This is a genomic window from Spongiactinospora rosea (assembly GCF_003315795.1).
In the GTDB taxonomy this organism is placed as follows: Bacteria; Actinomycetota; Actinomycetes; order Streptosporangiales; family Streptosporangiaceae; genus Spongiactinospora; species Spongiactinospora rosea.
The window spans coordinates 395,999-453,669 of sequence record NZ_QMEY01000002.1 but is presented as its reverse complement, the minus strand read 5'-3'; the positions used below and the strand labels follow the sequence as shown (position 1 = coordinate 453,669).

The 57,671-nt window shown below is 71.5% G+C and carries 40 protein-coding genes and 1 pseudogene (2 of these 41 running past the window's edge); 27 read left to right on the top strand and 14 right to left on the bottom strand.

What is annotated here, in order from left to right; translation table 11 throughout:
* A protein-coding gene (locus tag DP939_RS07340; RefSeq protein WP_113979830.1) for a S1 family peptidase crosses the window boundary here: on the top strand, window positions 1-1,061 show its 3' portion. 64 nt of this gene lie to the left of the window's left edge; the window shows 1,061 of its 1,125 coding nt (coding positions 65-1,125); the start codon falls outside the window, past its left edge; the stop codon is at window positions 1,059-1,061.
* Here DP939_RS07340 and DP939_RS07335 read toward each other — a convergent pair.
* The gene (locus DP939_RS07335; RefSeq protein ID WP_113979829.1) at window positions 1,045-1,875 is read right to left on the bottom strand and encodes a helix-turn-helix domain-containing protein; all 831 of its coding nucleotides are present in this window, start codon (window positions 1,873-1,875) and stop codon (window positions 1,045-1,047) included. The genes DP939_RS07340 and DP939_RS07335 overlap by 17 nt on opposite strands.
* 556 nt (window positions 1,876-2,431) lie before the next feature.
* Between DP939_RS07335 and DP939_RS07325 the strand changes: the two genes are divergently transcribed.
* Window positions 2,432-2,671: a hypothetical protein gene (locus DP939_RS07325; protein WP_113979827.1), complete on the top strand. Its 240-nt coding sequence runs from the start codon at window positions 2,432-2,434 to the stop codon at window positions 2,669-2,671.
* A 5-nt stretch (window positions 2,672-2,676) separates the two neighbouring features.
* Here DP939_RS07325 and DP939_RS07320 read toward each other — a convergent pair whose 3' ends face one another.
* Window positions 2,677-3,624 (bottom strand): helix-turn-helix domain-containing protein, encoded by a 948-nt coding sequence (locus DP939_RS07320; protein ID WP_113979826.1) that lies wholly within the window; start codon window positions 3,622-3,624, stop codon window positions 2,677-2,679.
* A gap of 70 nt (window positions 3,625-3,694) precedes the next feature.
* On the opposite strand from DP939_RS07320, the gene DP939_RS07315 reads away from it, so the two are divergent.
* The 5 genes from DP939_RS07315 to DP939_RS07295 all read left to right on the top strand — a co-directional run bounded on the left by DP939_RS07315 (window position 3,695) and on the right by DP939_RS07295 (window position 8,554).
* Window positions 3,695-4,024, top strand: a complete 330-nt coding sequence (locus tag DP939_RS07315) for a cupin domain-containing protein (RefSeq protein WP_113979825.1) — start codon at window positions 3,695-3,697, stop codon at window positions 4,022-4,024.
* 104 nt (window positions 4,025-4,128) lie between these two features.
* Complete coding sequence (locus tag DP939_RS07310; protein WP_113979824.1) at window positions 4,129-6,444, top strand: ATP-binding protein; 2,316 nt, start codon at window positions 4,129-4,131, stop codon at window positions 6,442-6,444.
* Between the two features lie 51 nt (window positions 6,445-6,495).
* Complete coding sequence (locus tag DP939_RS07305; RefSeq protein ID WP_225878090.1) at window positions 6,496-6,960, top strand: DUF6789 family protein; 465 nt, start codon at window positions 6,496-6,498, stop codon at window positions 6,958-6,960.
* Window positions 6,961-6,972: 12 nt separating this feature from the next.
* Window positions 6,973-7,818, top strand: coding sequence for a hypothetical protein (locus tag DP939_RS47650; RefSeq protein ID WP_225878089.1), 846 nt, complete (start codon window positions 6,973-6,975; stop codon window positions 7,816-7,818).
* A 52-nt stretch (window positions 7,819-7,870) separates the two neighbouring features.
* A complete protein-coding gene (locus DP939_RS07295) occupies window positions 7,871-8,554 on the top strand; it encodes a pentapeptide repeat-containing protein (protein ID WP_113979822.1) in 684 nt (227 codons plus the stop codon).
* A 6-nt stretch (window positions 8,555-8,560) separates the two neighbouring features.
* On the opposite strand, the gene DP939_RS07290 is transcribed toward DP939_RS07295, so the two are convergent.
* Window positions 8,561-9,442, bottom strand: coding sequence for an ETEC_3214 domain-containing protein (locus DP939_RS07290; protein WP_147267910.1), 882 nt, complete (start codon window positions 9,440-9,442; stop codon window positions 8,561-8,563).
* A 502-nt stretch (window positions 9,443-9,944) separates the two neighbouring features.
* Here DP939_RS07290 and DP939_RS07285 point away from each other — a divergent pair.
* The 3 genes from DP939_RS07285 to DP939_RS07275 are packed head-to-tail and all read left to right on the top strand — an operon-like array spanning window position 9,945 to window position 11,255.
* Window positions 9,945-10,292 (top strand): hypothetical protein, encoded by a 348-nt coding sequence (locus tag DP939_RS07285; protein ID WP_113979820.1) that lies wholly within the window; start codon window positions 9,945-9,947, stop codon window positions 10,290-10,292.
* Between the two features lie 35 nt (window positions 10,293-10,327).
* Entirely contained in the window at window positions 10,328-11,017 is a 690-nt protein-coding gene (locus DP939_RS07280; RefSeq protein WP_113979819.1) for an SRPBCC family protein, read from the top strand.
* A 16-nt stretch (window positions 11,018-11,033) separates the two neighbouring features.
* Window positions 11,034-11,255, top strand: coding sequence for a hypothetical protein (locus DP939_RS07275; RefSeq protein ID WP_113979818.1), 222 nt, complete (start codon window positions 11,034-11,036; stop codon window positions 11,253-11,255).
* Between the two features lie 92 nt (window positions 11,256-11,347).
* Here the strand turns inward: DP939_RS07275 and DP939_RS07270 are convergent, their stop codons facing one another.
* Window positions 11,348-11,806, bottom strand: a complete 459-nt coding sequence (locus tag DP939_RS07270) for a lamin tail domain-containing protein (protein WP_113979817.1) — start codon at window positions 11,804-11,806, stop codon at window positions 11,348-11,350.
* A 271-nt stretch (window positions 11,807-12,077) separates the two neighbouring features.
* Window positions 12,078-12,944 (bottom strand): lamin tail domain-containing protein, encoded by an 867-nt coding sequence (locus tag DP939_RS07265; RefSeq protein ID WP_113979816.1) that lies wholly within the window; start codon window positions 12,942-12,944, stop codon window positions 12,078-12,080.
* A 360-nt stretch (window positions 12,945-13,304) separates the two neighbouring features.
* Here DP939_RS07265 and DP939_RS07260 point away from each other — a divergent pair, with 360 nt between their 5' ends.
* Window positions 13,305-13,814, top strand: a complete 510-nt coding sequence (locus DP939_RS07260; RefSeq protein WP_113979815.1) for a pyridoxamine 5'-phosphate oxidase family protein — start codon at window positions 13,305-13,307, stop codon at window positions 13,812-13,814.
* A 31-nt stretch (window positions 13,815-13,845) separates the two neighbouring features.
* Here DP939_RS07260 and DP939_RS07255 read toward each other — a convergent pair whose 3' ends face one another.
* Window positions 13,846-14,637, bottom strand: coding sequence for an SAM-dependent methyltransferase (locus DP939_RS07255; RefSeq protein WP_113979814.1), 792 nt, complete (start codon window positions 14,635-14,637; stop codon window positions 13,846-13,848).
* A 93-nt stretch (window positions 14,638-14,730) separates the two neighbouring features.
* Window positions 14,731-15,639, bottom strand: a complete 909-nt coding sequence (locus DP939_RS07250) for an NADP-dependent oxidoreductase (RefSeq protein WP_113979813.1) — start codon at window positions 15,637-15,639, stop codon at window positions 14,731-14,733.
* 116 nt (window positions 15,640-15,755) lie between these two features.
* Between DP939_RS07250 and DP939_RS07245 the strand changes: the two genes are divergently transcribed.
* Together DP939_RS07245 and rox are read left to right on the top strand one after the other, a co-directional pair.
* A complete protein-coding gene (locus DP939_RS07245; protein WP_113979812.1) occupies window positions 15,756-16,196 on the top strand; it encodes a winged helix-turn-helix transcriptional regulator in 441 nt (146 codons plus the stop codon).
* A 286-nt stretch (window positions 16,197-16,482) separates the two neighbouring features.
* On the top strand, window positions 16,483-17,916 hold the full coding sequence (gene rox / locus DP939_RS07240) for a rifampin monooxygenase (RefSeq protein ID WP_113979811.1): 1,434 nt from the start codon (window positions 16,483-16,485) through the stop codon (window positions 17,914-17,916).
* Here rox and DP939_RS07235 read toward each other — a convergent pair.
* Window positions 17,907-18,509 carry a TetR/AcrR family transcriptional regulator gene (locus DP939_RS07235; RefSeq protein WP_113979810.1) on the bottom strand — a complete coding sequence of 201 codons (603 nt, stop codon included), beginning with the start codon at window positions 18,507-18,509 and terminating at the stop codon, window positions 17,907-17,909. The two genes, rox and DP939_RS07235, sit on opposite strands and share 10 nt — an antisense overlap.
* A 103-nt stretch (window positions 18,510-18,612) precedes the next feature.
* On the opposite strand from DP939_RS07235, the gene DP939_RS07230 reads away from it, so the two are divergent.
* The gene (locus DP939_RS07230; RefSeq protein WP_113979809.1) at window positions 18,613-18,996 is read left to right on the top strand and encodes a hypothetical protein; all 384 of its coding nucleotides are present in this window, start codon (window positions 18,613-18,615) and stop codon (window positions 18,994-18,996) included.
* Here DP939_RS07230 and DP939_RS07225 read toward each other — a convergent pair.
* Window positions 18,972-20,168: an oxygenase MpaB family protein gene (locus DP939_RS07225; protein WP_158578494.1), complete on the bottom strand. Its 1,197-nt coding sequence runs from the start codon at window positions 20,166-20,168 to the stop codon at window positions 18,972-18,974. The two genes, DP939_RS07230 and DP939_RS07225, sit on opposite strands and share 25 nt — an antisense overlap.
* 136 nt (window positions 20,169-20,304) lie before the next feature.
* On the opposite strand from DP939_RS07225, the gene DP939_RS45365 reads away from it, so the two are divergent.
* From DP939_RS45365 to DP939_RS07195, 5 genes are all read left to right on the top strand, one after another.
* Window positions 20,305-20,976 carry a TetR family transcriptional regulator gene (locus DP939_RS45365; RefSeq protein WP_147267909.1) on the top strand — a complete coding sequence of 224 codons (672 nt, stop codon included), beginning with the start codon at window positions 20,305-20,307 and terminating at the stop codon, window positions 20,974-20,976.
* Between the two features lie 182 nt (window positions 20,977-21,158).
* Window positions 21,159-22,034: a glucose-1-phosphate thymidylyltransferase RfbA gene (gene rfbA, locus DP939_RS07210; protein WP_113980097.1), complete on the top strand. Its 876-nt coding sequence runs from the start codon at window positions 21,159-21,161 to the stop codon at window positions 22,032-22,034.
* Window positions 22,031-23,017: a dTDP-glucose 4,6-dehydratase gene (gene rfbB, locus DP939_RS07205; RefSeq protein WP_113979805.1), complete on the top strand. Its 987-nt coding sequence runs from the start codon at window positions 22,031-22,033 to the stop codon at window positions 23,015-23,017. Before rfbA ends, rfbB begins: the two co-directional genes overlap by 4 nt.
* A 56-nt stretch (window positions 23,018-23,073) precedes the next feature.
* Entirely contained in the window at window positions 23,074-23,682 is a 609-nt protein-coding gene (gene rfbC / locus DP939_RS07200) for a dTDP-4-dehydrorhamnose 3,5-epimerase (RefSeq protein WP_225878088.1), read from the top strand.
* Complete coding sequence (locus tag DP939_RS07195; protein WP_113979804.1) at window positions 23,679-24,794, top strand: DegT/DnrJ/EryC1/StrS family aminotransferase; 1,116 nt, start codon at window positions 23,679-23,681, stop codon at window positions 24,792-24,794. The genes rfbC and DP939_RS07195 overlap by 4 nt, the downstream gene beginning before the upstream one ends.
* Before the next feature lie 24 nt (window positions 24,795-24,818).
* Here the strand turns inward: DP939_RS07195 and DP939_RS07190 are convergent, their stop codons facing one another.
* Window positions 24,819-26,066 carry an erythromycin esterase family protein gene (locus DP939_RS07190; protein ID WP_158578493.1) on the bottom strand — a complete coding sequence of 416 codons (1,248 nt, stop codon included), beginning with the start codon at window positions 26,064-26,066 and terminating at the stop codon, window positions 24,819-24,821.
* 232 nt (window positions 26,067-26,298) lie between these two features.
* On the opposite strand from DP939_RS07190, the gene DP939_RS07185 reads away from it, so the two are divergent.
* Genes DP939_RS07185 through DP939_RS07165 form a run of 5 tightly spaced genes read left to right on the top strand, consistent with a single transcriptional unit; the run spans window position 26,299 to window position 33,243 of the window.
* On the top strand, window positions 26,299-27,504 hold the full coding sequence (locus tag DP939_RS07185) for a cytochrome P450 family protein (protein WP_113979802.1): 1,206 nt from the start codon (window positions 26,299-26,301) through the stop codon (window positions 27,502-27,504).
* A gap of 15 nt (window positions 27,505-27,519) precedes the next feature.
* Window positions 27,520-28,773: an activator-dependent family glycosyltransferase gene (locus tag DP939_RS07180; RefSeq protein WP_113979801.1), complete on the top strand. Its 1,254-nt coding sequence runs from the start codon at window positions 27,520-27,522 to the stop codon at window positions 28,771-28,773.
* Window positions 28,774-28,788: 15 nt separating this feature from the next.
* On the top strand, window positions 28,789-29,682 hold the full coding sequence (locus tag DP939_RS07175; protein ID WP_113979800.1) for a proline iminopeptidase-family hydrolase: 894 nt from the start codon (window positions 28,789-28,791) through the stop codon (window positions 29,680-29,682).
* Window positions 29,679-31,016: a methylaspartate mutase gene (locus DP939_RS07170; RefSeq protein ID WP_113979799.1), complete on the top strand. Its 1,338-nt coding sequence runs from the start codon at window positions 29,679-29,681 to the stop codon at window positions 31,014-31,016. Before DP939_RS07175 ends, DP939_RS07170 begins: the two co-directional genes overlap by 4 nt.
* A complete protein-coding gene (locus tag DP939_RS07165) occupies window positions 30,922-33,243 on the top strand; it encodes a penicillin acylase family protein (RefSeq protein WP_113979798.1) in 2,322 nt (773 codons plus the stop codon). Before DP939_RS07170 ends, DP939_RS07165 begins: the two co-directional genes overlap by 95 nt.
* Here DP939_RS07165 and DP939_RS07160 read toward each other — a convergent pair.
* The 3 genes from DP939_RS07160 to DP939_RS07150 are packed head-to-tail and all read right to left on the bottom strand — an operon-like array spanning window position 33,224 to window position 37,198.
* A complete protein-coding gene (locus DP939_RS07160) occupies window positions 33,224-34,666 on the bottom strand; it encodes an AMP-binding protein (RefSeq protein WP_113979797.1) in 1,443 nt (480 codons plus the stop codon). The genes DP939_RS07165 and DP939_RS07160 overlap by 20 nt on opposite strands.
* Window positions 34,667-34,676: 10 nt before the next feature.
* Entirely contained in the window at window positions 34,677-35,600 is a 924-nt protein-coding gene (locus tag DP939_RS07155) for an ACP S-malonyltransferase (protein WP_113979796.1), read from the bottom strand.
* A gap of 53 nt (window positions 35,601-35,653) precedes the next feature.
* Window positions 35,654-37,198 carry an MFS transporter gene (locus tag DP939_RS07150; RefSeq protein WP_404828580.1) on the bottom strand — a complete coding sequence of 515 codons (1,545 nt, stop codon included), beginning with the start codon at window positions 37,196-37,198 and terminating at the stop codon, window positions 35,654-35,656.
* Window positions 37,199-37,264: 66 nt separating this feature from the next.
* On the opposite strand from DP939_RS07150, the gene DP939_RS07145 reads away from it, so the two are divergent.
* Window positions 37,265-37,858 (top strand): TetR/AcrR family transcriptional regulator, encoded by a 594-nt coding sequence (locus tag DP939_RS07145; RefSeq protein WP_113980095.1) that lies wholly within the window; start codon window positions 37,265-37,267, stop codon window positions 37,856-37,858.
* A 119-nt stretch (window positions 37,859-37,977) separates the two neighbouring features.
* Here DP939_RS07145 and DP939_RS07140 read toward each other — a convergent pair whose 3' ends face one another.
* A complete protein-coding gene (locus DP939_RS07140; RefSeq protein WP_113979794.1) occupies window positions 37,978-38,724 on the bottom strand; it encodes a thioesterase II family protein in 747 nt (248 codons plus the stop codon).
* 4 nt (window positions 38,725-38,728) lie between these two features.
* Here DP939_RS07140 and DP939_RS49255 point away from each other — a divergent pair.
* Window positions 38,729-38,968 (top strand): annotated as a pseudogene (locus tag DP939_RS49255) (polyketide synthase docking domain-containing protein); the annotation flags it as partial.
* A 12-nt stretch (window positions 38,969-38,980) separates the two neighbouring features.
* Window positions 38,981-57,671, top strand: partial view of an SDR family NAD(P)-dependent oxidoreductase gene (locus DP939_RS47645; protein ID WP_404828579.1) — the 5' portion only. 1,379 nt of this gene lie beyond the right edge of the window; the window shows 18,691 of its 20,070 coding nt (coding positions 1-18,691); the start codon lies at window positions 38,981-38,983; its stop codon lies beyond the right edge, outside the window.

Here is a 57,671-nt window from a genome sequence, read left to right as displayed (position 1 = left end):
CCGCCCCGGCCCCCGCCACGGCGCAGCCCGCGCCCGGTCTGATCGACGCACTGCGGCGGGACCTCGGCCTGAGCGCGGCGGAGGCGTCCGCCCGGGTGGTCAACGAGCAGCGGGCGAGGGAGATCGAGCCCGTGTTGCGCAGCGGCCTCGGGGACCGGTTCGGCGGCTCGTGGCTGAGCCCCGCCGGGACGCTGACAGTGGCCACGACCCACGCCACCGACGTACCCGCCATCACATCGCGCGGCGCGCAGGCCAAGGTGGTGGCCCGCCCGCTGGCCCGGCTCGACGCGATCAAGGCCGCGCTCGACGCCGCCGACGGCCGGGAGAAGGTCGCGGCCTGGTACGTGGACGTGGTGACCAACAGCGTCGTCGTACTCGCCGCCGACCCCGCCGCGGGCGAGGCGTTCGTAGGCGGCAGCGGCGTGGACGCCTCCGCCGTCCGCGTGGAGCGCAGCGCCGAGCGGCCCGCCCCGTACGCCGACATCCGCGGCGGCGACGAGATCTTCGTGGACGGCAAGGGCCGCTGCCTGGTCGGCTTCTCCGTACGCCAAGGCGCCAAGCAGGGCTTCGTCACCGCGGGCCACTGCGGCTCACCCGGCGCCCTGGTCCGTACCCGCCCGGGCGGCCCCGCGATCGGCAAGTTCGAGTCGGCGTCCTTCCCCCGCAACGACTACGCCTGGGCGTCCCTCTACCCCGGCTGGAACGCGATCGGCTACATCAAGGGCGGCCCCAACGGGCAGTCCCCCATCCGGGGCGCCACCCAGTCCTCCACCGGCGCGTCGGTGTGCAGCTACAGCCCGGTCAGCGGCTGGCGCTGCGGCGTGATCCAGCAGCTCAACACCAGCGTCACCTACCCCGAGGGCACCGTCACCGGCCTCACCCGCACCTCCGTGTGCAGCGAGCCCGGCTCATCCGGCGCCCCCTTCGTCTCCGGCGACCAGGCCCAGGGCGTGCTCTCCGGCGGCTCCGGCAACTGCTCCACCGGCGGCACCACCTACTTCCAGCCCATCAGGAGCGCCCTGGCCGCTTACCAGCTCACCCTGGTCACCGCCCCTCGCTGACCCAGGCGAGGTCGTCCACGGCGAGCCAGGTGTCCTCGGGCATGGTGGCCGGGGTCGTACCGGCGAAGGCGCGGACCTCGCGGTGGAGGTGGGACTGGTCGACGTACCCAGCGTCGGCCGCGACGTGCGCCGGGCGTTCGCCCGCGGCGAGCCGGTGGGCGGCGTGGTCGAAGCGGACCAGCTTGGCGGCGCGCTTGGGCGGCAGCCCGATCTGCGCGCGGAACCGGGACCACAGCCGCTTACGGCTCCAGCCCAGCTCGGCCGCCAGGTCCTCGATCCTGACCCAGCCGCGGCTGCCGACCGTGCGGTCCCAGGCCCAGGCGACCTCCGGGTCCACCCTGCGCCCTGCCTCGCACCGGCGAACGAGCACCGCCTCCAGCAGCGCGAACCGCTCCTCCCACGACCGGGCCTCGCCCAGCCGTTCCCGAAGCCGCGCCGCGTCCCGCCCCCACAGGTCCGCGAGTGGCACCATGTCATGCTCCAGATCGCCCAGCACGGCGTGCGCGACCAGCGGGGACAGGCGTACCTGCACGCACGCGGTGTTCTCCCCGCTCACCCGGACCGCGCCGGGCGCGAGCCCGACGGCGAGGGTCCCGCGGTGCCGCCGCCCGGCGGCGTCGTCCACGACGAGCGGCCCGTCACCGAACTCCACGGCCAGCGTGACCGCCGGATGCGGTACCACCCGCACCTCGAACGGCCCCGGCCCCCGATCGCGGAACCCGGCCATGACGACACCCGGCACCCGGCTGGGCCGGACCGGCCGCGCCACGTCCCACCCGGCCGCGGCGCCGCGTTCGCGCACGTTGGAGGGCATGCCCCCATGCTAGGAGCCGTTCACCGCGACGCGCACCGCATGAGTCCACGGGCGAACCGCTCCGGCTGCTCGTACATCGAGCGGTGCCCCGCCCCCGGGAGAATCGTGTGCTCCTTTCCCGGGACCGCGAGTTTCGCATACCAATCCGCCATCACCCGGATGCGCGCCGGTACATCCGCCGCCTTCGCCGGCTTCCTCGAAAACCGCGTTTCCTGACCGCCCCGGGCTGTCCGGAGGCCCGCGCGCATTCGCGCGCGGGCCTTGGAACTGCCATCAAACAGTGAACATCCAGTGGTGGAGCAGTACCGGCTTCGCCGTCTCGATCTCCTTCGCGTAGGCGTCGATTTTCCGACGGTTGCCGCCGGGCCACGACCTGGGGATCGCCGTGCCCCGTACCCGTCGTTGCCCGAAGCTGCCATGAGCCGGAGGGCAAAGCAATGTCACCGGTCCCGGATATCATCGAACGCGCTGGCCAAGGGCCTTTGCCGCACTTTCCGAACCGGATCCGGAACGGTTTCCCGCGAGCATCTGGGAGCCCACTCCGGTCTGCTAGGCCATGGCGGACAACCCCAAGAGCGGCGATCAGGGCACGGTGGCCCGCGACGGCGTCGTCGTGGACTCCGACACGCTTCCCGGCGGCGGCGACGCCGGGGGGCACCTGACGGCCGATCGGATCCTCGCGGAGTTCCTGTACCAGGGCGAGGCCCTGGCGTACTGCTGTGCCGCGGCGGGCCTGCGCCCGGCCGACGCGCGTGCCGTGTCCGGTCCGCCCGACCAGTGGCTGCGGCTACCGTAGCCCGATCACTCCCTGGCCCGGAACGCGCGCCGGTAGGCGCCGGGGGTCGTGCCCAGCGCGGTGTGGAAGCGTCTGCGCAGGTTGGTGGCCGAGGAGAGGCCGACGCGGCGGGCGATGGCGTCCAGCGGCAGGTCGGTGGACTCCAGCAGGTCCTGCGCGGTGGCGATCCGCTGGGCGAGCAGCCACTGCCCGGGGCTGGTGCCGAGCTGTTCGGCGAAGCGCCGGGCGAGCGTGCGCGCCGAAAGCCCCACGTACGCGGCCATGGCCTCGACGCTCACCTGCTCGCCCAGCCGCCCGGTGATCCACTCCAGCAGCGGCGCGAGCGTGCCGTCGATCTGCCCGGGGTGCGGCGGCGGCACGTACTGCGACTGTCCGCCCTCGCGGTGCGGCGGCATGACCATGGTCCGCGCGATGTGCGCCGCGTACCGCGCCCCCTGGTCCCTGCGCACCAGATGGATGCACAGGTCGATGCCCGCCCCGGCCCCGGCGCTGGTGGCGAGGTCGCCGTGGTCCACGTACAGCACGTCGGGGTCCACCTGGACGTACGGGAAACGCGCGGCCAGCTCGTCCGTCAGCGCCCAGTGCGTGGTCGCCCGCCGCCCGTCCAGCAGCCCGGCGTACGCCAGCGCGAACGCCCCGGAACAGATGCTCACCACCCGCGCCCCGCGCGCATGCGCACGGCGCAACGCCCCGGCCACCGCAGGGGAGGGCGCCTCGTCCGTGGGCAGCCAGCCCGGAACGATCACGGTGTCGGCCCGGTCGAGTGCGTCCAGCCCGTCCGTCACCAGCATGTCGTACCCGGCTCGCGTCGAGACCGCCCCGGGCCGCTCGGCGCACACCCCGAAGGCGTACCGCGTCACCAGCCCCGGCCGCTCGACCCCGAACACCTGCGCCGCGAACGCGAGCTCGAACGTCGACTGCGCCGGGCGCACGAGCGCGGTCACACGATGCATGGCAGGAAAGTACCGCACGACGTCATTCCAGACACTCGGCCCGCCCGCCCCGGCCCGCCACGCTGGTCCCATGACGACACCCGACTTCCCCGGCTACGCCTGGTCCACCGCCTCCGACGCCCCCGCCCGCGAACTCTTCCCGGGCATCCGCGTCCACACCCTGTGGAAAGGCGACAACGGCGCCCACGCCCACATCCTGCAAATGGACCCGAACACCCACTGGCAGGGAGCCGACGTCCACGAGCCGGGCCCCGAGGAGGTCTTCGTCCTCTCCGGCACCTTCAACGACGGCACCCGCGACTACCCCGCCGGCACCTTCATCCACGCCCCGGCCGGCTCCTCCCACATCCCCCAGACCACCACCGGCTGCACCCTCTTCCTCTTCTACCCCGAAGGCTGACCCCTGACGGTATGACCGCATACCGTATCGAGTCATATTCATGCCGTGACGGCTTCGGGTGTTTAGAGTGAGCCTTCTCCAGGCCGTGATGGAGGGGTGCTCGGATGGACCCGATGATCGTGGCGGTCGCGACGGCGCTGGTCGGCGCGATGGCCGGCGATGCCTGGACACAGGTGCGCGCGGCGATGGTCGCCTGGGTCCGCGACCGCCGTCCCGACCGGGCCGAAGCCGTGGCGAGTGACCTGGACGCCACCAGAGACCGGCTCAGCCGCCACCACGACACCCATCACGAGCGGGAACTCGAAGAATTGTGGCGGGCCAGGCTGGGACACCTGCTCGACGCCGACCCGGGCCTCGCCCCCGCACTCCACCGCCTCCTGCCCGCCATACTCGCCGGTACGCCCGCGCCGCCGCCCCCGCACCCCGCCCTGCGCACACTGCCGCGTGACGTGGCCGCCTTCACCGGCCGCGCCGCCGAACAGCGCCGCCTGCTCGAAGCGGTGCCGGTGTCGCGGCGCACCGGCGGCGTGGCCGTCCACACGATCGACGGCATGCCCGGCGTGGGCAAGACCGCCCTGGCCGTCCGGGTGGCGCACCTGCTCGCCGGCGCCCATCCCGACGGGCAGGTGTTCGTCGAGCTGCACGCGCACACCCCTGGCATGCGCCCGGCCGACCCGGGCGAGGTGCTGGGCAGGCTGCTGGCCTCCACCGGCATGGTCGCCTCCGAGATCCCCGACGCCCCGGAGGAGCGGGCCGCGCGGTGGCGTTCCTGGCTGGCCGGCCGGAAGGTGCTGCTGGTACTGGACGACGCGGCCGACTCCGCCCAGGTCGAGCCGTTGCTGCCCGGTACGGCGGGCTGCACGGTACTGATCACCAGCCGCCCCCGCCTGGTCGCCCTGGACGGCACCGACTCCCTGAGCCTGGACACCCTGCCACCCGACCAGGCCGCCGAGCTGTTCACCCGGCTGGCCCGCCGTGGCACCCCCACCGGCACCGGCGCACAGGCCGTCGCCCGGCTCGTGGCCCTGTGCGGGCATCTGCCGCTGGCCATCGCCCTGCTGGCCGGTCGCCTCGCGCACCACCCGGCCCGGCCGCTGCCCATGTTCGCCGCCGCTCTGGCCGCCGCGAAGGACCGGCTGGGCGAACTGGCCGCGGGCGAGCGCGCGGTACGCGCGGCGTTCGACATGTCCTACCGGCACCTGCCACCGTCCCGGCGGCGCCTGTTCCGCTGTCTGGGCACGCACCTGGGCGGCGACATCGACGCGTGCGCCGCCGCCGCACTGGCCGGGATCCCGGTGGCCGAGGCCCGCGCCGGACTGGACGCGCTCTACCTCGCCCACCTCGTCGACGAGCCCGCCCCCGGCCGCTACCGCCCGCACGACCTGTTACGCGCCTACGCCCAGAGCCTGGCCGACGCGGACGACTCCCTCGACCCGCCCGCCGCCCTGGACCGGCTGCTGGACTACTACCTGTACGCCGCCCGCGTCGCCGACCGGCGGCTCAGCCTGGGGCGCTCGGTGGGCGTGCCCGAGGTGGTCCGTGTCGTACCGCGGTCGGTGCCGGACATGTCCACCTGGGGGAAGGCCGTCCTGTGGATGGAGGCCGAACGCGCCAACCTGCACGCGGCGGTCGTCCACGCCGCCCGCCACGACAGGCCCGGACACGCCGTGGCGATCCCTCCGGCGATGCTGGGATTCCTGCGGGTGCGCGGTCACTGGCACGAAGCCCTCGAACTCCACGAGATCGCGTTACGTTCGGCGCACCGGGCGGGTGGCCCGCTCGCGGAGGCGGGCGTGCGCAACTGCCTCGGCATATTACGCAACTGGATGGACGATCCCACGGCGGCCATCGCCCATCTGGATCGGGCGCTCGCGCTGTACCGCGCGCACGGCGAGCCCAGCGGCGAGGCGAACGCGCTCAGAAATTTGGGGGCCGGCAGGCTCAAGGCCGGCGCGTACGCGGCGGCCATCGACGTACTGACCAGGGCGCTGCACCTGTACCGGAGCCTGGGCGACCGCTTCGGCGAGGCCGACGCCCTCATGATCCTTGGCATGGCCCGGCATTACGCCGGGGAGCACCGCACGGCCACGGATCACCTGACCCGGTCCATGGACCTGCACGGCGCGCTCGGCAACCGCCTCCGCGAGGCCAGCGCCCTGCACAACCTCGGCTTCGTCCAACGGACGACCGGGGACCACCGCGCCGCGATGGCGAGCCTGGTCCGGGCGGTGACCGTGTACCGCGCTCTCGGCGATCCGCTCGGCGAGGCCAACGCCATGGAGGAGATCGCCATCCTGCAACGGGAGGCCGGCCGTGACGCCACGGCCACCGACAGCCTGCTGCGCGCCCTCGCGCTCTACCAGGAGATCGGCCATCCGAGCGCCCGGCGTATCGAACAACTGCTCGCGGCGCGGCGCTGAGCGGGGCGTGTCCGGGATTGGTACGGCGGTCTGGGGGTACTCCGCGCGAACATGAGGCAGCTCGTGGGGATGGCGGCGAAAGGGGCGCTGGGCGGGCTGCTCGCTACGGGGGCGATGAGCGTCCTGATGCTGGCGGGCAGCCGGGCCGGGCTGATGGAGGACCAGCCGCCCAAGCGGATAGCGCGCGCCGCGATGGCGGGCGACCGGCATTCCCCCAAGCGGGGGGAGCGGGTCGTCGGCATGTTCGCGCACGCCGGCTTCGGCGCGGCCTCCGGCGCGGTGTACGCGGTCTGCTGCCGTGGACGCCCCACCCCGGCCCTGCCCGCCCTCGCGTACGCCCTCGGCATCTGGTTCGTCAGCTACGAGGGCTGGGTACCGAAACTCGGCATCCTCCCCCCGATCTCCGGCGACCGCCCGGGCCGCCCGGCGGTGATGGCGGTCGGCCACATCGTCTACGGCCTGGTGCTGGCCCGCTTCCTGAACCGCCTCAACCGCGCACAGGGCGGTAGCGGCTGACAGAGTGGCCGGGTGGAGATCTTCCGTGACTTCGTGTGGCGGTACGCCGCCGGGAGGTCGTTTCCCGAAGAGGTGCCCGCCGTCGCGGCCGAGGCATTGGCCCGGGGCGTCGATTCGCCGTCGTTGCGGGAACTGGCCGGGCTGAACCGGCGCTCGGATTCGGCGGAGATAGGTGAGCTGTACCGGGCCTCGCTCGCGGAATTGGGCATCGAGGCGCCCGGCGAGCGGGAAGCGGTCCGGTGGCTGCTGCGTGGGCTGGCGGAAGGGCTGGCCGACGGCGGAACGGCAATTGCCGAGGTCGGGCGCGAAGTGCCGCCGGGGGAGGTCTGGATGACGCGGCGAGAGTACGAATTCGCTGCTCTGGCCTATTACCGCGAGGAATTGGACGATGGTCCGCGGTATGAGCGCGACCTTCACGACGCGGCTCGGGCACTACTCGACGAGACCGGGTTTGGGCAACATTTGCCGCCGGGCGGAGGTGGGGGGCGGGGGAAACACGGTAGGGAATGGGGGAGGGGAAGGGAGTTCGTGATGGCCCAGCGACATGAGATCAGGTCGACCGAGGAGCACGAGAATCATCCGGGGGAGACCCTTGTCACCACCGACCATGACGTGATCGGCAACTGGGCGAGGGAACGCGGCGCGGAGCCTGCGACGGTGCCCGGGACCGAGCATGACGGGCGGCCGGGTGTGCTGCGGCTGGACTTTCCCGGGTACGGCGGGCAGCGGCTCAAGCACCTGGACTGGGACGAGTGGTTCCGGACCTTCGACGAGCGCGGCCTGCGCTTCATCTACCAGGAGCATCTCAAGGACGGCAAGCCCAGCAACTTCTTCCGGCTGGAGAACCCCCACGAATAGGCATCCGCGCATCGCGGTCGGCGGACGGCGGAGCGGTCGTAGGGTTACCGCTATGCCCGAACGCACTCAGCGCACCGCGTCCCAGCGGGTGCGGGAACCGGCCGCTCCGCGGCTCGCCGACCCGCTCACCGCCGCCCGGCTGCCCGAACACGATCTGGAGGACGACGGCGGCTACCGGTCGCTGGAGTTCCGGAATCTGGACCTGTCGGCCCGGCGGGTGGAGGGGGCCGACTTCGAGGGGTGCAGGTTCGTCGGCGCGAAGCTGGCGGGGGTGCGGATGCGGCAGGGCGGGTTCAGTGATGTGGAACTGCTCCAGTGCGACGTCTCGAACCTGAAGGCCGGTGTGTCCGGCATGCACCGGACCCTCGTGCGGGGCAGCCGCCTGACCGGTACGGCCTGGACCGAGAGCACGTTTCGCGACGTGGTGTTCGACACCTGCCGGGCGGAGCTGGCCGGGTTCAGGTTCTCGACCTTCAAGAACGTCGTATTCCGTGACTGCACGCTGACCGAGGCCGATTTCCAGAACGCCGAGCTGGCCCACGTACGTTTCGAGGGGTGCGATCTGAGCGGGGCGGAGTTCTCCAACGCGCGGATGAACCAGACGCGGTTCAGCGACTGCGTCCTGCTCGGGATCCGGGGCGTGAGCAGCTTCAGGGGCGCGACCATCGGCGGCCGGGACGCCCAGGGCCTCGTGTACGCCCTGGCGGGTGCGATGGGGATCACCATCGAGGACTGACCTGGTTCAGTCGTTCGTGTCCGCCAGGGGGTAGGTGCGCACGGTCACCCGGTCCACGCCGAGCTGTGCCGGGTACAGTTCTTTGATCTGCTGCTCGCTCATCGCGGCGAACTGCGCCGTTTCCATATAGGTGTTGACGGTGGAAACGGCCAGCAGCTCCCGCATCTTGGGGCCGGGTTCCTTCTTCTGCTGGAATTCGACGCCTTCCGAGCCGAGGAACCAGCCGGCCCAGCTGTCCGGCAGATCGCGCTTGCCGTCGGCCGGGTACCACGGGCACGCGTCGTTCAGCCCCCATCCGTAGGTTTTGTAGCCGGACGGGTTGCCCTGATAGAGGAACTGATACACGTAGCTGTTGGACGTCGCGCCGGAGATGAAAATCTCCGTTCGCGCGTTGTCGCCGAGCCCGACGCCCGGGAACGGGGTCTTGTTCAGTGTTATCGTGCTCGGCGGCGAGGTCCTTGTCGTGAAGGTGGGCTGGAAGTCCTGGTCGCAGGAGGTCACGGAGTAGGCGAGCACCACGTCCAGCTCATCGGAGATGATGTGCGCCCAGTAGCCCCGTCCGGCGAAAGTGCTCTGGGTGAGCTTGCGCTTCGACTCCGGGACGGTGTTCCGGAACACCGGGTCGCCGAGCCGCTTCTTGAACATCTCCATGCTGAAGCCCGCCTGTAGCCCGGTGAGCTTGGCGTACTCGCTCTCCCGCCAGTTGAAGGTCTCCGTGTACCACTCGCGGATGCCGGCGACCGATGAGCCGATCGTGATCACCGATGACAGGAGGAGGGCGGCGAAGACCAGGACGACGACGAGAAGATTGCGTTTTGTCCAGGATTCGAATCGGCTGCCGATGGACGGTGGCTCTTCTGGCTCTGATGTCCCGGACAATGGCGGCATGGAGGTCCTTCGTGCGGCGCGTTATCGAGATACGTCACCCGGTATCGTGCCGCGCGCGGTGAGCGGGCGCAGCGTAATGCCAAAAGCGATGTCATGTGCGGCGGCCTGGGCGGGTATGCGGATATTCGGCGACCCTGACGACCCTATCGAAGGGACCTGTCGCGGGCGATCGATAGGTGCATTCTGCTCACGCCCTATGGGATGCGGATTTATCCGGCGGAATTGCCTTGGGTGAACCACTGAGGAGCGCCATGAGGCACCGTCAGGTCGTCCTTCTGTTGCTCGACCTCGCCCTGATCGTCGTCGTGGGCCGCGCACGCCGGGCGGTGTCGGCATGGCGATGGGTGCGGCCCGGGTCGCCGCTACGGCTTGAAGGGATAGTTAGAGGGTGTAGCGAACCCTATTGACTCCCCCTAGCAGGTTCCGTTATAACTTCTAACGAACGCATGAGCCTCTAGGGCATGCGCTCAGGCATCCGGAAGGGCCTGCCGAAGGGGACGCCATGACCGTCACGACCACACCTCTCACCCCCGTGAGCCGGGGCACTCCGCGCGCGGTGACGATCGCCTCCTGGGCGGTCCCCGTGATGATCGTCGGGCAGTTCGCGATGCTGGCGAGCATCCCGGTCGCGATCACACTGGTCGGCGCGCTCGCCTATGTCCGCGACCGGGCGGTCCGGCCGGCGGCCGTGCTGCTCGCCGCGACGTACGCGATCCCGCTCACCATCTGGCTGACCCGGCCCGACGGTGCGCCCAGCCTGTCCAAGGACATGCACCCCGGCTTCGCGGCCCTGATCGTCGCCGCGTCCGCCGCCCTCATCGTCACCGTTCACCACTCCGGCCGCCGCTGACTCCGGCGCCGGCCCGTACCAGGAAGGAAACCCTCATGTTCAGCGCTGCCCGATCGACCTCCTCCGCCCGGCGGCCCCGGACCGCCGCGGCCCTCACGATCTCCCTCGCCACCGTCGCGGGCCTGCTCGCGACCGGCGTCCCGGCCGCCCAGGCCGCCCAGGTCGCTCAGGCCGCTCAGGCCGATGGCCATGGCCTCCGGTGCCGCGGGGAGGGCGTCGATCCCGCCGCCCGCATCCGGTACCGCGCCGACATCGTGATCAAGGCGCCCCTGAGCACGGTCTTCGACCTGCAGACCGACGTGGAACGCTGGCCCGTCTGGCAGCCCCCCGTGCTCAGCGCGAAACGCCTGGACCCGGGCCCGCTGCGGGCGGGTTCGCGGTTCCGCTGGACCACCCCGGCCCCGGCCACCGCCACCACCCCCGCCACCACGCTGCACATCACCTCCACCGTGCGGCGGCTCAAGCGCGACGCCTGCATCCTGTGGAGCGGCCCGGCGGTCGGCGAGGGTGTGCGCATCGACCAGGGCGTCCACGTGTGGACGTTCACCCAGGTCAAGGGGGGTGTGCGGGTGCGTACCGAGGAGACCTGGACCGGCGGCCAGGTCGAGGCGGATGTACCCACCGCCACCAAGATCCTCGGCATGGGCCTCGAAGCCTGGCTGCACGACCTGAAGACCACCGCCGAAGCCCACACCGCCGCCCCTCACGCCCAACCCGCCACCTGACCGCCATCATTGCTCCATGAGCTACGACCTCGCCGTACTCGCCATGGGCGGCACCGCCGATGCCGAGGCGGCTCGTCAGATGTTCGCTCGCTGTGGGCCGGCCCACCATGTGGAAGGCGAACCGGACGAGCGGATCGTCGCTTTCTATGCGGAGTTGCGGTCGTACTTCCCCGACTACCCGCCCGATGACCTGGACGGCCCGCGCGTGCTGGACATCGTGCTGGTGCCGGATGGGTGACCGCCCCCGCGCCGGCCGTTCGGGCGGCGCGGGGTGGTGGGGCGGGGAAGCCGAGTGGGGCGAGCCTAGCCGGTGGGGCCGACAGAATTCGCTCAGCAGATGACGTAGTCCCGGCGGGTGCTGTCGTAGCTGCAGGAGTCGAGCCGTCTGCCGGTGTTGTTGCGCAGGGTCGCGGTGTCGGCGTCGTTGTTCCACACGTACTGCTTGCGGCCCCAGTAGTGGGTGGACGTGCCGCTCCGGCCGCTTCCGGTGCGGAGGGTGATCGTCTTTCCGGGCTTGATCACCGTGCCCGCCGGGAACCGGTACTTGTAGCCGGTCTCGTCGTGGACGATCCAGCCGCCGATCCGCTGCGTGCTCCGGGTCACGTTCTTGATGACCACGTACTCGCCGTTCAGGCTGCTGTTGGAACGGCGGTCCACCCCCGGCGAGTCGTAGTACACCTTCACGACCTGGACCGCGGAGACGTCGGCGGCCTGCGCGGGGAGCGCGATCAGGGGGAGTGCGACGGCGGCGGTGCCTAACACGCCGGCCGCGGCGCGGGAGAGACGCATCTGGATCTCCTGTGCATACAGGGGCTATGACGGAGAGAAGACGCGGCATCCCGACATGTCGTTTACGGGGGGAACGACCTGATCGGCGGCCCGGTGAACCTTTCACCGGGCCGCCGCGGGAGGTCTCCGGCGTCGCCGTCACGCAAGCCAAGAACGATTACCCATGAGGTCGGCAATCGGGAAATCGAATTGTCAAGCGATTCGGCGACCTGACCGGCGGGCTGACCCACCTATGAAGAACAAGGCGGCTTCCCGAAAGCCGCCTTGACCGTCAGGGCTTGGGGGCGGGCGCGTTGCTGCCGTAGCCGTATTCGGAGACGACGTTCTTGCCGGTGTCCTTCAGCCGGGCGGTGTCGCCCTTGTCATTCCAGATGGGACGCTTGCTGCCGTAGACGAAGCCGCCCCATTCGGGATGGACCTCGTTGGTGTAGATACGGATGCGCTGCCCCGGCTGCAGCACGGTGCCGGGCGGGAAGACGAAGTCCTGGCCGGCGTCGTCGGCGCCGAGCGTCCAGCCGGAGATGTTGGCGGCCACGGTGCCCCGGTTGACGATCTCGACGTACTCGTCCGCCTGGGTGTACTTCACCTCGCCCTTGTTGCGGACCGTCGTGATGTGCACGTCGGGCCGCCCGGCGCGGGCGAAGATGGCCACCACGTCGGCGCTGTTGGCGCCGTTCTCCTGGCTGATGAACTGCCGGACCACCTGCCCGCCCTGCTTGAATCCGCTGATCACCACGCCGTACTGCTCACCGTCGATGGTCACCGTCTGCGGGGAGACGAACGTCGGCAGGTCCACGATGTCGTCGGGGGCCGGGCCGGTGTTCGGCGTCTCGTTGTGGTGGAAACGGAAGGTGAAGTCGGCTTCGGTGCCGTCCTCGAAGGCCACCCGCACCGCCAGGTCAACGTCGAACTGCGGCTGTGGCATCGCCTGGATCGGGAAGTTCTCGTGGGTGAAGGTGCCCAGCGTGAATTCGGTGCCGTCGGTGCGCACCTGGACGCCGCCGCCCTGGAAGACGTAGCCGCTCTTGCCGCCGCCCGCCGGAATGCCCCAGGTGACGTGCGCGGTGCCCAATCCGTCGAGGTTGGGCGGGGTGGTGCTGATGGACGGCCAAGAACCAGAAGTGGTCGCGGTGCTCATCGTACCTCCTGCGTCAGTGATGAGTGCATCAGAAAAGAATGGAGGTGCTTGTCTTGATATTGGTTACACGATGATCAGGGTGGCCTGTCAAGTGGATGTCCGCGGCTTGACAAATACGGCCGGAAATTGTCTGGGCGACGTCTCCGCATCGGGGAAATCCCTTGATCAGGTGAGATCCGGCAAGTTCTGAAACTTATTCACATGCCGCTCTTCTGCGGGGTGATAAATCGGATCTATTGCACATATTGGACTGTCACTTCTGCGCCACATCGGCCGCTCCCTTCGGGGAAGGCGAAACTGTCGGTGCCGTGTGGCACGGTGGACCGGTCGTCGTCCACGAGCACGCAAAGGAGGGGCCGCATGGCCGGCTGGGGTGAGTTCGCCGAATCGGCGCCGGAGTTCGCCGCCCGGGTCCGGGAGTCGTTCGAGTCGCACAAGCACAAGACCATCGCGACGCTGCGGAAGGACGGCTCGCCGCGGATCAGCGGCATCGAGGCCGACATCACCGGCGCAGACCTGTGGTTCGGGTCGATGCCCGGCGCGCTGAAGGCCCGTGACCTGCTACGCGACCCGCGCTTCGCGCTGCATGGCCCGCCGGTCCTGGTCGACGCCGAAGAGGCCGAAGGCACCGAAGCCCCGGCTCCTGCGGTGGGCGACGTGAAGCTGTCCGGGCGCGCGGTCGAGATCACCGACCCGGCGCGGATCGCGTCGCTGCTGGCCGCCCGCGGCTTCGATCCCGACGCCTTCGACGGGTCGCATTTCTTCACGGCCGACATTCACGAGGTGGTCGCCATCCGGATCGAGGGGGATGCCATGGTGATCGAGCTCTGGCGGCCCGGCCACGCGGTGCGCCGCCTGCAGCGCACGTAGGCGCGCCCGCCCGCGCCTCAGGCGTGTGGATTCACGGCTTGCGCCCGATGCCGCCCAGCAGCGGTATCGGCGCGAGCGGGTCGTCGTCGTGGTGGGGGAAGGGGCCGGGGCCACCCGGGGCGTCCGGGAGGATCTGGTTGATCGACCGCACTTTCTCCACCACGGTCGTGCCCGCCAGGAACGCGGTGAGCTGTTCGCCGTCCCGGAAGACCGGCCGGGTGCCGGGCACGGCGTAGTCCCGCCTGACGATGTTCTCCAGCCGCGGCTGGTGCTCCACATGTGAGATCACCAAGTACGACCCGGAGGGCAGGGCGTCCACCAGCCGCCGCACGATGGCGTGGACGCCCGTGTCGTCCGGGAAGAAGTGCAGGATCGCGATCATCATCAGCGCGATCGGCCGGTCGAAGTCCAGGGTCTCGGCCGCGCGCCGCAGGATCAGCTCCGGGTCGCCCAGGTCGGCCCGCACCATGGCGGTCCCGGGGTCGGTGCTCAGCAGGGCCCGCCCGTGGGCGATCACCACCGGGTCGTTGTCCACGTAGACGACCTTGGCCTGCGGGGCGAGCGCCTGCGCCACCTCGTGCACGTTCTCCTGGGTCGGCAGGCCGCAGCCGATGTCGAGGAACTGGTGGACCCGGCGACGGCCCACCAGATGCCGCACCGACCGGATCAGGAAGCGCCGGTTCTCCCACGCCAGCATCCGGACATGGGGGGCCTTGGCCATGATCGCGTCGCCCACAGCCCGGTCCGCGGCGAGATTGTCCTTGCCGCCCAGAACGTAGTCGTAGACACGCGCGATGTTCGCCTCGTTCGTGCCGATCGTCATAAAACGTGCTCCGTCCAGGGGGGTCGGGAACGCGGGCCGCCATGTGTCTCTAGTCTGGCGCGGCGCGTCCCCTGGCGCTGGAGGAGCCACGCGCTATGGCTGGAGCACGTACTTCCCGCGTACGCCGCCCTTGGCGGCCGCTCGGTGGACGACGGCGGCCTTGTCGAGTGGTACGACGGCGTGCACCCGCGCCGGGAGACGGCCCTCCGCGGCGGCGGCGAGCAGTCCGGCGAGGCGTGCGCCGTCCGGGCGTACCGACACCACGCGGACGGTGATGCCGCGCTGTTCCGCCGGAGCCGTGTGCGGTTTCACGCCGATGAACAGGCCGCCGTCGCGGACCAGCGGGATGCCCTCGTCCTGGAGCGCGGCGGCGTCGGCCACCGCGTCCCATCCGGGGATCGCCCGCGCGGTGAAGTCTGCGCCGAGGCCGCGTACGAACTCCTCGTCCTGGGCCCTGGCCAGCCCGGTGACCCGCCAGCCGCGGTCTTGGGCGAGCGGGACGACGTAGCCCCCGACCGCGCCCGCCGCGCCGGTCACCAGCAGGCCGCGGCCCTCGCCCGCGCCAAGGAGATCGACGAGCTGGGCCGCGGTCAGCGAGTTGAGCGGGACGGTGGCCGCCGTGGTCAGTTCCATGCCGTCGGGCACGGGCGCGATGTCGTCCGCGGGGACGATCACCTGCTCGGCGTAGGCGCCGAAGTCGCGATCGACGCCGCCGATCAGCCCCGCCACCCGGCTGCCGACCGGGAGATCGACGCCGGGGCCGGTCGCGGTCACGGTACCGGCGAAGTCCCAGCCCAGGCCGGTGTACCGGGGCTGGTTGATCGCCCCGAGCCCGTGGAACGCCCCGGCGGCGACAGCCAGATCGACCGGATTGACCGCGGCCCCGGCGATCTGGACGCGTACCTGCCCCGGCCCCGGTTCGGCGACAGGCACGTCGATGATCTCGATGGAGTCGGGACCGGCAGGGGTCCGGACGACCGCGGTACGGAAAGTGGTGGACATGTCGCCTCCAAAGCAGAGAACCGAAGCTGTCGCACCACCATGGATCGGGTTACTCTCTAACGTGAAGTAGGCACCTGGAAGTGCGTAGGGTACTGGGAAGTAAGGAGGGGCCGGCGATGCCGACCATGACGGCGGCCCAGCAGCGGGCGCAGGCCAAGCGGGAGTACGACGCGTTCATGGCGAACTGCCCCAGCCGCAGGCTCCTGGACCGGCTCTCCGACAAGTGGGTGTCGCTGGTGCTGGCCGCGCTCGGCGGCAGCGACTGCCCATACATCGGCGACGGCCACGACGGGGGGCGGCCGATGCGCTACTCCGAGCTGTCCCGCAAACTGGTCGGCGTCAGCCAGAAGATGCTCACCCAGACCCTCCGCGCCCTCGAACGCGACGGCCTCCTCACCCGCACGGTCACCCCGACCGTGCCGGTCACGGTCACGTACGAACTGACCGACCTCGGGCGTTCCCTGTACGAGGTGATGCGCGCGATCAAGCTATGGGCGGAGACGCACATGGAGGAAGTCCTCGCCAACCGAGAGGAGTACGACACCCGCACCACCTAGCCCCCTCCGGTGGATGCTGCCGGGGTGCCGGGGTTCACGGGTGTGTGGTGCCCAGGCAGTGCGCCGCTTTTGCTGACGATGTGCGTGGGCGCAGGGTATCGAGAGGGTGGCCCGTAGGGCTGCGGCGAGTGCGGCGGAGGTTCCGCAGGGTGGGCGGTGGATGGTTCGGCGCCGGAACTACCCTGCCACTTTCAACCTATAGCGCAGTGGGGGGCTTGCGGCAAGACCCCGGTCGTGCCGCAGAATCGTCCGCCGGAAGGCGACGACCTCAGGAAACGGGCGGTTCATGTTCGATGTGATCATTGCCGGTGGCGGGCCGACCGGCCTGATGCTGGCCGCCGAGCTGCGCCTGCACGGCGTGCGCGTGGTGGTACTGGAGAAGGACGCCGAGCCCGCCCCGTACGTGCGTTCGCTCGGCCTGCACGTACGCAGCCTTGAGGTGATGGACCAGCGCGGGATCCTGGACCGGTTCCTCGCGCACGGCACCCGGTACCCGCTCAGGGGCGCCTTCGGCGGCATCACCAAGCCCGCGCCCGGCGGGCTGGACACCGCGCACGCCTACCTCCTCGGCATCCCGCAGACCATCACCGACCGCCTGCTGGGCGAGCGGGCCGCCGAGTTGGGGGCCGAGATCCGGCGCGGCCACGAGCTGACCGGGCTGAGCCAGGACGACGACGGGGTGACCGCCGAGATCGCCGACGGGACGCGGTTGCGCTGCCGCTACCTGGTCGGCTGCGACGGCGGCCGGAGTACGGTGCGCAAGCTGCTCGGCATCGGTTTCCCCGGCGAGCCGGCCAAGGTCGAGACGCTGCTCGGCGAGATGGAGCTGACCGAGGCCTCGGACGAGATCGCCGCCGTCGTCGAGCGGGTCCGCGCCACCCAGCTGAGGTTCGGGGCCATGCCGCTCGGCGACGGCGTGTACCGGGTCGGCGTGCCCGCCGCAGGCGTGGCCGAGGACCGTACGGTCGCGCCGACCATCGAGGAGTTCCGGCGGCAACTGCGGGCGACCGCAGGCACCGACTTCGGCGCGCGTTCGCCGCGCTGGCTGTCCCGGTTCGGCGACGCGACCCGGCTGGCCGAGCGGTACCGTTCCGGGCGGGTGCTGCTGGCCGGGGACGCGGCGCACGTCCACCCGCCGACCGGCGGGCAGGGGCTCAACCTCGGCGTCCAGGACGCCTTCAACCTGGGCTGGAAGCTCGCCGCCGAGATCGCCGGGTGGGCCCCCGCCGACCTGCTGGACAGCTACGCCACCGAACGCCGCCCGGTGGCCGCCGCCGTCCTGGACAACACCCGCGCCCAGATGGAACTACTGTCCACCGAGCCGGGGCCGCGGGCGGTGCGCGGGCTGCTGTCCGAACTGATGGACTTCGAGGCGGTCAACCGGTACCTGATCGAGAAGATCACCGCGATCGGCGTCCGCTACGACTTCGGGGGCGACCACGACCTGCTCGGGCGGCGGCTGAGGGACGTGACCCTGAAGCGGGGCCGCCTGTACGAGCTGACGCGCACCGGCCGCGGACTGCTGCTCGACCAGACCGGCCGGCTCTCGGTCACGGGCTGGGCGGATCGGGTCGATCACGTCGTCGACGTCAGCGAAGAACTCGACGCGCCCGCCGTACTGCTCCGCCCGGACGGCCACATCGCCTGGGCGGGCGACGCCCAGCGGGATTTGGCCGCGCACCTGCCCCGCTGGTTCGGCCTCGCCACGGTTCAGGGGTAGATGTCCGCGATGGCGGCCAGTACGCGTTCGTGGGCGGTGGTGGGTGGGGTGACGCCGGTGAGGACGTACGCGGCCAGGCCCTCTGCCAGTGCCACCAGGGTCAGTGCCGTCTCGTGGGGATCGAGGTGGGCGGGGACGCGTCCGGCCCGTTGGTCCTCGCTGATGAGGGCGGCCATCTGGCGGTGGAAGGCGGTGTAGAGGGTGCGCAGGCGGGTGGCGATGGCCGGGTCGGCGAGGGCGTACGCCTGGAAGGACTGGCGGACCCGCAGGTGCGCCTCGGTGGTGGCGTCGCGGGGGATGAGTTCGGTGAGCACGCTGGTCAGGACCAGGCGCGGCTCGGCGGCGTCCAGGTCGGAGCCGACCTGCTCGCGGATGCGGACGCTGGACAGGTGGTTGCCGCGCTCGAAGGCGGCCTCGATGAGCTGCCGTTTGGCCGGGAAGTAGTGCTGGACGCGGCCGGGTGAGACGCCCGCCTCGGCGGCCACCTCGGTCAGTGACACCGCCGCCAGGCCGCGGTCGGCGACGATGGCCAGCACGGCGTCGGCGATCTCCTCGCGGCGCTCCTCGTGGTGCACGCCCGGTCCCCGGCCCATCACCCTCCTTTTTCGATGTCCTCACATCGGATTATAGGCTGAGCCGCTAATCCGATGTGGGTACACCGTTCTGCGTCGCCCGCCGGGACGCAGGATGGCCGGTATGAGTGGCTACCTACCGGGCTGGGAGCAGGTGGAGATGAGCCTCCCCATCGCCTGGGAGCGGAGGTTCAGGCCCTGGAAGTACAGCGTGAGCCATTCGCGCCTGGAACTGCGGGGCTTTCCCGCGGCGGTGGGGGAGCGGGCCATCGCCCTGGCCTTTCATGGGGTGCTCGCGGTACGGCTTCGGTCCGTGTACATGGGCCTTTCGCTGGCGGAGGCGAATGCGGGCGCGCGGCGGGAGATGCTGTCCTTTGCCGGGGTTCCGCCGGACGCCGACCGTGTTCGCTGCATCGTCATCGGGCCGGACGGGCGGGACGGCTTTGTGGTGTGCGGGACGTTCTCCGCGTGGACGGCCCCTGGTCAGTCGTCGGGGAGGCCGGTGTGAGCGTGCTGCTGGTAGGTCGGGGCGGGGGATGCCGCCTTGAGGATGGCCTCGCGGATGGCGACGTTCTGGGCGAGGGCGTTGGCGGCGACCGTGGGGTCGGCGGTCTGGAGGCGCCGGGCGTCCCGGTTGGCCTGGCGGGTGAGTGCCAGGAACGGCATCGCCGTCGATTCCGGGATGCCGAGCTGTTCGGACAGCTCGTCGCCGTAGGCGCTGCGGAGGATGGCGTGGACGAGGTGGGTGAGGTCGGCGGGTGACATCAGGGGCTGCGGGTGGGCGGCCAGGCTCCCCACCTGGGCCTTGATCATGGCGGTGGTCAGGGCGCGGGAGTTCTCGTCCGGCGCGTGCTTGGTCAGGTCGAACAGCCCCATCAGCTCCGCGGCGGCCTGGTGGCCGGTGATGTCGCGGTAGAAGCTCTCGTCGTCCAGCCCGAGCAGGTACCCGATGTAGTGCCAGTACCGGTACATGTCGTGCTGCTCGGCCTCGGTCAGCTCGAAGCCCAGCGCGGCGATGGCCTGGTAGCTGATCAGGGCGAAGTCCAGCCAGGTGCGGGCCACGTCCACCTGGTTGATCGGGACGCCCCATTCGGCGGTGTCCCACCCGCGCTTGAGCGCGCTGTGCCGCATCCGCGCGTGCAGCAGCCGGACCTGGGCGGTGGCCTGGTACCCGGGGGCTCCGCGCAGCAGCCCGCCGGGCATGGTGGCCTGCGCCGTCCACATGCCGGTCTCGGCCAGCCGCCGGGGGGCCATCGTCGTCAGCCTGCCCGTCTGGACCAGCAGCCTGGCGATGGCGGGCGAGGAGTAGGTGTGCACCAGGGCCGTGGCCATGGCCGACAGCTCGAACCACAGCAGCGGAACCGACAGCGCCGCGGTCTCGCCGCGCCGGATCATCTCGGGGTCCACCCACGCGGGCACGGTCTCCATCTGCCGCAGGAACGCGGCGATCGCCGGCGGCGGGCCGGTCAGGCTCGCCAGGCCGTCGGCGAGGCCCGCGTTGAGCGCGCGGCGGCTCTCCTTGCCGAGCGCGTCGATCTCCAGGATGACGGCGTCGGCGAGCGGGTCGCCCACCCCGAGCAGTCGCACCATGCGGTCGGCCTGCTCGCCGTGCCGCTCGCGTGCGCGGTCCAGGTCGATCACCCGGCCGGGAACCCGCACGCTCTGGTCGGTGTGCGTCATGAGTCCGCTCCGTTCGTGCTCTTCAGGATGGCTACTTTTCTGATCTTGCTGTCGAAATGAGAGTACTGTCAATATGACATGGGTCGCACTGGACGGGACGCTACGATGACGCCTGAGCCACCTGGAAAGGAACCGCATGGCCGCGGAGCACGCACAGGAGTCGACGCCCGCGCAGCGGCGCAGGGACCGGCAGCGCCGGCTGATCATCCGTGAGGCGGCGCTGCTGTTCGAGGAGAACGGCGGCGAGGAGGGCGGCGGCTTCGAGAAGACCACCGCCGAGGCCATCGCCGAGCGCTCGGACATCTCGGTGAGCACCTTCTTCCGGTACTTCAAGACCAAGGCCGACGTCATCTACCTGGACCTCGGCAACGCCATCCCCGACCACCTGGACCGGGTCGCCGCCAAGCTGGTGGAAGGGCGGGGCCTGGCCGAGGCGTGGGTGGAGGGCACCTTCGAGGCCCTCGACCGGTTCGCCGCCGACGAGTACAACCGGGCGCGCATCCTGCGCGCGGTCCGGTCACCGAACTTCCACACCACCCGGGCCGTGTGGACGATCCGCTGGAACGACCAGCTCACCGAACTGCTGCGCGACCACCTGCCGGAGAGCGAGGACCGCGAGTTCCGCGCGCGGGCCACGGCGGCGGTGTGGCTGAGCACCATGTGGGTGGCCGTCGAGCAGTGGGCGTCCGTGGGCCTGGACCGGCCCCTCGCGCCCATCCTCCGCAACGCCCTCGGCCTGGCCGTCACCGCCGCCGACCAGGCCCGCGACGCCGTGCCCCCCGAGCACGGGACGCGCGGCGGCGGCTGACGTCATTCCGGCCTCACTACGGCCTCACTCCGGCCTCACTCCGGCCTCATCACGGCGCGGTCCCTCATGCCGGTAGGGGTCGGACCCCTAATGCGCCCCCTCTCCGCCGCCACCGACCTTGCCGGTCACCGGCGGGGCTGCTTAGCGTGAGGTGCTTTCACGCAGGAGAGGGGTAATTGGCCGTGAAAGGAATCGTCCTCGCCGGAGGCCGGGGAACGCGGCTGCATCCCATCACCGTCGCGGTTTCCAAACAACTGCTCCCGGTGAGCGACAAGCCGATGATTTATTACCCGCTATCGGTGCTCATGCTGGCCGGTATTCGGGACATCCTCCTTATTTCCTCGCCCGACCAGGTGCCGAATTTCGTCCGGCTGCTCGGCGACGGCACGCAGTACGGCCTGAACATCTCCTACGCCGCCCAGGAGTCGCCCGAGGGCATCGCGCAGGCGTTCCTGCTCGGCGCCGACCACATCGGCTCCGGGCCCGCCGCGCTCATCCTCGGCGACAACATCTTCCACGGGCCCTCGTTCTCCGACGTGCTGGAGGACAACGTCCGCGACGTTTCCGGCTGCGTGCTGTTCGGCTATCCGGTCGGCGACCCACACCGGTACGGCGTCGGCGAGACCGACGAGTCCGGCCGCCTGGTCTCCATCGAGGAGAAACCGGAAAAGCCACGCTCCAACCGGGCCATCACCGGCCTGTACTTCTACGACAACGACGTCATCGACATCGCCAAGAACCTCCGGCCGTCCGCCCGGGGCGAGCTGGAGATCACCGACGTGAACCTCGCCTACCTGCGCCAGGGCCGGGCCCGGCTGGTCGATCTGGGCCGCGGTTTCGCCTGGCTGGACACCGGCACCCCCGAGACGCTGCTCCAGGCCGGTCAGTACGTGCAGACCCTCGAACTCCGCCAGGGCGTGCGCATCGCCTGCCTGGAGGAGGTCGCGCTGCGGATGGGCTTCATCGACGCCGAGCAGTGCCACCGGCTCGGCGCCGCACAGTCCCAGTCCGGATACGGTCAATACGTGATGAGCATCGCGGACGGTTTCCGCGGATGAAGATCCTGGTCACCGGTGGGGCCGGGTTCATCGGCTCGCACTACGTACGCACCCTGGCCGAGCGGGACGACTGCACGCTGACCGTCCTGGACAAGCTCACCTATGCCGGAAACCCGGCCAACCTGGACCCGGTGCGCGGCCGGATCACGTTCGTCCGCGGCGACATCTGCGACGCCGCGCTCGTCGGCGACCTGATGGCCGATCACGACCAGGTGGTCCACTTCGCCGCCGAGTCCCACGTCGATCGGTCGATCACCGGCGCGGACGACTTCCTGCGCACCAACGTGACCGGCACCCACACGCTGCTCGCCGCCGCCGTCCGGCACGGGCTGGGCACGTTCGTGCACATCTCGACCGACGAGGTGTACGGGTCGATCGCCGAGGGCTCCTGGCGGGAGGACCGGCCGCTGTCGCCGAACTCGCCGTACTCGGCCTCCAAGGCGTCCTCCGACCTGGTGGCGCTGGCCTACCACCGCACGTACGGGCTGGACGTGCGGGTGACCCGCTGCTCCAACAACTACGGGCCCTGCCAGTTCCCGGAGAAGGTCATCCCGCTGTTCGTGACCAACCTGCTCGACGGCGGCACGGTGCCGCTGTACGGCGACGGCCTCAACGTGCGCGACTGGCTGCACGTCGCCGACCATGTGGCGGGCATCGAGCTGGTACGCCGGGCGGGCCGGCCCGGCGAGGTCTACAACATCGGCGGCGGCACCGAGCTGACCAACCGCGAGCTGACCGGCCTGCTGCTGGCCGCCTGCGACGCCGGGTGGGACCGCGTGGAGTACGTCGAGGACCGCAAGGGCCACGACCGCCGCTACTCCGTTGACCACACCAAGATCCGCACCGAGCTGGGCTACCACCCAGCGGTGGACTTCGAGAAGGGCCTGGCCGAGACGGTCGAGTGGTACCGGACCAATCGCCCCTGGTGGGAACCGCTCAAAAGCCGCTCAAAAGCCGCTCAAAGCCGCTTAAGGGTGCCCTAGGGGTTGCCGCCGACGATCCGAGCGACCCACCATAACGCCGCAAAGGAGGGGATCACATGCGGATTCGCGAACTCGGCATCGGTGGGGCGTACCTCATCGAGCCCAAGGTCTTTCCCGACTCCAGAGGGCTGTTCCTGGAAGTCTTCAGCCAGCCCGCCTTCACCGAGGCCGTCGGCCACCCGATGAACGTCGCCCAGGTCAACTGCTCGGTCTCGACGCGCGGCACGATCCGCGGCCTGCACGCGATCCACCTGCCCGGCCAGGCCCGGTACGTGAGCTGCCCGGCCGGTGCCATCCGCGACATCGTCGTGGACATCAGGGAGGGCTCGCCCACCTACGGCGAGCACGTCGCGGTCGAGCTGGGCGAGGACGACCGGCACGCGCTGTACCTGGCCGAAGGGCTCGCGCACGGCTTCGCGCCGCTGACCGAGCGGGCCACCGTCGTCTACCTGTGCTCAAGCACCTGGTCGCCGCAGTCGTCGTTCGAGGTGAACCCGCTCGATCCGGACCTCGACCTGCCCTGGCCGCGCGACCACGAGCCCGTGCTGTCCGGCAAGGACCGCGCCGCGCCGTCCCTGAAGGAGGCCGCACGGCTCGGCATCCTGCCCTCCTACGCCGACTGCCAGGCCCGATACGCCGAACTCGCCGGAGGAGCACCGCGATGATCCCGCTTTTCAAGGTCGCCATGTCGGAGTCCGCGCCGGGCGCGGTCGCCGAGGTCGTCGGCAGCGGCCAGATCGGCCAGGGCGCCAAGGTCGCCGCGTTCGAGCAGGCGCTGGGCGACCGGATCGGCAACCCGCGCGTCGCCACCGTCAACAGCGCCACCTCGGGGCTGCACCTCGCGCTGCACATGGCCGCGACCGGCCATGACGACGACGAGGGCGAAGTGCTCTCCACGCCGCTGACCATGGAGGCCACCAACTGGGCCATCCTGGCCAACCGGCTGCACATCAGGTGGGTGGACATCGATCCCGCCACCCTCAACGTCGATCTCGACGACCTGGCCCGCAAGATCTCCCCGCGCACCCGCGCGATCATCGTCGTCCACTTCGCCGGCTACCCGGTCGATCTCCAGCGCCTCTCGGCGATCCTCGACGACGCCGAGGCGGCCTTCGGCTTCCGCCCGATGGTGATCGAGGACTGCGCGCACGCCTGGGGGGCCACCTACCAGGGCCGCCGCCTCGGCACGCACGGCAACACCGCCGTGTTCAGCTTTCAGGCGATCAAGCATCTGACCTGCGGCGACGGCGGGGCGCTCGTCCTGCCCGACGACGCGGCGCACGAGCGGGCCACGCTGCTGCGCTGGTTCGGCATCAGCCGCTCCGCCGACCGGCTGCGCAACCCGCCGGACGTCGCCGAGTGGGGCTACAAGTTCCACATGACCGACATCAACGCCGCCATGGGGCTGGCGAACATGGCGTGGGCCGAGGAGGTCGTGGCCCGCCACCAGGCCAACGCCGCCTACTACGACCGCGAACTCGCCGGGGTGCCGGGGCTGGAGCCGACCGAACGCGCGCAGGACCGTCAGTCGTCGTTCTGGATCTACCCGATCAAGGTCGAGGACCGCGCCGGTTTCATGAAGCGCATGGACGAGGCCCAGATCATGGTCAGCAACGTCCACGAGCGCAACGACACCCACACCTGCGTCCGCCGGTACGCGGCGCTGCTGCCCGGCCTGGACCGGGTGGCGCGGCGGATCGTCTGCCTGCCCGTCGGCTGGTGGGTGACCGAGGAGCAGCGCGCTCACATCGTGGAGACCGTACGCCGCGGCTGGTAAGGCCCGGCTGCCCGGCTGCCCGGCTCAGGCCAGCAGGTGCGCCGCGGTGATCTCGCGCAGGTGGATCAGCATGTCGTAGGAGTGGGCCAGCCGGATCAGCGGCGTCGCGACCGGGTACACCGTGCCCACCACCCCGGTCGGCCGCGCCACCTGCAGCCACGCCCGCGCCCTGGCCGGGATGGTCCGCAGGTCCAGCAGGTGGTCGTCGTGGTCGATCTGGTCCAGGGTGTGCTCGTTGCTGTGGCCGCCCGCCGGGCCCACGGTGAAGGCGGTCATGTTGTTGGCCTCGTTCCAGGCGTTGAACGACCCGCGGTGGAAGGTGAAGCCGACGTTGACGTACCGGGGCCCGAGGTACTGCCGCAGGAACGCCCCGAGCACCCTCGGATAGTGCTCGGGGTCGAAGCTCTCGTAGGCGACGTGCGCGTTGTGCGCCGACAGCAGCATCCGGTGGCCGGTGCGCAGCCGCCACCACACCGTGTTCTCCGCCATCGCCATGTCCCGGTGCAGCAGGCCCTGGGCGAGCTGGGCGGGGTCGTCGAGGTCGTGGGCGTACAAGGTCCAGGTCTGGGTGATCGCCTTGGCGTGGCGGACGGCCCAGGCGTGTGAGCAGGCGTCGGGCCAGGGGTGGCGGCGCAGCAGGGTCAGCGCGCGGCGGGCCAGGAACACCAGCCAGCGCCGCTCCTCCAGCGACTTGGCCAGGTAGTGGCCGGGCCAGGCGCCGGCCCCGGGTTCGGGCCGCAACTGGCGGTAGAGCGGGGCCAGCTCGCGGCCGAGCCGGGGCGCGTGCCGCATCGCGAGGGTGAGCACCCGGTCGTACAGCTCCTCGCCCGCGTGGCCGATGTCGGCCCCCATGAACTGCACTTTCCGGTCGTGCCGCTCGTTGTGCGCGCGCATCCACTCGATGAGGTCGAGGTGCTCCAGGGTGTTCCAGAAGACGTACGACCCCTGGAACTCCTCGTCCATGATCTGCCGCGGGTCGCCCTTGCCGTGCAGCACGTAGTCGTTGAGCCGCAGCCCGGCGCTCCAGTTCGCCTCCAGCGCGAACGTGGTGAACCCCAGCTTCTCCACGAGGTACCGGAAGATCCGGTGCTTCATGGTGAAGAACTCATGGCTGTTGTGCGTCGCCTGGCCCAGGCCGACCACGCAGGCGCCTTCGACCAGCCTGCTCAGCGGTTCCAGGTCGCTGCGATCCGCGTACGGCTCTGTCGTACGCAATGGATATGCGCTGCGCCGGAGTGCGGTCGTGACGCAGTACTGCGGCGAACCGGACATCGGATCCCTTCCTGGGCTGGAATTCGACCGTTCGAAGTCCATGATCCAAGGACGGCGAAATAGGTGCCATGCAGGACTCCCCCGTCTCCGTGGTACAGCCTGCCCTACCAACGAATAGGGGCGGGCTAGGGGTTGGGCGTCGATCACCAGGTTTCTAGCATGGCGGCAGATTCCGACGACGGAAAACGCGTGATCGTCATTTTGACGAATAATCGGGAGCGGGCGAGCGCCAATGAACAGCCAGGACACCACGCTGCTACTACCGCCACTGGAACGCGCGCTCGCGGACCTCACCGACACCGAACTCGGGCTGCACCTGATGTCCACCCGGGCGATGCAGTGGTTCCTCGGCTCCAACGGCGGCGACGCCTACGCCATGGTGCTGCGCGGCCAGACCGACGACCCCTACCCGCTGTACGAGCGGCTGCGCGCCCTCGGCCCGCTGCACACGAGCGCCGCCGGAAGCCTGGTCACCTGTGACCCGGCGGTGGCCGCGCGGGTGCTGGACGGCGACGGCTTCGGGCCGGTCGGCCCGGCGGGCGGGCCGGTGCCGCCGCAGGTGGTGCCCTACTTCGGCGGCGTGCCCGGCCGCGTGGACAGGGACCTGTGGCTGCCCCGGTTCGGGGCGGAGGCGTGCGCCGCGCACGACGACCTGATGGCCGGCCTCTACCGGGCGGCCCTCGATCGCGCGCCGCGTCCCGGCTTCGACCTGATGAACGACGTGCTGCGCCCGGCCACCGCCGAGATCACCGCGAGGCTGATCGGCGTCCCCGAGGACGAGCACGACCGGTTCGCCGACCTGTGCCTGCGGCTCGCGCGGATGCCGGACAGCCTGCTCGCCGCCCAGCGGCTCGACGTCGTCCGCGACCTCGACGCCGCCTTCGCCGACCTGGACGCGCTGCTCGGCGAGTCGGCGGACGACGGGGAGGGGTTGCGCGCGATCCGGCTGCTGCTGTCGGCCGAGGGCGTGGACGCCGCCGCCCGGCTGGCCGGAAACGCCGCCCTGGCCCTGCTGGACGACCCGGACCAGTGGCGGACCCTGCGCGAGCGGCCCGAACTGGCCGCCGCCGCCGTCGAGGAGTCGCTGCGCCACGACCCGCCCGTCCAGCTCCAGGCCCGCGTGGCCGCGCAGGACGTCGAACTGGCCGGTCAGAGCGTCCCGGCGGGCACGCACGTCGTGGTCGTCGTCGCGGCGCTCGGCCGCGACCCGCAGGTCTGCCCCGAGCCCGCGCGGTTCGACCTCACCCGCGGCGTCGTGGCCCCGGCCGGCGGGGGGCTGAACGAGTTCGTCGCGCCGCTCGCCAGGCGCCAGGCGGAGGTCGCGCTGCGGGTGCTGGCCGAGAGCGCGCCGGAGATCCGGCGCGACGGCCCGGTACTGCGCGGCCGGCGCACCCCGGTCACCCGCGGCCCGCTCACCCTCGCGGTGACCACCCTCTGAGAAGGAGACCTTCCGATGCGTGTCCTCATGACGACGCTCGCGCAGGCGTCCCACTACTACAGCCAGGTCCCGCTGGCCTGGGCGCTGCGCGCGGCAGGGCACGAGGTACGGGTGGCCAGCCAGCCGATGCTGACCGACGACATCCTGGCCTCCGGCCTGCCCGCGGTGCCCGTCGGCACCGACCACGTGCTCCAGCAGATGCGGCAGGACCTCGCCATGGCGGGGAACGTGACCTTCCCGAAGATGTACGAGGAGCGGGACGAGCCCCCGACCTGGGCCGACGCCCTCGACTTCGAGATGTTGACGACCGCGCTCATGCTGATGGCGGCCAACAACGACACGATGGTGGACGGCCTGGTCTCCTACGCCCGGTCCTGGCGGCCCGACCTGGTGATCTCCGAGCCCTACACCTACGCGGGGGGCATCGCCGCGGCGGCCTGCGGCGCCGCGCACGCCCGCCTGCTGTGGGGGCTGGACGCGCCGGGCAGCGCCCGCAAGGTGTTCAACGAGCTGCGCGACCGGCAGCCGGAGCAGCACCGCGAGGACCCGGTCGCCGAGTGGCTGACCTGGACGGCGGCCCGGTACGACGTGCCCTTCGGCGACCATCTGATCACCGGCCACTGGACGATCGACCCGCTGCCCAAGAGCCTGCGGCTGCCCGTGGACGTGCCCACGCTGGGCATGCGCTACATCCCCTACAACGGCCGCTCGGTGATCCCCGACTGGCTGCTGGAGCCGCCGGCCAAGCCGCGCGTGTGCCTCACCCTCGGCCTGTCCGGCCGGGACTTCATGGGGGCCGACCCGTTCTCCCCGGCCGAGCTGGTCGACGCGATGGCCGACCTGGACATCGAGCTGGTCGCCACGCTCTCCGGGGCGCAGCGCGAGGGCCTGGAGAAGGTGCCGGACAACACCAGGATCGAGGACTTCGTCCCGTTGCAGGCGCTGTTGCCGACCTGCCGGGCGACCATCCACCACGGCGGCTTCGGCTCGGTCGGCGGGGCGCTGATCAACGGCGTGCCGCAGATCACCATCGCCGACATGTGGGACACCCCGGTCAAGGGCCAGATGATCGAGGACCAGGGCGCCGGGCTGTTCTTCCGCCCGGAGCGGATGAGCGCCCAGACCGTGCGCGAGGGCGTGGAACGGCTGCTCTCCGAGCCGTCCTTCGCCGACAACGCCGCGCGGCTGCGCGCCGAGCTGCTGGCCGAGCCCACCCCGGCCGCCCTCGTCGCCGAACTGGAGCGGCTGACCGGCGAGCACAGGAGCTGACGGCCGGTGAGCGTGATGGCCCCGGCCACCAAGGGCACGATCCCGTTCGGGCCGTACCGGACCTGGCACCGGGTGACCGGCCGGCTGCGCGCCGGCCGGCCCGCGGTGGTCGTGGTCCACGGCGGGCCCGGCAGCACCCACGACTACCTGCTCCCGCTCTGCGCGCTGGCCGAGCGGGGCTGGCCGGTCGTCCACTACGACCAGCTCGGCAGCGGCGGCTCCACGCATCTGCCGGACAAGGGCCCGGACTTCTGGACCGTTCAGCTCTTTCTCGACGAGCTGGACAACCTGCTCACCAAGCTGGGCATCGCCGATGACTACGTGCTGTTCGGCCAGTCGTGGGGCGGCATGCTGTCGGCCGCGCACGCGGCCCGCCGCCCGCCGGGGCTGCGCGGCCTGGTCATCGCCAACTCGCCCGCCTCGATGCCGACCTGGCTGAGCGAGATGGAGGTGCTGCGCGCGCAGCTCCCGCCCGACGTGCAGGAGACGCTGCGCAGGCACGAGACGGCCGGGACGACCGACAGCGAGGAGTACTTCCGCGCCTCGCAGGTCTTCCACCAGCGGCACGTGTGCAGGCTGGACCCGTGGCCGCGCGACTACACCGCGACCTTCCTGGAGCTGCGCGACAACCCGACGGTGTACCACATCATGAACGGGCCGAACGAGTTCCACGTCATCGGCACCCTGCGCGATTGGTCGGTGGAGGACGTGCTGCCGGACATCGCGGTGCCGACCCTGCTGATCAGCGGGCGGTACGACGAGGCCACCCCGGTCACCGTGCAGCCCTTCCAGGACCTGATCCCGGACGTGCGCTGGGAGCTGTTCGAGGAGTCCAGCCATGTGCCGCACCTGGAGGAGCCGGAGCGCTTCCTGAAGGTCATGACCGACTACCTGGACCGGTTGCGTTGATCGGTTTCGGGGGGTTCGTCCGGCAGGCGGCGCGGCGCGGGACCCTGGTGGTCCAGCCCAGGATGGGCTTCAGCGCGCCCGAGCGGATGCGCGCCGGGCTGCTGGCCACCCGGCGGGCCCCCGCCACCACGGTCGGCACGATCACCGTGGACAGCTACACCAGGATCGGCCACCTGGACCGGGCGCACGCCGCCCTCCGCGACGGCGAACCGCTCAACGGCTACCCGATCGCCACCCACCCCACCGAGGTCACCCGCGAGGTCCTGGCCGGGATCGCGGGCCCGGACTTCCCCGTGCAGGTACGGCACGGGTCGGCCGTCCCGCGGGACATCGTGCTCGCCTCGATCGCCGCCGGGCTGCACGCCACGGAGGGCGGCCCGGTGTCGTACTGCCTGCCGTACGGCCGCACACCGCTGCACCAGTCGGTCCACAACTGGGCCACCGTCTGCGAGAAGCTGGCCGAACTGCGCGACGTCGGCATCGAACCGCACCTGGAGACCTTCGGCGGCTGCATGCTCGGCCAGCTCTGCCCGCCGAGCCAGCTCGTCGCGCTCAGCGTGTGCGAGGCGCTGTTCTTCGCCCAGCACGGCCTGTGCGACATCTCGGTCAGCTACGCCCAGCAGACCAACCACGAGCAGGACCGCGAAGCCGTCCTCGCGCTGCGCAGGCTGTGCGCCGAACTCCTGCCGCACGTCAACTGGCACGTCGTCATCTACGCCTACATGGGCATGTACCCGGCCACGGACGGCGGCGCGCGGAGACTGCTCGGCCGGGCCGCCGAACTGGCCGTCGAGACCGGCGCCGAACGGCTGATCGTCAAGACCGTCGCCGAGTCCCGGCGCATCCCCACCATCGAGGAGAACGTCGCCGCGCTGGCCCACGCGGGCGAGGTCGCCGCCCTGACCCGCCCGCCCACCCGCGCGCCCGCCGCCGACTCCCAGATCTACGCCGAGGCGCGGGCCCTGGTCGAGGCCGTGCTGGACGGCGCGAGCGACCTCGGCGAGGCCCTGCTGCTCGCCTTCAAACAGGGCCACCTCGACATCCCCTACTGCGTGCATCCCGACAACCAGGGGCGGACCAGGAGCTTCATCGACGACACCGGCCGGCTCCGCTGGGCCGACACCGGCTCGCTGCCGCTGGCCGGGCTGGTCACCACCGGGTCGTCGCGGCCGGTCACCTCCAGCGATCTACTCGCCGCACTGTCGTACGTGCAGCGGACCTACGACGACGAGGAAGACCATGAAGTACTCACGTCCGCTGCTCGCGGCCGGGATCTCGCTGGCGGGCCTGCTGGCCTCGGCCGTCGTACCGGCGGCGCCGGCGTCGGCCGCTGACACGCGGGCCGTGCCCGGCCTGCGCGCCCCCGTCCAGCAGATCACCGACCGCTGGGGCGTGCCGCACCTGTACGCGCGCAGCACCGACGACCTGTTCTTCGCCCAGGGCTACACCGCGGCCAAGGACCGGCTCTTCCAGATGGACCTGTGGCGCAGGCGCGGCCTCGGCCTGCTCTCCGAGGTGCTCGGCCCCGCCTACCTGGCCCAGGACCGCGCCACCCGGCTGTTCCTGTACCGGGGCGACATGCGCGAGGAGTGGGACTCCTACGGGCCGGAGGCGCGGCGGGCCGCCACCCGCTTCACCGAGGGCGTCAACGCCTACATCGACGCCCTGGACCCGGCCGCGCTGCCCCCCGAGTTCGGCAAGCTGGGCTATACGCCCGCGCGCTGGCGGCCCGAGGACGTCGTCCGCATCCGCAGCAACGCGCTGTCGCTGAACGTCGCCAGCGAGGTCATCCGCTCGATGGTCGTCTGCGCGGGCGGCATCGAGGCGGCCGGGAGGCTCGGCAGGCACCAGCCCGAGTGGACCACCACGCTGCCCGACGGCCTGGACCCGTGCGCGGTGACCCCCGACATCCTGACCCCGTACATGCTGGCCATCACCGGCGTCACCGTCCAGAACGGCCAGGTGCGCACGGTACCGCCGCAGGCCCCGGCCGCCGAGGGCAGCAACGCCTGGGCGGTCGCGCCGCACCGCACGGCCACCGGCCGGCCCGTCCTGGCGGCCGACCCGCACCGCGCGATGACCGCGCCCGCGCTGCGGTACGTCACCCACCTGTCGGCCCCCGGCCTGAACGTGATCGGCGCGGGCGAGCCCGCGCTGCCCGGCGTGGCCATGGGCCACAACGGCACGGTGGCGTTCGGGCTGACGGTGTTCGGCGTGGACCAGGAGGACCTGTACGTCTACCGGCTCGACCCGGACGACCCCGGCCGCTACCGGTACGGCGACCGCTGGGAGCGCTTCACCACCGTCAAGGAGACCGTGCCGGTCGCGGGCCAGGCCCCGCGCGAGGTCGAGCTGACCTTCACCCGGCACGGCCCGGTCATGAAGGTGGACACCGCCCGCGGCCTCGCCTACGCCGTGCGCACCACCTGGCTGGAACCCGGCACCTCCCCCTACTTCGGCAGCCTGCGCCTGATGCGGGCGCGTGACTTCCGCGACTTCGCCGAGATCATGCGCACCTGGGGCGGCCCGCCGGAGAACCAGGTGTACGCCGACACCTCCGGCACCATCGGCTGGGTGCCCGGCGGGCTGGCCCCGCTGCGCACCGGCTACGACGGCCTGCTGCCGGTCCCCGGCGACGGCCGCTTCGAGTGGCGCGGCTTCCTGGACGGGGCCCGGCTGCCCCGCGTCAGCGATCCCCGCGCGGGGTTCATCAGCTCGGCCAACGAGTTCAACCTGCCGCCCACGCCGCGCGTCGGCTTCGAGTGGGAGGCCCCCTACCGCAAGCAGCGCATCGACCAGGTGCTCGCCGCCGACCGGCGGCACTCCGTGGCCGACGCGATGCGGTTGCAGGGCGACCAGGTCTCACTGCCCGCCCGGCGGGTGCTGGCCGTACTGCGGCGGCTGACCGGCGACGACCCGGTCACCCGGCGGGCGCTGGCGCTGCTGCGCCGCTACGACGGCACGGCGAGCGCCGGGTCGGCGGGCGCGGCGCTGTTCGAGCCGTGGTTCACCCGGCACCTGACGCCCGCGTTCCTGGCCAAGGTCCTGCCGCCGCACATCGCGGCGATCCTGCCGCGCTCGGACGTGACGCTGCTCATCGAGGCCGTCGAGCACCCCACGCGGTGGTTCGGCCCGGACGGCGCGAAGGTCAGGGACGCGATGCTGCTCGACACGCTCAAGGCCGCGTACGCGGAGGTCAGTGGGCGGCTCGGCGACGACCCGGCGACCTGGCGGTGGGGCGCGCTGCACCACACCGTGTTCGCCGGCCCGCTGGGGGCGCACCTGGGGCCGTTCCCGCGCGGCGGCTCGCCGTACACGGTGGACGCCTCGCAGTACCAGCCCGGGACGTACACCTCGCACACCGGGGCCGCGCTCAAGATGGTGCTGGACGTGGGCGATTGGGACGCCTCGCGGTTCACCAGCGCGCCCGGCCAGTCGGGCGACCCCCGCTCGCCGCACTACGACGATCTCATTGAGGGGTACGCGCCGCTGCTCTACACCCGCGCCGCCGTCGAGCGTAACGCCGAGAGCAGGCTGACGCTCATCCCCGCAAGAGAGTAGCCGCGAGGCCGCGCAGCTCGCCCTTGTCCACCTTGCGGTTGTGGTTCAGGGGCAGGTCGTCCAGGTGGCGGAAGCGCCGGGGGATCATCCCGGCGGGCAGCACCCTGCCGAGCTGTTCGGCCAGCCTCGCGGTCGAGGACGGCGTGCCGGTGTAGAACGCGACCAGCTCGACGCCGCCGCCGTTGGTGACGCCGACGGTGACGGCGTCGGTCACGCCCGCGCAGCCGCGCAGCGCGTGGTCGATCTCGGCCAGTTCGACCCGCAGCCCGTGTACCTGGACCTGCCCGTCCAGCCGGCCCAGGTACAGCAGTGTGCCGCCGGGCAGCTCCCGCACCCGGTCGCCGGTCCGGTACCAGCGGCGGCCGTCGCGGGAAAGGAAACGGCCCTCGTCGTCGGCCGGATCGACGTAGCCGGGGGTCAGCTGCGGACCGGCGACGCACAGCTCGCCGTCCACGATCAGGTGGTCGTGCCCGTCGTGGATCGTCCCGATCGGCACCACGCCGTTGACGCTCAGCCGCGCGGACTCCTCGCCCGCCCAGCGGTGGGCGCTGATCGTGACGGTCAGCTCGGTGGGGCCGTACAGGTTCTCCAGGGTGGACTGCGGGGCCGCGGCCTGCCAGTCGGCGGCGTCGGCGCAGGTCAGCGCCTCGCCCGCGAAGAAGCTCCAGCGCAGCTCGGGCATCGAGCCGGGGGAGAGACCGCCGGTCCTGCGTACCAGCGCGATGGCGCTCGGCGTGGAGAACCACACCGAGAGCCCCTGCCCGGCCACGAACTCCGGCATCCTGCGGTACGCCTGCGGCGGCACCGCCACCACCGAACCGCCCGCGCCCCACGCGCAGAACACGTCGAACATGGCGCAGTCGAAGTTCAGGTCGAAGGTCTGGGAGAAGACGTCGGCGGGGGTGAAGTCGTAGCGGTCGTCGAGCAGGCCGAAGTAGTGGGCGGTGCCCCCGTGCGTGATCGGCACGCCCTTCGGCCGGCCGGTAGAGCCCGAGGTGAACAGGATGTAGGCCACGTCGGAGAGGTCGGCGCCGCGCGGTTCGGGGAGCGGGCGTTCCGGCTCAGGTGCGTACACCTGCGGGGCCAGGGCCTTCAGCGCGGGCAGCACCGCCGCCCCGGCCTCATCGGTGACCAGCGCGGTCACGCCGCTCTGCGCCACCATCCCGGCCAGCCGGGCCACCGGGAACCCGGCGTGCAGCGGCACGACCGTGGCCCCCGCGTACAGCGCGGCCAGGATGCCGGCGTAGGCGTCGACGGACTTGGCCGCCAGCACGCCGACGGTCGTGGGCGGCAGCGCGCCCGCCCGTAGCAGCGCGCGGGCGTGCAGCTCGCGGTAGGTGATCGCGTCGGCCCCGACCCGCACCGCGACCCGATCGGGGGCCAGCGCCAGGCCGCGCAGGAACCGTTCGTGCAGCGCGTTCATCTCGTCGTCCTCAAACCGCGGCCGGGCGCAGGGCGAGCTTCGGGGTGGCGGCCAGTACCTCGAAGTTCCGGGTGGTCCGCTTGACCCGGCCGAACAGGCCGTCCGGGCCCGCCACGCACATCCGGGTCACGCCGAGTTCCTTGAGCGTGTCCACCACGGCGGGCCAGCGCATCGCGCGTACGAACCCGTCGAGCAGCAGGGACCGCACCCCGGCCCCCGTAGTGATCAGTGAGCCGTCGTGGTCGGAGACCACCGGCAGCGCCGGATCGGCGAACTCCAGCGGGCCGATCACCTCCGCCTCGGCGCGGGCACGCAGCGGCGCGAACAGCGCGGAGTGCATCGGCGGGCGCATGGTGTAGAGCGGCAGCGCGCCCATGGTCCGCAGCCTGCCCTCGAACCATGCAAGGACGTCCGCGCGCAGCGACACCATGAAGAAGTCGTCGTCCACGTGACAGGCCAGGTCGTGCCACTCGCCGCGCCCGTCCAGCTCGGCCAGCAGCTCCTCCAGCCGTTCGCGCGGGGCGCGGGCGAAGGAGTGCGTCACGACGTCGGCGTGCTCGGTGGCGAAGTACTCCTCCATCAGCCGCGCCAGCCGGGCCGTCATCAGCACGGCCTCGCCGAACGGCAGGCAGCCCGCGTACGCCGCCGCGGTCTTGCCGCCGAAGCTCGGCCCGGCGCAGGCCACCGGCGCCAGGTCGAAGCGCTCCTCGGCCCACCGCGCCAGCGCCAGGCAGTTGATCAGGAAGGCGACCTGGGCGTACTCGGAGTAGTCGCCCTCGGTCGTGCTGTACCGGTCCAGGAGGGGGTAGCCGAGCACGTCGTCGGCCTCGGCCACCAGCCTTCCGGCGATGGGGTCGCGCAGCATGAACCGGCCGACGTCGGAGAAGGGCATCGGGCCCATGCCGGGGAAGACGACCGCGGTCACGTTGTCCATACCTCAGAAACGTACGAGCCGCCCTCACCCGGCATAACCCCTAACGTGGCCCCCTACGACGGTCCGGCGCTCTGCGGCATCCGCATCCGGCGGAGCAGGACGACCACCAGGACCGCCATGAGCACCAGCACGCCGGTGCTCAGGTACGCCGCGAAGTGGAACCCCTCGGTGAACGACGCGAACGCGTTCTCCAGCAGCGGCCCCTTGACCCCGGCGGGTGCCTGCTCGGCCACCGCCACCGCGCCGCCCAGCGTGGCCCCGCTGGCCTCGGCCGCCTCGCCGGTGAGCTGCTCCGGGATCCTGGTGGACATCCGCTCGCGGTAGACCGCGATGGCCACGCTGCCCAGCGTCGCGATGCCGAGCGCGCCGCCGAACTCCGAGGCGGTCTCCGACAGCGCCGCCGCCGCCCCGGCCCGCTCCGGCGGCGCGGCGGCCACGATGAGGTCGGTGGCCAGCGCGATGACCAGCCCGAGGCCCAGCGTGACGACGATGTAGCCGGTCAGCAGCGCCACCACCGAGGACCCGACCTGGACCTGCGAGACCAGCGCGAACCCGGCCGCGCCGATCAGCAGCCCGAGGCCGATGACGTAGCCGGGCCTGATCCGCTTGGCCAGCAGGCTGGCCAGCGTGACGCCGACGATGGTGCCGAGCATGGTCGGCAGCATCCACAGCGCGGCCCGGAACGGGCTGATCCCGAGCACCACCTGGAGGTACTGCACGGCCAGCATGCCCAGCCCGGCCGCGGCGAAGGTGACCATGGTGTTGGCGACGATCGACCCCGTGAACGCTCCCCGCCGGAACAGCGACGGATCGATCAGCGGGTGGGTCATCCGGATCTGCCGGATGACGAAGACCAGCCCGACCAGCGCCCCGGCCCCGATCGCGACGAGCGAGGTGGTGGTCACGCCGTCCTCGGCGATCTGCTTCACGCCATAGATGATCGACAGCACGGCCACCATCGACAGCAGGGCGCTGAGCAGGTCGAACCTGCCGGGGTTGGGGTCCTTGTACTCCGGCAGCAGTAAAGCGCCGAGCACCAGCAGCAGCACCATCACCGGCACGTTGATCAGGAACACCGAGCCCCACCAGAAGAACTCCAGCAGCGCCCCGGCGATGATCGGGCCGATCGCCAGCCCGCCGGAGAACGCGCCGGTCCACACGCCGATGGCGGTACGCCGCTGCGCGTCGTCGTGGAACATGTTGCGCAACAGCGACAACGTGGACGGCGCCAGCGTGGCCCCGCCGAGCCCGAGCAGGGCGCGGGCGGCGATCAGCATCTCGGCGCTGGTGGAGTACGCGGCGAGCACCGACGCCCCGCCGAAGGCCAGCGCGCCCAGCATGAGCAGGCGCTTCCTGCCGATGCGGTCACCAAGGCTGCCCATGGTGATCAGCAGGCCGGCCAGGAAGAAGCCGTAGATGTCGACGATCCACAGCAGTTGCGAACCGGTGGGGGTCAGGTCCTGGCTGAGCAGGGGCAACGCGAAGAACAGGACCGACAGGTCCATAGAGACGAGCAGCACGGGCAGGACCAGCACAGCGAGTCCCACCCACTCCTTCCAGCCAGCCTTGGCTGCGGTGGTGGTCATGGAGGCGACTATACAAGCGTTTTAATCGTCTGTATAGGACGGATGTATGTATAGATCGTATGTATGTATAGTGTGCTCGTGGGACATCGCGAAGACCTGCTGGAAGGCGCCAAGCGGTGCCTGTACGAGAGGGGCTACGCGCACACGACGACGCGCGACATCGTGGCCGCCTCCGGTACGAACCTCGCCTCCATCGGCTACCACTTCGGCTCCAAGGAAGCCCTGCTCACCCAGGCGCTGATCGAGATACTCAGCGACTGGAGCGACAGCATCGAGGGCATCGACCTGCCCGAACACACGGCCGGTGACCCGATCGACCAGTTCCAGGAGATCTGGGAGCGGGTCACGGGGGTGTTCTCGCAGGGCGCGAAGGAGTGGACCGGCAGCTTCGAGGCGTTCGTCCAGATGAAACGCTCGCCGGAGGTGCTCGCGTCGATCGCGCGCAAGTACGAGGAGGGGCGGCTCGGGCTGCCCAAGGTCTTCGAAGGCGTCGTGGACGCGGACGGCGAGCGGGCGAACCGGGCGTTCGGCGGGCTGCTGCTGTCGCTGCTCATCGGGCAGGCGGTGCAGCGCGAGGTGGACCCGGAACACGCCCCGACGGCCCGCGACCTCGCCGAGGCCATCCGCCTCTTCGCCGCGGCCGCCGCCAAGGCGGAACAGCGGGACGACTGACCACCGCCGGGTAGAGGCGACCCCTGCCCTGGGTGCGCCGGAGCCCCTGCCGAGGCTCGCGGCCACCCCTGCCTTTCAGGCCGGGCTCAGGTACGTTTCAGGCCAGGCTCAGGTACGTTTCAGGCCAGGCTCAGGTACGCGGAGATCTTCTCCAGGATCGCGGCCTGGTGCTGGGCCAGGAAGAAGTGCCCGCCGCGGAAGACGTTCAGCTCGAAAGCGCCACTGGTGTGCGCTGACCAGGCACGCGCCTCATCGACCGTCACCTTCGGGTCATCGTCGCCGGTGAACACGGTGATCGGGCAGGCGAGCGGCGGGCCCGGCCGGTAGACGTACGTTTCGGCGGCCCGATAGTCGGCGCGGATCGCGGGCAGCGCCATCCGCAGCAGCTCCGGATCGCCCAGGACGCGCGGATCGGCCCCGCCGAGGCGGCGTACGTCGGCCAGCAGCCCCTCGTCGTTGAGCAGGTGAACGCGCTCGTCACGCGGCATCGACGGCGCTTTCCGCCCCGAGACGAACAGATGCGCGGGCGGAGCACCCGCCTTCTCCATGAGCCGCGCCAGCTCGAACCCCAGACTCGCGCCCATACTGTGCCCGAACAGCGCCACCGGCGGCCCGTCCCACGGCCCCAGCGCCTCGAACACCCCCCGGGCCAGCTCCACCAGGTCGATCACGCACGGCTCGTGCCTGCGGTCCTGCCGCCCCGGGTACTGCACAGAGACCACATCGAAACGCGCGGACAACTTCTGGGACACCGGCAGGAAAAAAGGCGCCGACCCTCCCGCGTGCGGCAGGCAGATTAACCTGCTCGCACCGCCCGGCGCCGGGTGGAAACGCCTTCCCCAAAGAGCCTGTTCGGTCGTCGTCATTTTCATGCTTTCGGTCGCTCGACATTCGTTAGGGGCAGCATGCCATCTTGACGTTAGGTGGCACGTCGGAGCATGGCCAACCCCTAGAGGTTTAGGGGTTGGCCGCTGCTGGGGGGGCTCCGTAGCGTTGGGCCGATCTCATTCGCGCTCGCGCAGGAGTGGGTTTTCAGTGAACAATGAAGCAAAGCTTGTCGAATATCTGAAAAGAGCGACTGCCGACCTGAGAGAGGCCAGGCGCCGCCTGCGCGAAGCCGAATTGAGGGAACACGAGCCCATCGCCATTGTCGGCATGTCGTGCCGGTATCCGGGCGGGGTGGACTCGCCCGAGGGGCTGTGGCGGCTGGTCGCCGATCAGGTGGACGCGATCTCGGGCTTCCCGGTGGATCGCGGGTGGGACATCGACGCGGTGTACGACCCGGAGCCGGGGGTGCCGGGCCGTTCGTATGTGCGTGATGGCGGGTTCCTGTACGACGCGGCGGAGTTCGATCCCGCGTTCTTCGGGATCAGCCCGCGTGAAGCGGTGGCCATGGACCCGCAGCAGCGGTTGTTGCTCGAGGTGTCGTGGGAGGCGCTGGAACGGGCCGGGCTCGATCCGCATGATCTGAGGGGCAGCCAGACCGGTGTGTTCGCCGGGGTCATGTACGACGACTACGGCAGCCGGCCCGGGAAGGTCCCCGAGGACATCGCCGGGTACGTCGGCAACGGCAGCGCGCCGAGCGTCGTGTCCGGGCGGGTCTCCTACCTCTTCGGGCTCGAAGGGCCTGCGGTGACGGTGGACACGGCGTGTTCGTCGTCGCTGGTCGCGCTGCATTTGGCGGCGCGGTCGCTGCGGCAGGAGGAGTGCTCGCTGGCGCTGGTCGGCGGGGTGACGGTGATGGCCACCCCGTCGATGTTCGTCGACTTCAGCAGGCAGCGCGGGCTGGCGCCGGACGGACGGTCCAAGTCCTTCGCGGCCGCTGCGGACGGGGCGAGCTGGTCCGAAGGCGTGGGCGTGCTGGTGCTGGAGCGGCTGTCGGACGCTCAACGCAACGGGCACCGGGTCTTGGCGGTGGTGCGGGGGTCCGCGGTCAACCAGGACGGGGCCTCCAGCGGGCTGACCGCGCCGAACGGGCCTTCGCAGGAGCGGGTGATCCGGCAGGCGCTGGCCAACGCGCGGTTGTCCACGGCTGATGTGGACGTGGTCGAGGCGCACGGGACCGGGACGACGCTGGGGGACCCGATCGAGGCGCAGGCGTTGCTGGCCACGTACGGGCAGGGGCGGTCCGCTGAGCCGTTGTGGCTGGGGTCGATCAAGTCGAACATCGGTCACAGCCAGGCGGCGGCGGGTGTCGCGGGTGTGATCAAGATGGTGATGGCGATGCGGCACGGGGTGTTGCCGCGTACGTTGCACGTCGATGAGCCGACGCCGCATGTGGACTGGTCGGCGGGGGCTGTGGAGCTGCTCACCGAGGCTCGGGAGTGGCCGGAGGGGGAGCGGCCTCGGCGGGCGGCGGTGTCGTCGTTCGGGATCAGCGGGACGAACGCGCATGTGATCATCGAGGAGGCCCCGGAGTCGGAGGAGCCTGCCGAGGTTCAGCCGTCGGGTGTGCTGCCGGTGGTGGTGTCGGCGCGGAGTGAAGCCGGGTTGCTTGAGCAGGCCGGGCGGCTGGCCGAACATGTGCGGGCTCGTCCTGAGCTGGAACTGGGCGATGTGGCGGTTTCGCTGACGGCACGGGCGGCGTTGGAACGGCGTGCGGTGGTGGTCGCCGGGGACCGTGAGACGTTGCTCGATGGGCTGGACGGGCTGGTCCCAGGGGCGGCGCTGGTCGCTGGGCGGACCGGGATGGTGTTCTCGGGGCAGGGTTCGCAGCGGCTGGGGATGGGCCGGGAGCTTTATGAGGCTTTCCCGGTGTTCGCCGGGGTCGTCGATGAGGTCTGCGCGGTCACCGATCAGGTGTTGGACCGTCCGCTTCGTGAGGTGATGTGGGGGTCGGACGCTGCTGCTTTGGAGCAGACGGCGTATGCGCAGTGTGGGCTGTTCGCTCTTCAGGTCGGGCTGTATCGGCTGGTCGAGTCGTGGGGTGTGGTGCCGGATGCGGTGATGGGGCACTCCATTGGTGAGCTGGCCGCCGCGCACGTTGCAGGAGTCTTCTCGCTGGGCGATGCGGCGGCGCTGGTCGCGGCTCGTGGGCGGTTGATGCAGGCCCTTCCTGAGGGTGGGGCGATGCTCGCGGTCGCGGCCACCGAAGCCGATGTCGCTCAGGCGATCGAAGGGCTCGATCTGTCGATCGCGGCGGTGAACGGGCCTGCTGCGGTCGTGGTGTCCGGGGCTCGGGAGGCCTTGGAGGGGTTCGCGGCCGGGGTGGAGTGGCGGTGCCGGTGGCTGAGGGTGTCGCATGCCTTCCACTCGGGGCTGATGGACCCGATGCTGGACGCCTTCGCCGAGGCCGCATCGCGGGTCCGGTTCGAGCAGCCGCGTCTGCCGTTGGTGTCGAACGTCTCGGGGACCTGGGCGGGCCAGGAGGTGTGTTCGCCGGAGTACTGGGTCGAGCATGTGCGCCGGACAGTGCGTTTTGATGACGGCGTGGTGGCGATGGCCGCTGATGGTGTGACCCGGTTTGTGGAGATCGGCCCTGATGGGGTGCTCTCCGCGATGAGTGATGAGCGGTTGTTCGTGCCGCTGCTGCGTAAGGATCGGCCTGAGGTCGAAGCCTTGTGGTCGGGGCTGGGGCGGGCTTGGGCCGCTGGTGTGGTGGTGGACTGGAAGGCCGCACTGGCTGGCCGGGGTCGGCGGGTGGACCTGCCGACGTACGCGTTCCAGCGCGAGCGGTACTGGCTGGAGCCGGCGAATGAGGCCGGGGACGTGACCCGGGTCGGGCAGCGGCCTGCCGATCATCCTCTGCTGGGTGCGGTGGTCACGCTGCCCGGTACCGGTGGGGTGGTGTTGACCGGGCGGCTGTCCATCGGCGACCAGCCGTGGCTGGCCGACCATGCCGTACTCGGGCAGGTCATTCTGCCCGGCACGGCCTTCGTGGAGCTGGCGTTGCAGGCCGCCGACGAGGTGGACTGCCGGGCGATCGAGGAACTGACCCTGCACGCGCCGCTGCCGGTGCCGGACGAGGGCGGGATCGCGATTCAGGTGGTCGTCGAGGGCGCGGACGAGGCCGGACGCCGTGCGGTCGCGATCTACAGTGGCCCCTCGTCCGCCACGACGCTGCACGCCTCGGGGACGCTGACACCCGGCGATGCCTCCGCCGGTTGGGAGGCGACGGCCTGGCCTCCGGAGGGGGCCGAGGCCGTGGACATCACGGGTGCCTATGAGGACCTGGCCGAGGCCGGTTATGGCTATGGGCCTGCGTTCCAAGGGTTGCGTGCGGTGTGGCGGCGTGGTGGGGAGGTGTTCGCCGAGGTCGGGTTGCCGGATGCGGCGGGTGGTCGTGGTTTCGGTGTGCATCCGGCGTTGCTGGATGCGGTGTTGCATGCGGCGCTGGTCGGCGATACAGAGGCCGGGCCGTCGATTCCGTTCGCGTGGGGTGGGGTGTCGCTGTTCGCGGCGGGTGTTTCGGTGGTGCGGGTGCGGATTGCGCCTTCTGGGCCGGATGGGGTGTCCGTTGAGTTGGCGGATGAGTCCGGGGTGCGGGTGGCGTCGGTGGGGTCGTTGGTGGCGCGGCCGGTGTCGGCTGAGCGGTTGGCGGCTGCGTTGGTGGCGCAGGGTGGGTTCCGGGAGTCGTTGTATCGGCTGGAGTGGGCCGAGGCCGGGGCCGCTGCGGGTGCGCTCGCCGACGTTCCGGACGCCGTGGCGCTGGTGTGCGAACCGGACGGCGGCGCGGTCCCGGAGTCGGTCCACGCTACGGCCGTCCGGGTGCTGGAGGCGGTGCAGCAGTGGCTGGCCGACGATCGGTTCGCCGACTCGCGGCTGGTGATCGTGACGCGTGGTGCGGTGGCGGTTCGGCCTGATGAGACCGTGGATGACCTGGCCGGTGCGGCGGTCTGGGGTCTGGTGCGGTCGGCACAGGCCGAACATCCAGGACGATTCGTTCTGGTGGACACCGATGGGCCGGTTCCTGCACTGGTGGATGGCGAGCCGGAGTACGCGGTGCGGGACGGGCGGGTGTTCCTGCCCCGGCTGGGCCGGGTCCGGGCGGTGGCCGGGGAATTGCCGCAGTTGTCGGGGCCGGTGCTGGTGACCGGTGGTACCGGCGGGCTGGGCGCGCTGGTGGCCCGGCACCTGGTTTCCGTGCATGGAGTGCGGGAGTTGCTGCTGGTCGGGCGGCGTGGGCTGGACGCTCCCGGCGCTGCCGAGCTGCGTGATGAGCTGGCCGGGCTGGGCGCTTCGGTCGAGATCGCGGCCTGTGATGTGGCCGATCGGGACGCGGTGGCGGGGCTTTTGGCGGGCCGTGCCGTCGGGGCTGTGGTCCACGCGGCCGGTGTGCTGGATGACGGCGTGGTGGAGGCGCTGACGCCCGAGCGGATGGCGGCGGTACTCCGGCCCAAGGTGGACGCGGCCTGGCATCTGCACGAGCTGTTGCCGGACGTGTCGGCGTTCGTACTGTTCTCCTCCGGGGCCGGCCTGATGGGCAGCGCCGGGCAGGCGAACTACGCGGCGGGCAACGCGTTCCTGGACGCGCTGGCTTCGCGGCGGCCGGGCGGTCTGTCGCTGGCGTGGGGCCTGTGGGAACAGGCCGAGGGCATGGGCGGTGCGCTGGCCGAGGTGGACCGGTCGCGAATGAGCCGCGAAGGCGTACTCGCCCTGACCGCGGAGGAAGGGCTGGCCCTGCTGGACACCGCACTCGGTGTCGATGCGGCGGTACTGGCCCCCGTGCGCCTCGACCTGAACGCCCTGCGTGCGCGCGGTACGTCCATTCCCAGCGTGCTCAAGGGCTTGGCGGGCATGCGGACCCGCAGCAGCGCCCCGTCGCGGGGATCGTCCTGGACGCCGCAGACCGTTCTGGAACTGGTCCGCGCTCAAGTGGCGTCGGTACTGGGGCACGGGTCGGTGGAGGCGGTGGAGCCGGAGCGGGCGTTCACGGATCTGGGCTTCGACTCGCTGACGGCGGTGGAGCTGCGGAACGGGCTGGGCTCGGTGACGGGCCTGCGGCTTCCGGCGACGCTGGTCTTCGACCATCCGTCTCCGCGTGTGCTGGCGGAGTACCTGCTGGGTGAGCTAATGGGGAGCGCGCCTGCGCCTGCTCCGGTGCAGGCGGCGGTGGCCGTTGACGACGATCCCGTGGTGATCGTCGGGATGTCCTGCCGGTATCCGGGCGGGGTGGACTCACCTGAGGGGCTGTGGCGGTTGGTCGCGGATCAGGTGGACGCGATCTCGGGGTTCCCGACGAATCGCGGGTGGGACATCGACGCGATGTTCGATCCGGAGCCGGGCCTGGCCGGGCGTTCGTATGTGCGTGATGGCGGCTTCCTGCATGATGCGGCGGAGTTCGATCCGGGGTTCTTCGGGATCAGCCCGCGTGAGGCGCTGGCGATGGACCCGCAGCAGCGGTTGCTGCTTGAGGTGTCGTGGGAGGCGCTGGAGCGGGCCGGGATCGACCCGCACGGGCTGCGCGGGAGCCGGACCGGCGTGTTCGCCGGGGTGATGTACCACGACTACGCCGACTCGGGCGCCGGCGGCAGCGTGGTGTCCGGGCGGGTGTCGTACACGTTCGGGCTGGAAGGTCCGGCGGTGTCGGTGGACACGGCATGTTCGTCGTCGCTGGTCGCGCTGCACTGGGCGGCGCAGGCGCTGCGGCAGGGCGAGTGTTCGCTGGCGCTGGCGGGCGGGGTGACGGTGATGGCCACGCCGGGCTCCTTCGTGGAGTTCTCGTTGCAGCGGGGCCTGGCTCCTGACGGGCGCAGCAAGTCCTTCGCCGGTGCGGCGGACGGGACGAGCTGGTCAGAAGGCGTCGGGGTGCTGGTGCTGGAGCGGCTGTCGGACGCCCGGCGTAACGGGCACCGGGTCTTGGCCGTGCTGCGCGGGTCGGCGATCAACCAGGACGGTGCCTCGAACGGGCTGACCGCGCCGAACGGCCCTTCGCAGGAACGCCTGGTACGGCAGGTGCTGGCCAACGCCGGTCTGTCGGCCCACGACGTCGATGCGGTCGAAGCGCACGGGACCGGGACGACGCTGGGGGACCCGATCGAGGCGCAGGCGTTGCTGGCCACGTATGGGCAGGGGCGGTCCGCTGAACCGTTGTGGCTGGGGTCGATCAAGTCGAACATCGGTCACAGCCAGGCGGCGGCGGGTGTGGCCGGTGTGATCAAGATGGTCATGGCGATGCGGCACGGCGTGCTTCCGGCCACGTTGCATGTGGATGAACCGACTCCCCACGTGGACTGGTCGGCGGGGGCGGTTGAGCTGCTCACCGAGGCCCGGGAGTGGCCTGACGTGGACCGGCCGCGCCGGGCGGGGGTGTCCTCGTTCGGGATCAGCGGGACGAACGCGCATGTGATCATCGAGCAGGCTCCGGAAGAGGAGCCTGCCGAGGTTCAGCCGTCCGGTCTGGTGCCGGTGGTGGTGTCGGCGCGGACCGAGGCCGGGCTGCATGGGCAGGCCGGACGGCTGGCCGAGCACCTGCGTACGCATCCTGAGCTGGAGATCGCCGATGTGGCGGTCTCGCTGACCACGCGGGCGGGGCTGGAGCGGCGTGCGGTGCTCGTGGCCGGGGACCGGGATGGGCTGCTGGCCGAACTGGACGGGCTGGATGCCGGCTCGGCTGTATTGGCGGGGCGGACCGGGATGGTGTTCTCGGGGCAGGGTTCGCAGCGGCTGGGGATGGGCCGGGAGCTTTATGAGGCTTTCCCGGTGTTCGCCGGGGTCGTCGATGAGGTCTGCGCGGTCACCGGTCAGGTGTTGGACCGTCCGCTTCGTGAGGTGATGTGGGGGTCGGACGCTGCTGCTTTGGAGCAGACGGCGTATGCGCAGTGTGGGCTGTTCGCTCTTCAGGTCGGGTTGTATCGGCTGGTCGAGTCGTGGGGTGTGGTGCCGGATGCGGTGATGGGGCACTCCATTGGTGAGCTGGCCGCCGCGCATGTGGCGGGGGTGTTCTCGCTTCAGGACGCTGCGGCGCTGGTCGCGGCTCGTGGGCGGTTGATGCAGGCCCTTCCTGAGGGCGGGGCGATGCTCGCCGTCGCGGCTACCGAGCGGGAGGTCAGCGAGGCGGCCACGGAGCTGGGCCTGTCGATCGCCGCCGTGAACGGGCCTTCGGCGGTGGTGGTCTCTGGGGAACGCCAGGCGTTGGAGGCGCTTGCCGAACGTGGGTGGAGGTGCCGGTGGCTGCGGGTCTCACACGCCTTCCACTCGGGGCTGATGGACCCGATGCTCGACGCCTTCGCGGAAGCGGCTTCCCGAGTGACGTACGCGAGCCCGCGTATTCGGCTGGTGTCGAACGTGTCGGGGACCTGGGCGGGCCAGGAGGTGTGTTCGCCGGAGTACTGGGTCGAGCATGTGCGCCGGACGGTCCGCTTCAACGACGGCGTGACCGCGATGGCGGCCGATGGTGTGACCCGGTTTGTGGAGATGGGCCCTGATGGGGTGCTCTCCGCGATGAGTGATGAGCGGTTGTTCGTGCCGCTGCTGCGTAAGGATCGGCCTGAGGTCGAAGCCTTGTGGTCGGGGCTTGGGCGGGCCTGGGCCGCTGGTGTGGCGGTGGACTGGAAGGCCGCACTGGCTGGCCGGGGTCGGCGGGTGGATCTGCCGACGTACGCGTTCCAGCACGAGCGCTTCTGGCTGACCAGCGGCGGCGGTACCGGCGATCCCGCCTCGCTGGGGCAGGTGGCGGCGGCGCACCCGTTGCTCGGTGCGTTGGTGGCGTTGCCGGAGTCCGATGGCGTGGTACTGACCGGGCGGCTGTCCATCAGCGACCAGCCGTGGCTGGCCGACCACGCCGTACTCGGGCAGGTCATCCTGCCCGGCACGGCCTTCGTGGAACTGGTCCTGCAAGGCGCGGAACGCGTCGGGTGTGAGCGGATCGAGGAACTGACCCTGCACGCGCCGCTGCTGCTGCCGGACGAAGGCACGCTGGCGATGCGCGTCACGATCGGCTCTCTTGACGGCGGCCGGCGCAGCGTCGCGGTGCACTCGTGCGCGGGCGACCCCGAGGCGGATGCGTCGTGGGTCCTCCATGCCACGGGTACTCTGACCGACTCTCCCAGCACGACCGACCCCCACGCGGACCTCACCGCCTGGCCGCCGCCTGGCGCCACTCCGGTCTCGATCGAGGGCCTGTATCCCCGGCTGGCCGAGGCCGGTTATGGCTATGGGCCTGCGTTCCAGGGGTTGCGTGCGGTGTGGCGGCGTGGTGGGGAGGTGTTCGCCGAGGTCGGGTTGCCGGATGCGGCCGATGGTCGTGGTTTCGGTGTGCATCCGGCGTTGCTGGATGCGGTGTTGCATGCGGCGCTGGTGGGGGATGTGGCGGCGGGGCCGTCGATTCCGTTCGCGTGGGGTGGGGTGTCGCTGTTCGCGGCGGGTGTTTCGGTGGTGCGGGTGCGGATTGCGCCTTCTGGGCCGGATGGGGTGTCCGTTGAGTTGGCGGATGAGTCCGGGGTGCGGGTGGCGTCGGTGGGGTCGTTGGTGGCGCGGCCGGTGTCGGCTGAGCGGTTGGCGGCTGCGTTGGTGGCGCAGGGTGGGTTCCGGGAGTCGTTGTATCGGCTGGAGTGGGCCGAGGCCGGGGCCGCTGCGTTCGATGAGGCGGCCGAAATACCGCACGCCGTCACACTGGTTCACGGGGCCGATTCAGTAGAGGCGGTGCACGAGGCTGCGGCGTGGGCGTTGGCCGTGGTTCAGGACTGGCTCGCCGATGACCGGTCCGCCGACTCGCGGCTGGTGATCGTGACGCGTGGTGCGGTGGCGGTTTCATCGCAGGAGACCGTGGCGGACCTGGCCGGTGCGGCGGTCTGGGGTCTGGTGCGGTCGGCGCAGGCCGAACATCCAGGGCGATTCGTCCTGGTGGACACCGATGGGCCGGTTCCTGCGCTGGTGGATGGCGAGTCGGAGTACGCGGTGCGGGACGGGCGGGTGTTCCTGCCCCGGCTGGCGCGGGTGCGCGCGGCGGCTGGGGAGACCCCGGCCATGCTCGGCCAGGTACTGATCACCGGCGGTACCGGCGGGCTGGGCGCGCTGGTGGCCCGCCACCTGGTGACCACGCACAACGTACGCGAGCTGCTGCTGGTCGGGCGGCGTGGCCTGGATGCCCCCGGCGCTGCCGAACTGCGTGACGAACTTGCCGGGCTGGGCGCATCGGTCGAGATCGCCGCCTGTGATGTGGCCGATCGGGACGCCCTGGCCGACCTGCTTGCCGGGCGTGCCATCGGAGCCGCTATCCATGCGGCCGGGGTGCTGGATGACGGTGTGGTGGAGGCTCTGACGCCGGAGCGGCTGAGCACGGTTCTTCGGCCGAAGGTGGACGCGGCCTGGCATTTGCACGAGCTGTTGCCGGATGTGTCGGCGTTCGTGGTGTTCTCGTCGCTGTCGGGGGTGCTGGGCGCGGCCGGGCAGGCGAACTACGCGGCGGCCAATGCCTTCTTGGACGCGCTGGCTTCGCGGCGGCCGGGCGCTCTGTCGCTGGCCTGGGGTCTGTGGGAGCAGGCCGAGGGCATGGGCGGCTCGCTGACCGACGTGGACCGGTCGCGGATGACCCGCGAAGGCGTGCGCGCGCTGACCGCCGACGAAGGCTTGGGCCTGCTGGACGCGGCGCTGGGCATCGAGGCCGCGGCCTTGGTACCGGTGAAGCTGGACCTGGCCGCGCTGCGCGCCCAGGGCGAAGCCGTACCCAACGCACTGCGCGGCTTGGTACAGGTCAAGCGGCAGCGGGCCGCCGAGATCACGCCGGACGGGCTGGCCGGTCGGCTGGCCGGGCTGACCGAGGTCGAGCGTGAGCGCGTGGTCATCGACCTGGTTCGGGCGCAGGTGGCGTCGGTACTGGGGCACGGGTCGGCGGAGGCCGTGGAACCGGAGCGAGCCTTCTCGGACCTGGGCTTCGACTCGCTGACCGCCGTTGAACTCCGCAACCGGCTCGGCACGGTCACCGGGCTGCGCCTTCCGGCGACGCTGGTCTTCGACTATCCGTCTCCGCGCGTGCTGGCGGAGTACCTGCTTGATGAGGTCGTGGGCACCGCCGAGGTGGCGGCTCCCGTGGTCGCCGCGACGGTGGCCGTTGACGACGATCCCGTGGTGATCGTGGGGATGTCCTGCCGGTACCCGGGCGGGGTGAGCACTCCGGAGGAGTTGTGGCGGCTGGTCGCGGGCCAGGTGGACGCCATCTCCGGCTTCCCGGCCGACCGGGGCTGGGACATCGACGGCGTGTACGACCCGGTACCAGAGCAGCCCGGCAAGTCGTATGTGCGCGACGGCGGGTTCCTGCATGACGCGGCGGAGTTCGATCCGGGGTTCTTCGGGATCAGCCCGCGCGAGGCGCTGGCGATGGACCCGCAGCAGCGGTTGCTGCTCGAAGTCTCCTGGGAGGCGCTGGAACGGACCGGCATCGACCCGCTGTCCCTGCGGGGCAGCCGGACGGGCGTCTTCGCCGGGGTGATGTACCACGACTACCTCGACTCCAGCAGCGGCGGCAGCGTCGTTTCGGGGCGGGTGTCCTACACGTTCGGGCTGGAAGGTCCGGCGATCAGCGTCGATACGGCGTGCTCGTCGTCGCTGGTCGCGCTGCACCTGGCCGCGCAGTCGCTCAGGCAGGGGGAGTGCTCGCTGGCACTCGTCGGCGGCGTGACCGTGATGGCCACGCCGGATTCGTTCATCGAGTTCTCCCGTCAGCGGGGGCTCGCGCCGGACGGACGGTCCAAGTCGTTCGCGGCGGCGGCCGATGGTGTGGCCTGGGGCGAGGGCGCCGGCGTGCTCGTGGTCGAGCGGCTGTCGGACGCGCAGCGCAATGGTCACCAGGTACTGGCCGTGGTACGCGGCTCGGCGGTGAACCAGGACGGCGCCTCGAATGGGCTGACCGCGCCGAACGGGCCTTCGCAGGAGCGGGTGATCCGGCAGGCGCTGGCCAATGCCCGGCTGGAGACCTCTGAGGTCGATGTGGTCGAGGCGCATGGGACCGGGACGACGCTGGGCGACCCGATCGAGGCGCAGGCGTTGCTCGCCACCTACGGCCAGAACCGGCAGGAGCCGCTGCACCTGGGGTCGATCAAGTCCAACATCGGCCACACCCAGGCGGCGGCGGGTGTCGCCGGTGTGATCAAGATGGTCATGGCGATGCGGCACGGCACGCTACCGGCCACCCTGCACGTCGATGAGCCGACCCCGCATGTGGACTGGTCGGCGGGCGCGGTGGAACTGCTCACCGAGGCCCGGGAATGGCCCCAGGTGAACCGGCTGCGCCGGGCGGGCGTGTCGTCCTTCGGGATCAGCGGCACCAACGCGCACGTCATCATCGAGCAGGCCCCGGAGGAGGAGCCTGCCGAGGTTCAGCCGTCCGGTGTGCTGCCGGTGGTGCTGTCGGCGCGGACCGAGGCGGGGCTGCGCGAGCAGGCCGAGCGGCTTGCCGAGCACCTGCGTACGCATCCTGAACTGGAACTGTCCGACGTGGCGTTCTCGCTGACGGAGCGGGCCGCGCTGGAACGGCGTGCGGTGGTCGTCGCTGATGACCGTGAAGCGCTGCTGGGTGGCCTTGACCTTGGCGAGGGGCCGGTCTCGGGCCGGACCGGGATGCTGTTCTCCGGCCAGGGGTCCCAGCGGCTGGGGATGGGCCGGGAGCTGTACGAGACCTTCCCCGTGTTCGCCGGGGTCATCGACGAGGTCTGCGCGGTCACCGACCAGGTTTTGGACCGTCCGCTGCGCGAGGTGATGTGGGGCACCGATGCTTCGGCTCTGGAGCAGACCGCCTATGCGCAGTGCGGGCTGTTCGCCCTGCAAGTGGGGTTGTACCGGCTCATCGAATCCTGGGGTGTCGCTCGCGATGCGGTGATGGGGCACTCCATCGGCGAGCTGGCCGCCGCGCACATCGCAGGAGTCTTTTCCTTGAGCGACGCGGCGGCCCTGGTGGCCGCCCGGGGCACGCTGATGCAGGCTCTTCCCGAAGGCGGGGCGATGCTGGCCGTCGCGGCCACCGAAGCCGATGTCGCCCAGGTGATGGACGGACTCGATCTGTCGATCGCCGCCGTGAACGGGCCTTCGGCCGTGGTGGTCTCCGGAGATCGCCCGGCGTTGGAGGAGTTCGCGGCCCGGGTGGAGTGGCGGGTCCGGTGGCTGCGGGTCTCGCATGCCTTCCATTCGGCGCTGATGGACCCAATGCTGGAGGCTTTCGCTCAGGCCGCCGCCCGGGTGACCTACGCGAGCCCGCGTATCCCCCTGATCTCGAACGTTTCCGGTACCTGGGCGGGTCAGGAGGTGTGCTCGCCGGAGTACTGGGTCGAGCATGTCCGCCGCACGGTCCGGTTCGACGATGGCGTGGCCGCGATGGCGGCCGATGGTGTGACCCGCTTCGTGGAGATCGGCCCCGATGGCGTGCTCTCCGCCATGAACGAGGACCGGCTGTCCGTCCCGCTGCTGCGCAAGGACCGCCCCGAGATCGAAGCCCTCTGGTCCGGCCTTGGCCGGGCCTGGGCCACGGGCCTGACCGTGGACTGGAAGCAGGCGCTCGCGGGCCGAGGCCGCCGGGTGGATCTCCCGACCTACGCCTTCCAGCACGAACGCTTCTGGCTGGAGTCCGCGCACGAGGCCGGAGATGTGACCCGCGTGGGCCAGAGCCCCGCCGATCACCCCCTGCTCGGCGCGGTGGTCACCCTGCCCGGCACCGGCGGCGTGGTCCTCACCGGCCGTCTGTCGGTACAAGATCAGCCCTGGCTGGCCGAGCACACCGTACTCGGCCAGGTCATCCTCCCCGGCACCGCACTGGTCGAACTCGCCCTCCAGGCCGCCGACCAGACCGACTGCCGCGCGGTCGAAGAGCTGACCCTGCACGCCCCCCTGGTGATCCCCCAGCAGGGCGGGATCGCGCTGCGCGTATCGGTCGACGCGGCCGACGAGCAGGGCCGCCGCCCCATCGAGTTCCATTCGCTCCCCGAGCGCGCCGCCCCCGGTACCCCCTGGACGCTGCACGCCACGGGCCTGCTCACCGAAACCCCGACCACGGCCACCGCCGAAGACCTCACCGCGTGGCCGCCCCCTGGAGCCGAACCGCTCTCCCTGGACGGCTTCTACGCCCGCCTCGCCGCCGACTCCATGTCCTACGGCCCCCTGTTCCAGGGCCTGCGGGCGGCCTGGCGGCGCGGCGACGACCTGTACGCCGAGGTGGCCCTGCCCGAGGAGGCCGAGGAGCCGTCCAGGTTCGGCCTGCACCCGGCCCTGCTCGATGCCGCCCTGCACGCCACCGACCTGCTCGGCCGCATCGCCCCCGGCCCGGTGCTGCCCTTCGCCTGGGAGAACGTCACCCTGCACGCGGACGGGGCACGCAGCCTGCGGGTCCATATCACGCAGTCGCCCACCGGCCCGGACGCGCTCGCGCTGACCCTGGCCGACGACGCCGGAACGCTGGTCGCCTCGGTCGGTTCCATCGTGATCCGCCCGGTCACCGAGGAGCACCTGGCCGCCGCGCGGACCGAGCCGCTGTTCCAGGTGGACTGGACCCGGCTCGACACCCGCCCACCCGCCCAGCGGCACATCGGCGCGGTGCTGGCCACGGACGCCACCGAGACCCACTGGGGCGCGCCTGTCTACCCGGATGTGGCATCGCTGGCCGAGGCCGGTGACATGCCGCAGACCGTGGCATTGGTGTGCGAACGGGACGGTGGCCCGCTGCCGGAGTCCGTCCACACGACGGCCGTCCGGGTGCTGGAGACGGTACGCCAGTGGCTGGCCGACGACCGCTGCCGCGATTCCCGGCTGCTGGTCGTGACGCGCGGCGCGGTCGCGGTCCGGCCGGGCGAGGCCGTGGAGGACCTGGCCGGTGCGGCGGTCTGGGGCCTGGTGCGGTCCGCGCAGGCCGAGCACCCGGGCCGGTTCACGCTGGTGGACACCGACGGCCCGGTACTCCCGGCCGGCGACGAACCGGAGCTGGTGATCCGGGGCGTCGAGGTCTACGTACCCCGCCTGACCCGCGTACGGCCCACCGGGGAACTGCCGAGGCTGGCGGGCCCTGTCCTGATCACCGGTGGCACCGGCGGCCTGGGCGCACTGGTGGCCCGCCACCTGGCGACCACCCACAACGTGCGCGAACTGCTGCTGGTCGGCAGGCGCGGCCTGGACGCCCCCGGCGCGGCCGACCTGCGCGACGAACTCGAAGCCCTCGGCGCGGACGTAGAGATCGCCGCCTGCGACGTGGCCGACCGCGACGCCCTGGCCGGTCTGCTCGCGGGCCGCGAGCTGGGCGCGGTCGTCCACGCGGCCGGCGTGCTGGACGACGGCGTGATCGAGTCCATGACCCCGGACCGGATGGCCACGGTCCTCCGCCCCAAGGTGGACGCGGCCTGGCACCTGCACGAGCTGTTGCCGGAGGTGCCGGCGTTCGTGCTGTTCTCGTCCCTGACCGGGGCACTCGGCTCTGCGGGCCAGGCCAACTACGCGACCGCCAACGCCTTCCTGGACGCCCTGGCCCAGCACCGGCGGGCCCACGGGCCGGCCGCGCTGTCGCTGGAGTGGGGCCTGTGGGAGCAGGCCGCGGGCATGGGCGGTTCGCTGGCCGAAGCGGATGTGTCGCGGATGGCCCGTGACGGCGTACTCGCGCTGACCGCCGACGAGGGGCTGAGCCTGCTGGACGCGGCCCTGGGCGTGGACGCCCCGGCCCTGATGCCGGTCAAGGTGGACTTCGCGGCCCTGGCCGCCGCCGGGGAGTCCGCCCCGGCGCTGCTGCGCGGCCTGGTGCAGGCCAAGCGGCAGCGGGCCGCCGGCACCGCCCCCAACGGGCTGGCCGCGCTCACCGGGGCTGAGCGCGAACGGGCGGCCATCGACCTGGTCCGAGCCCAGGTGGCCTCGGTACTCGGACACGGTTCGCCGGAGGCGGTGGAGCCGGAGCGGGCGTTCTCGGACCTGGGCTTCGACTCGCTGACCGCCGTGGAACTGCGCAACCGGCTCGGCACGGTGACCGGCCTGCGCCTCCCCGCCACGCTGGTCTTCGACTACCCGTCGCCGCGCGTGCTGGCGGAGTACCTGCTGGACGAGGTGGCGGGCACCGCCGAGGCGGCGACCCCGGAACCGGCAGCGGCGCTCCCCGCCGATGACGACCCCATCGTGATCGTGGGCATGTCCTGCCGCTACCCGGGCGCGGCCGACTCGCCCGAAGGGCTGTGGCGGCTGGTCGCCGACCAGGTGGACGCCATCACCGGCTTCCCCGCCGACCGGGGCTGGGACATCGACGCGGTGTACGACCCGGAGCCCGGCAAGGCCGGGAAGTCCTACGTGCGCGACGGCGGGTTCCTGCACCATGCGGCGGAGTTCGACCCGGGCTTCTTCGGGATCAGCCCGCGCGAGGCCCTGTCCATGGACCCGCAGCAGCGCCTGCTGCTCGAAGTCTCCTGGGAGGCCCTGGAGCGGGCCGGGATCGACCCGCACGCGCTGCGCGGCAGCCGGACCGGCGTGTTCGCCGGAGTGATGTACCACGACTACGCCGACTCCGGCAGCAGCGGCAGCGTGGTCTCCGGCCGCGTCTCCTACACCTTCGGGCTGGAGGGTCCGGCGGTGTCGGTGGACACGGCGTGCTCGTCCTCCCTGGTCGCGCTGCACCTGGCCGCGCAGTCCCTGCGGCAGGGCGAGTGCTCGCTGGCCCTGGCCGGCGGTGTCGCCGTGATGGCCACCCCGGACTCCTTCGTCGAGTTCTCCCGCCAGCGGGGTCTCGCGCCGGACGGACGCTCCAAGTCGTTCGCGGCGGCGGCCGATGGCGCGGCCTGGGGTGAAGGCGTCGGCGTACTCGTCGTCGAGCGCCTGTCCGACGCCCGCCGTAACGGGCACGAGGTGCTGGCCGTCGTACGCGGCTCGGCGATCAACCAGGACGGCGCCTCCAACGGCCTGACCGCGCCGAACGGCCCGTCCCAGGAACGGGTGATCCGCCAGGCGCTGGCGAACGCCCACCTGACGACCGCCGACGTCGATGCGGTCGAGGCGCACGGCACCGGCACCACCCTGGGCGACCCCATCGAGGCCCAGGCCCTTCTCGCCACCTACGGCCAGAACCGGCAGGAGCCGCTGCGGCTGGGCTCGATCAAGTCCAACATCGGCCACACCCAGGCCGCTGCCGGTGTCGCCGGTGTGATCAAGATGGTCATGGCGATGCGGCACGGCACGCTACCGGCCACGCTGCACGTCGATGAGCCGACCCCGCATGTGGACTGGTCGGCCGGGGCCGTGGAACTGCTCACCGAGGCCCGGGAATGGCCTGACCTGGACCGGCCGCGACGGGCGGGGGTGTCCTCGTTCGGGATCAGCGGCACCAACGCGCACATCATCCTGGAACAGGCCCCGGAAGAAGAGCCCGCCGAGCGGCCGGAGCCGACCGGCGGCGTGCTGCCGCTGATCGTCTCGGCGCGGAGCGAGGCCGGGCTGCGCGAGCAGGCCGGAAGCCTGGCCGCGCACCTGCGCGCGCACCCCGGGCTGGAGATCGCCGACGTCGCGTACTCCCTGACCACCCGGGCCGCCCTGGAACGGCGCTCGGTCGTGGTCGCCGGTGACCGGGACGCGGCACTGGACGGGCTGGCGCTGGTCGCGGCGGGTCAGGGCGTGCGGGGCGGCTCGCAGGTGGGCTCGGCCGGGGTGGTGTTCGTCTTCCCGGGCCAGGGTTCGCAGTGGGTGGGCATGTGCCTGGAGCTGCTGGAATCCTCGCCCGCGTTCGCCCAGGCCATGGACGCGTGCGCGGACGCACTCGCCGAGTGGGTGGACTGGCGGCTGCCGGACGTCCTGCGCAGCGCGCCGATGCTGGAACGGGTGGACGTGGTCCAGCCCGTGCTGTGGGCCGTGATGGTGTCGCTGGCCGAGCACTGGCAGGCGCACGGCGTACGCCCTGCGGCCGTCGTCGGGCACTCGCAGGGCGAGATCGCCGCGGCCTGCGTCGCCGGGGCGCTGAGCTTGCGCGACGGGGCCCGGGTGGTAGCGCTGCGCAGCCGGTTGATCGCCGAGACGCTGACCGGGCTGGGCGGCGGCATGATGTCGGTCGGGCTGCCCGCCGACGAGGCCGAACGGCTGGTGGCCGACACCGGGCTGTCGGTGGCGGCGGTCAACGGCGCGAGCTCGGTGGTGCTCTCCGGCGACGGCCGTGAGCTGGACGAACTCGCGGCGACCCTGGAAGGGCGCGGGGTCCGGTACAAGCGGGTGCCGGTGGACTACGCCTCGCACTCCGGGCACGTCGAGGTACTGCGCGAACGGCTGCTGGAAGAACTCGCGCCGATCCGGCCCCGCCCGGCGCGGGTGCCGTTCTACTCGACGGTCACCGGAACCCAGCTCGACACCGCCGAACTGGACGCCGCCTACTGGTACACCAACCTGCGGCAGACCGTTCGCTTCTCGCCGGTCGTGCGGACCCTGCTGGGGCAGGGGCTGCGGGCGTTCGTCGAGTGCAGCCCGCACCCGGTGCTCACGGTCGGCGTCTCGGAGACCGCCGAGGCCGCGGGCGTGGACGTGGTGGCCGTGGGCACGCTGCGCCGCGACGAGGGCGGGCCGGAGCGGTTCCTGACCTCGATGGGCGAACTGTGGGCGGCCGGGGCCGCCGCGGACTGGCCCGCCGCGATCGGCGGCGGCCGGCGGGTGCCGCTGCCGACGTACGCCTTCCAGCACGAGCGCTTCTGGCTGGAGCCGGTACCGGCGGCCGACGTGTCGGCGGCCGGGCTGACCGAGGCGGGGCATCCGCTGCTGGGCGCGGTGGTCCGGCTGCCCGGGACCGGCGGCGTGGTGCTGACCGGCCGGCTGTCGGTACGGGCGCAGCCCTGGCTGGCCGATCACGCGCTGTTCGGCCGGCTGATCCTGCCGGGGACCGGGTTCGTGGAGCTGGCGATCCGGGCCGGTGACGAGGTGGGCTGCGGAGTGGTGGAGGAACTGGTGCTGCACGAGCCGCTGGTCATCCCCGAGGACGGCGGGGTCGCCATCTCGGTGCTGGTCGAGGGGGCGGACGACTCCGGACGCCGGTCACTGGCCGTCCACGGCCCGGGTGACATCCTGCACGCCTCCGGCGTACTGGCCCCCTACGGGGACGGCGACGCCACCGGCGCCGACCTGGCGGCCTGGCCGCCCCGGGACGCCGAGCCGATCGACCTGACCGGCTTCTACGACGAGATGGCCGCGCGCGGGTACGGGCACGGGCCGGAGTTCCGGGGGCTGCGCGCCGCCTGGCGTACGCGGGACGGGGTGGTCGCCGAGGTCGCGCTGCCCGAGGGCGCGAACGCGGACGGCGGGCTGCACCCGGCGCTGCTGGACGCGGTCCTGCACGCCGCCCCACTGATCGACGCGGGGGAGCGGGAGGAGGACGGACCGCTGATCCCGTTCGCGTGGAACGGGGTGACGCTGCACACGGCCGGGGCCTCGCACGTACGGGCCCGGCTCACCACGACGCCGGACGCGCCGGAGGCGCTGTCCATCGAGCTGACCGACCTGACCGGCGCGCCGGTGGCCTCGGTACGGTCGCTCACCCTGCGCGCGGTGTCGGCGCGGCAGCTCAGCGCCGCCCAGGTCGCGCAGACCGGCGACCTCGCGTCCCTGCTGTACCGGGTGGAATGGGCGAAGACGTCCGGCACCCCGGCGGGCGACGAGGTGGTCCTGGAATGCCCGCGCCACGACGGTGACATGCCGGGCGCGGTACGCGAGACCGTGCTCGCCGTGCTCGGGGCCATCAAGCAACGGCTGGCCGACGAAGCGTCCGCGGCGTCGCGGCTGGTGATCGTGACCCGGGGCGCGGTCGCCGCGACTCCGGGCGAGCGGGTCCACGACCTGGCCGGGGCCGCGGTGTGGGGCCTGGTCCGGGCGGCACAGGCCGAGCATCCGGGCCGGTTCGTGCTGGTGGACGCCGACGGCCCGGTCCTGCTGGCCGGGGACGAACCGCAGGTCGCCG

What these genes read in the sequence shown, in the direction of transcription:
- DP939_RS07235 (WP_113979810.1), bottom strand. Translation starts at nt 18,509, where the DNA reads ATGGGCCGGGGACCGGGCGTGCACCACGAGGAGCGCCGCGAGGAGATC.
- rox (WP_113979811.1), top strand. Translation starts at nt 16,483, where the DNA reads ATGTTCGATGTGATCATTGCCGGTGGCGGGCCGACCGGCCTGATGCTG.
- DP939_RS07275 (WP_113979818.1), top strand. Translation starts at nt 11,034, where the DNA reads ATGAGCTACGACCTCGCCGTACTCGCCATGGGCGGCACCGCCGATGCC.
- DP939_RS07280 (WP_113979819.1), top strand. Translation starts at nt 10,328, where the DNA reads ATGTTCAGCGCTGCCCGATCGACCTCCTCCGCCCGGCGGCCCCGGACC.
- DP939_RS07315 (WP_113979825.1), top strand. Translation starts at nt 3,695, where the DNA reads ATGACGACACCCGACTTCCCCGGCTACGCCTGGTCCACCGCCTCCGAC.
- DP939_RS07175 (WP_113979800.1), top strand. Translation starts at nt 28,789, where the DNA reads ATGGCCCCGGCCACCAAGGGCACGATCCCGTTCGGGCCGTACCGGACC.
- DP939_RS07195 (WP_113979804.1), top strand. Translation starts at nt 23,679, where the DNA reads ATGATCCCGCTTTTCAAGGTCGCCATGTCGGAGTCCGCGCCGGGCGCG.
- DP939_RS07305 (WP_225878090.1), top strand. Translation starts at nt 6,496, where the DNA reads ATGAGGCAGCTCGTGGGGATGGCGGCGAAAGGGGCGCTGGGCGGGCTG.
- DP939_RS07255 (WP_113979814.1), bottom strand. Translation starts at nt 14,637, where the DNA reads ATGACGATCGGCACGAACGAGGCGAACATCGCGCGTGTCTACGACTAC.
- DP939_RS07325 (WP_113979827.1), top strand. Translation starts at nt 2,432, where the DNA reads ATGGCGGACAACCCCAAGAGCGGCGATCAGGGCACGGTGGCCCGCGAC.
- DP939_RS07250 (WP_113979813.1), bottom strand. Translation starts at nt 15,639, where the DNA reads ATGTCCACCACTTTCCGTACCGCGGTCGTCCGGACCCCTGCCGGTCCC.
- rfbC (WP_225878088.1), top strand. Translation starts at nt 23,074, where the DNA reads ATGCGGATTCGCGAACTCGGCATCGGTGGGGCGTACCTCATCGAGCCC.
- DP939_RS07320 (WP_113979826.1), bottom strand. Translation starts at nt 3,624, where the DNA reads ATGCATCGTGTGACCGCGCTCGTGCGCCCGGCGCAGTCGACGTTCGAG.
- DP939_RS07310 (WP_113979824.1), top strand. Translation starts at nt 4,129, where the DNA reads ATGGACCCGATGATCGTGGCGGTCGCGACGGCGCTGGTCGGCGCGATG.
- DP939_RS45365 (WP_147267909.1), top strand. Translation starts at nt 20,305, where the DNA reads ATGGCCGCGGAGCACGCACAGGAGTCGACGCCCGCGCAGCGGCGCAGG.
- DP939_RS07270 (WP_113979817.1), bottom strand. Translation starts at nt 11,806, where the DNA reads ATGCGTCTCTCCCGCGCCGCGGCCGGCGTGTTAGGCACCGCCGCCGTC.
- DP939_RS07180 (WP_113979801.1), top strand. Translation starts at nt 27,520, where the DNA reads ATGCGTGTCCTCATGACGACGCTCGCGCAGGCGTCCCACTACTACAGC.
- DP939_RS07140 (WP_113979794.1), bottom strand. Translation starts at nt 38,724, where the DNA reads ATGACGACGACCGAACAGGCTCTTTGGGGAAGGCGTTTCCACCCGGCG.
- DP939_RS07260 (WP_113979815.1), top strand. Translation starts at nt 13,305, where the DNA reads ATGGCCGGCTGGGGTGAGTTCGCCGAATCGGCGCCGGAGTTCGCCGCC.
- DP939_RS07160 (WP_113979797.1), bottom strand. Translation starts at nt 34,666, where the DNA reads ATGAACGCGCTGCACGAACGGTTCCTGCGCGGCCTGGCGCTGGCCCCC.
- DP939_RS07245 (WP_113979812.1), top strand. Translation starts at nt 15,756, where the DNA reads ATGCCGACCATGACGGCGGCCCAGCAGCGGGCGCAGGCCAAGCGGGAG.
- DP939_RS07265 (WP_113979816.1), bottom strand. Translation starts at nt 12,944, where the DNA reads ATGAGCACCGCGACCACTTCTGGTTCTTGGCCGTCCATCAGCACCACC.
- DP939_RS07290 (WP_147267910.1), bottom strand. Translation starts at nt 9,442, where the DNA reads ATGCCGCCATTGTCCGGGACATCAGAGCCAGAAGAGCCACCGTCCATC.
- DP939_RS07285 (WP_113979820.1), top strand. Translation starts at nt 9,945, where the DNA reads ATGACCGTCACGACCACACCTCTCACCCCCGTGAGCCGGGGCACTCCG.
- DP939_RS07185 (WP_113979802.1), top strand. Translation starts at nt 26,299, where the DNA reads ATGAACAGCCAGGACACCACGCTGCTACTACCGCCACTGGAACGCGCG.
- DP939_RS07190 (WP_158578493.1), bottom strand. Translation starts at nt 26,066, where the DNA reads ATGTCCGGTTCGCCGCAGTACTGCGTCACGACCGCACTCCGGCGCAGC.
- DP939_RS07155 (WP_113979796.1), bottom strand. Translation starts at nt 35,600, where the DNA reads ATGGACAACGTGACCGCGGTCGTCTTCCCCGGCATGGGCCCGATGCCC.
- DP939_RS07225 (WP_158578494.1), bottom strand. Translation starts at nt 20,168, where the DNA reads ATGACGCACACCGACCAGAGCGTGCGGGTTCCCGGCCGGGTGATCGAC.
- rfbB (WP_113979805.1), top strand. Translation starts at nt 22,031, where the DNA reads ATGAAGATCCTGGTCACCGGTGGGGCCGGGTTCATCGGCTCGCACTAC.
- DP939_RS07165 (WP_113979798.1), top strand. Translation starts at nt 30,922, where the DNA reads ATGAAGTACTCACGTCCGCTGCTCGCGGCCGGGATCTCGCTGGCGGGC.
- DP939_RS07230 (WP_113979809.1), top strand. Translation starts at nt 18,613, where the DNA reads ATGAGTGGCTACCTACCGGGCTGGGAGCAGGTGGAGATGAGCCTCCCC.
- DP939_RS07295 (WP_113979822.1), top strand. Translation starts at nt 7,871, where the DNA reads ATGCCCGAACGCACTCAGCGCACCGCGTCCCAGCGGGTGCGGGAACCG.
- DP939_RS07335 (WP_113979829.1), bottom strand. Translation starts at nt 1,875, where the DNA reads ATGCCCTCCAACGTGCGCGAACGCGGCGCCGCGGCCGGGTGGGACGTG.